The following is a 57671-nucleotide window of genomic DNA, read 5'->3' as shown; positions in this document are numbered from 1 at the left end:
GAAATTGGTAAGAGAATTCAAGTTTTAGATGAAATCTCGGTACAGCTTAAAGACTGTGCCGAGAAGGCTCATCTAATCATTTTTTCTTGTCCTGTAGAGGAGTCAATAAAATATATACATATGTTAAGTGAATATGAACTCAAAGATGATGTCATATTAACTGATGTAGGTAGTACGAAAAGTGAAATTATGAGGCATTCAAAGACTCTTACAGATAAAGGTTATTGCTTTATTGGAGGTCATCCAATGGCAGGCTCCCATAAAACTGGCATCGAGAGTGCAAAAGTTCATTTATTTGAAAATGCATATTTTACTTTGACACCAAGTGAAAATACTAAAAATGATCAAATTGATGAATTAAAAGAATGGCTTAAAGGAACAGGTTCACATTTTGTTGTAATTGATGAAGAAACACATGATCAAATCACCGGAGTGGTAAGCCATTTTCCACACCTCATTGCATCTAATCTTGTAAAGCAAGTTAAAACTTACTCGAAGGACGAGCCTTTAGTAACAGCTTTAGCTGCCGGAGGGTTTAGGGATATTACTAGGATTGCATCAAGCAGCCCAAAAATGTGGACAGATATTGTGATTCAAAATAAGGATACATTGCTTTCATTAATTTCGAATTGGATTGATGATATGAAACAAATGTATCAGCTTGTTGAAAGCCAGGATAAAGAAGATATCTTTCATTATTTCAAGGAATCAAAAGATTTTAGAGACAACATGCCAGCAAAAGCAAATGGCGCCATCCCAAGTTATTTTGATTTGTATGTAGACGTTTTAGATCGAGTCGGTGAGCTTGCTAACATCACGACCATCTTATCGATTCATCAAGTAAGCATTACGAATCTAAGGATCATAGAATCACGTGAAGGGTTACCAGGTGTACTAAGAATAAGTCTTCAAACAGAAAATGACAGAGAGAAAGCTGAAAAATTCCTAAATGTTAATGGTTATGAAACGTACATTGTTTCATAAAAAATTTTAGACTTATTTAAACAAAAAAGCACTTTTTGAGGGTGCTTTTTTTGTTTAAAGAGCGACAACGAGATCAAGTAATTAACTAGTCTGCCAAAGTCTCTCTGACATTTCAAATAAAAATGAATAGTCAGTCTCTTTTATGTACCAATTTTCTGAACTTTATATTATAATTTAGTAGGTTAGGTTTTTAAATCGTTAAACATGGAGGGATATCAATGTCTCAGTTTGAAAAATCATTAGAAAAATATGCTGAACTTGCGGTAAAAAGTGGTGTTAATATCGTATCAGGACAAACATTACAAATAAATGCGCCAATCGGAGCTGCAGAATTCGTTCGTAAAGTTGTAAGATTCGCTTATGAAGCTGGAGCAAAAAATGTAAACATTGATTGGAATGATGATGTAATTACTCGTACTAAATATGAACTAGCTCCTGAAGAAGTTTTTGGAGAATTCCCAGGCTGGAAAGTAACAGCTATGGAAGAATTAGCTGAAAATGGTGGTGCTGTTTTATCAGTAATTTCACCAAATCCAGAATTATTAAAAGGGATCGATCCAAAACGTATTGCAACTTTTAATAAAACAGCTAGCAAAGCACTACATAATTATCGTGAATACATGATGGCTGATAGAATTCGATGGTCAATCGTAGCTATTCCATGTGTTGAATGGGCTGAAAAAGTTTATCCAAATGAACCAATTGATAAAGCGATGGAATTACTTTGGGACTCAGTATTCAAAATTTGCCGAGTAGACAATGAAAATCCAGTTGAAGCTTGGGTTAAACACAACGATTTCTTACAAGAAAAAGTTGTTCAATTAAATGACAAACGTTACAAAACATTACATTACACAGCACCTGGTACTGATTTAAAACTTGATTTAGTAGATAATCATGTATGGAAAGGTGGCGGAGCGAACAGTGAAGATGGAAAATGGTTTAATCCTAATATTCCAACTGAAGAAGTATTCTCTATGCCACATAGCCATGGCGTAAATGGTACTGTTAAAGCAACTTTACCATTAAATTACGGTGGAAATCTAATTGAGAACTTCTCTTTAACATTTAAAGATGGTAAAGTTGTCGATTTTACAGCTGAAAAAGGCTATGATACTTTACAACACTTATTAGATACTGATGAAGGTGCTCGCCGTCTAGGTGAAGTAGCATTAGTACCACATGATTCACCAATTTCAAATACAGGTTTAATTTTCTTCAACACATTATATGATGAAAATGCTTCTTGCCACTTAGCTTTAGGTAAAGCATATCCAAACAATATGAAGGATGGAGAAAAATTACCTTCAGAAGAGCAAGAAAAATTAGGAATCAACCAAAGTTTAACTCACGTTGATTTCATGATCGGATCAGCGGAATTAAATATCGATGGTATTAAAGAAGATGGTACAGTTGAACCAATCATGAGAAATGGTAACTGGGCATTTTAATAGTAAATAAATTAGAAGGGGTGTCTCGAAAGATCTTTTGAGACACCCCTTTATTTTATACTTTTCTTATATTGTTTGAAATTGATCGTTACTTCTTAAAACTGTTATAAAACCATCTAATATGGTATGGCTAACAGAGAATCCCTTACGTTTATAGAAATCTAGAGCGTCTTCATTACCATTTGAAACATAGATAAAATAATCCTCTACATCTTCAAATTGTTTTAGCCAGTTCATTGACATTTTGAATAGTACAGAGCCTACTCCATATTTTCTATATTCTTCTTTAATGTAAAATTGAGATAAACATCCTACATTCTTTTTATGGACTGAAGAAAGGTCAAAAAAAGTTGCAAATTCGCTTACATATACTTCTTTTGGAGAAATATTTGAATAAACATAACCAACGATTTGATCTCCATCTTTCACGATAACAATATAATTATGTATAGCTTTTTTTACTGAAGGAACCATACGTGTATCAAAATTCATACTATCAAATAACTCTGGTTTGATCTTCGCTTTTGACTTCTGAAATGTCATTAATTCATTACATAAATCTCTACATAATCCAATTTGATCCTCGTCAATTACTTCATAAGTTAAATTCATCTTGTCACCCCGCATTAAAAATTGTTTTTAGCTATAAATAAATTTCGTATGATTTAATTTTAATATAAAAATTCATGAAAACAAATGAAATCAGTAGTTGATCTACTTTTGGTATATAATGGAAGTATCATCTAGAATCAATTTCATCATTCTACACATAAAACAAATGGAGGATGAGAAAATGGAAGATCTTAAGTATGAGTTTTATATTGGGGCTAAACCTGAAGAGGTGTGGAACATATTTGTTTCGCCAGAAGGAACTAAAGCTATCTTTTTTGGTTGTATTTTAAAATCAACATTTGAAGTCGGAGCACAGTATGAATATATTGGACCAGGAGAAGCGGGAGAACATACAGTGCATGTTTATGGGGAAATTCTAGCATTTGAACCTCATAAAATGATGAGTTATACAGAACATGCAGGTCCAGTTTACCGTGAAAATCATGCTGAATTAGAAACTAAAATTACACTTACACTTGAAGAGATGGGTGAATGTACAAAATTAACACTAGTTAACGACCAATGGCCAGAAAATCACCCTTCATATGAAAATACAAAATCAACCTGGCCAATGATTTTAAGTAATGTAAAAACATATGCAGAGACCGGTAAAACATTAGATTTTGGTTGATAAAATTGAAAAAATAAAAAACCTCTGGGAACAGAGGTTTTTTTTAGATCTAATTTCTCGGTTCATCTAAAAATATGAAAACCGATATATGCACTACAAATACTAATAATAGTAGATAAAATGATATAAGATAATGCAGTTTTATACTTTTTTGCAACCAGTAATTGAATTGATTCGTATCCAAAAGTAGAAAAGGTTGTAAACCCACCTAATATTCCTACACCAATAAACAGCCACATTGTAGTAGAAAGCGATTTATCGAGGTATAAATGGTTGATAAAACCTAAAATAAACGATCCAAGTATGTTTATAACGAAAGTTCCAAAAGGAAAATTTGTTTTAACTTTTTTATTAACAAAGTTTCCAAGGGCATAGCGAAAAATTGCTCCGATTCCCCCACCTATTCCAACAATAACAATCATGATGAGGTTTCTCCTTTTACTTTATTGAATTTCTCAGCCGCTTTAAAACCAAGATACGCCAAACTTATTCCGATCACTAAACTTGAGATGATATAGACTAGACTTACTAGCAATTTTTTTGCATCCATCAGAGCTACATTTTCAAGTGAAAAAGTAGAGAATGTAGTAAATGCTCCAGTAAATCCAGTTCCGATTAGTAATGTATATTCAGGTTTTAATTTAACTTTAGCCATCGGCAAAAAGAAACCTAAAAAGAAGCATCCAATTATGTTAATTAAAAATGTTTGAATTGGAAATCCATTTGAAAGTGGATGGATTGATAGACCTATTAGGTAACGAAGAATTGCTCCAAAAAATCCTCCAATTAGTATCAATAAATAACTCATTATACACCTCATAAATACATTATAAAAACGCCCCTAGGAGCGTTTTTTTTGTTAGTTTACAATAAAAAAAGCAATAATTGAAACTAAGTTATTTAAAAAATGGGCAAAAATTGTAACTTCGATTTTTTTTGTTTTGATATAGATAATACCAAAAATTAAACCAGCTAAAGAATAAGATAGTAATGCATAGATTGAAAAACCAGCAAGCATATGCAATAAACCAAACCCAAATGAACTTACAATTAAACCAATAATCGGCGAGTTTTTAAAAATTGATCCAATAATTAACTTACGTGTAATCCATTCTTCTTTAATTGGTGCAAGAATAACCGCAGATATAATCATAAGGATTGGATTAGTTCGCAATAAGCCTTCCACTGCTTTTTGGTTATCAGGCGTAGCAATTGAATAATTGAAATGTTGAAAAATAACATCAAGAAGCTGTGAGGAAGCCATAAGAACCACATATGCTCCTAAAACGATAACAACGTCAATTACAGTTATATTTATTCGTCTTAAAGTTAGAAGTCCTTTTTTCTTCGTATAATAATAGAGCCATAATAAGCTGAGGACACCAAAAATGGAATCCGAATAAATTGAAACGGTATTTATAAGATTATCAAATTGTTTTTCAGTAAGGTTTATATCCGCAACACTAACAAAAATCATACCCCATATTGAAGCAATCAGGATTAGTAAGTTCAAACCTACAATAAATATTAAAAAATAGTAGGCAAGTGTTTTTAAGGCGGACTTACGTTCATTCGGAATATTTTCTGGAATGATTGTTTTATAGTTTAATTCATTATCCAAATCGGCTCCTCCAATTTTTTGATCTATGTTCATAAACTTTCTTATTTACATTTATATTAACATATCCTATTTTATCTTAAATTTAAAGCTGAAAGAACTAGAAATAGAATAGATGAGTCTAATTCTTTTAAAATCTTTGTTATTTAATATATGAAAGATTGCGTGCATTATATGATAGTTGAAAATGTACTTAGATATAATTAAATTAAAAACAAGGTATGTTAATATACCTTGTTTCATGTTGTTGAAATACAACCTTGTCAATTAAATTACCAAATTTTCGTAAAGGGGTTTAGTGAGATTGATTTCCACTACAGGATGCTCGCTTTCCATGGGGCGAGATTCTTTAGCCTCCTCGGCAAGCCTGCGGGGTCTCAGCCTTCCCGCATATCCCATAGGAGTCGAGCATCCTTCCGTTCCAATCAATTTATTCATCAAAAAAAGATACACTAAAAACCTAATTTAATATCCTTTACTTAGAGTAGCATAACAGCTTGTTAATCAGTTTGTAATTTCTTTAACTTCTCAAGAATAAACAATTACTAGAGTTTGTTGATGTTATAGAACAACTCAAACATATTAACATTTAAAATCATAAATAAATCATCAAAGAATGAATTGATTTATCAAATCAAATAAGGTTCACTTAATATATGTTTGACCATTTAATATTTCAACACTCTAAAAAACAAGGTATGTCAATATACCTTGTTTTTTTAAACTAAATTTGATTTTAGGAATACTAGGAAAGAAAAGAGAGCCTAACCTTTGTTCTGCTATATTCAATTAAGCTGTTCAACCTGGTCTCTAATCATTTCCATTTTATAGTCTAATGAATTTACAGTTGCGGAAGCTTCATTCAAGCTTTCTATAATTGCTTTTGGGACCTTTTTATTGTATTTATAAAAAATCTTGTGTTCGAGGCTTGCCCAGAAATCCATGGCAACTGTTCTAATTTGGATTTCTACTTTTACTCTCTTCGTTTCAGAAGCAAGGAAAATTGGAATTTCAATAATCATATGAAAGCTTTTATAGCCATTTGGTTTTGGGTTTTTTATATAATCTTTTATTTCTATTATATGAATATCGTCTTGTTGTTTTAATAGTTCATAGATCATATAAATATCACTAATAAATGAACAACTAATACGCACTCCAGCTATATCACTCATATAATTTTCCAAATTATATTGAGTTAGTTCTAAACCTTTTCGCTCAAGTTTTTCTATTATACTGTCAGGTTTTTTCAATCGTGATTTTACGTGTTCGATTGGATTATGATTATGAGTTAAAGTAAATTCTTCATTTAAAATTCTAATTTTAGTATTGATTTCATCTAACGCAAATTTATATATTAAAAGTGTGTTAGTCCATTCACCTAAGCTTTGATCTTTCAACATAGGCAACCTCCTAATGTATATTACATCAGTAATTGTATCAGCTTAATGTGAACTCAGTGTGAAATCTTGGTGAACAGTTAGTGACAAGTAGATTAAGGGATTCTAAGTGTTTTAGGTAAAGGGTAGCAATGGTAGGATCATTAGATAAGGATTAAAGAAGTAGAGAGTACAAGTTATATTAGAAGAATAAACAATTTATAGCAACGACAGAAAGATCATTTAGTGTTTTGTTAGTTTTGGAATAATATGTTATAAATTTATATATATAATTTTAGTTAGGAGTACATTGATGAAACAGAGTTTTTATCGTTTGTTTATAGAGTTAACGAATAATCGTTTTACTTCGGGTCTTTTACGTAGGCTTGCTACTTCTAGATTTAGTAGGGTTTTTATTAATCCTTATATTAAAGCGTTTAATTTAAATATGGATGAAAGTAAAGAGACTGTTTTTCCTACTTTACATGCCTTGTTTACTAGAGAATTAAAGCAAAATGCGAGACCGATTCATGCTGGTGAAAGTGAATTAGCTTGTCCGGTAGATGGTGTGTTAGAGTCTAGTGGGAAAATTGAAATGGATATTAAATTTGTCGTTAAGGGAAAGACATATAGCATTATTGAGATGTTAGGTTCAAAGGAAATGGCAGATAAATATGATGAGGGTTATTATATGGTATTGTATTTAAGTCCTAGCCATTATCATCGTATACATAGCCCGATCGAAGGCGAAATTGTATCACAATTCGAATTAGGTGCTAAATCTTATCCCGTGAATAAAGCAGGATTAACGTATGGTAAAGATCCACTTTCAAAAAATTATCGAGTTATTTCAGAAGTATTATGCTCTGAAAACAATAAACATGTTGCGATGATTAAAGTTGGTGCTATGTTTGTTAACACAATCGTAGTAACCAAAAAAGAAAAGCGTTTGAAAAAAGGTGAAGAAGTAGGGTATTTTTCTTTCGGTTCTACCGTTGTTTTACTTTTTGAAGCTAATAGTTTTTCACCAAATTTGCAACTTCAATCTGGCCAAGCAATCAGAGTTGGTCAAAATCTTGGTAAATTACACTAAGTATGCACTTTTTTTCACGAAATGGGAGCCATCGTATAGAAAGATGGTTCTTTTTCTGTTATTGTAAAGAGTGCTTGTATTTTTATTTCACTTGTATTATTTGCATATATTGAAAATAATAAAAATGTTTAAGATGTTTTTTTTATATAGTAATCTAGACCTCTTCGTTTAATTTCTTTTTCAATTAAATAAATGAAGGCAGGATCAAGCTGTAAACCTAGAGCTTTTTTGTAGGACTCAAGTAACAACTCATCATTTAATTTGTACATATTTTTTGCCCGGTTGGGCATTCACCTCCGAGTGAGAAAAGTTTTTTGAATTTCTTCTTAAACTTAATGTATCAAATTTTTAAAAATAGAACAATCGTTCGTTTATCCACAGAAATAAGTGGATAAGTTGTGGGTAATTTGTTTATATATTCTGAAAAGGTAGGTTCTTGGACTAAGGATAATGTGTATAAGATTTATCCACAGTTAGAATGATTGTAGTTATTTGTCGAACGATTTTAAGAATATATTGAGGTGTAATTATGTTTAATAAATTTTTACCGAGTGAAACTGTTAATAATGTTTATGCAATTACGCCTGAGCATTTAAAAGGCTTAGGAATAAAAGGGATTATTACTGATTTAGATAATACGTTAGTAGAGTGGGACCGACCATTAGCTACTCCAGAGCTAACGAAATGGTTCAAAAGCATGGATGATGCAGGTATTAAAATTACAGTTGTATCGAATAACAATGCGGAGCGTGTTGGAAAGTTTTGTGATCCTTTAGGAATTCCTTTCATTCATCGTGCACGTAAGCCACTCGCTACATCATATAAAAAAGCATATAAACAAATGAATTTAAAACCAAATGAAGTCGTGATGATTGGAGATCAATTGCTTACAGACGTATTTGGTGGTAATCGTCAAGGCATTCATACAATTTTAGTTGTTCCGGTTGCAAGTACAGATGGAATTTGGACAAGATTTAATCGAATGGTAGAACGTAGAATTCTTTCATCCTTAAGGAAGCAAGGATTGTTACAATGGGAGGATAAAAAGTGAGTAATACAGAAGTAAGATGTATTGGTTGTGGAGTTGAAATTCAAACAGAGGATAAGGACAAGCTTGGATATGCACCTCCATCTTCATTAGAAAAAGAAGAGACTATTTGCCAACGTTGTTTCCGTTTAAAAAACTATAATGAGATTCAAGATGTAGAGTTGACTGATTCGGACTTTATTCGTATCTTAAATGGGATAGGTTCTAAGGATTGTCTTGTTATTAAAGTAGTTGATGTTTTTGATTTTTCTGGCAGCTGGTTAAATGGAATTAATCGATTCGTTGGAAACAACAAAATATTATTAGTTGGTAATAAGGCAGATTTAATTCCGAAGTCAGTTAAGAAAAATAAGCTTACGCAATGGATGAGCGGAACGGCAAAACGTTGGGGACTTAAACCTGTAGGTGTTCATTTAATTAGTGCAGTAAAAGGCACTGGTATCGACGAATTAGCTGAAAGTATTGAGAAGTACCGTGAAGGTAAGGATGTATACGTAGTAGGTTGTACAAATGTTGGAAAATCAACATTTATCAATACGATGATTAAACGTTATAGTGAAGAAAATAGTAATATCATTACAACATCGCATTTTCCGGGTACAACGCTTGATATGATTCAAATACCACTTGATGATCAGAGTGATCTAATTGATACACCAGGTATAATTAATCACCATCAAATGGCTCATTTCGTTGATAAAAAAGGTTTAAAGATAATTACACCGAAAAAAGAAATTAAGCCTATGGTTTATCAATTAAATGAAGGACAAACATTATTCTTTGGTGGATTAGCTCGTTTTGATTATTTAGAAGGTGGAAGACGTTCTTTTACTTGTCACTTCTCTAACGAATTATCAATTCATCGTACTAAACAAGAAAATGCTGATGATTTATATGAAAGACAAGCTGGGGAATTATTAGTTCCACCATATGGTGAACAAATAGAGGAGCTTCCAAAATTAGTGAAGCATGAATTTATGATAAAGGATGCTAAAACTGATATAGTTTATTCAGGGTTAGGTTGGATTACAGTGAATGAACCAGGTGCTATAATTGTTGCTTATGTACCAAAAGGTGTAGCTGTTACTCTTCGTAATTCTATTATATAAGAATAAATTGGGGGCTAAAGAGAAATGAAAGACCAATATTATGTAATCGGTCAACCGATTGGTCATTCAATGTCACCAACTATGCATAATGAATGGTTTGGCTCTAATCATATTTCGGGTCAGTATTCTGCAAAAGAAGTTGGGATAACAGAATTAAAATCAGTTATGACAGAATTTCGTTCAACTGTTAAAGGATTTAATGTTACAGCACCACTAAAAGTAGAAATTATGCAGTACTTAGATGAAATTGATCCATTAGCAAAAGCAATTGGGGCAGTTAATACTGTCATCAATAAAAATGGAAAACTTTATGGTAAAAATACTGATGGAATCGGTTATTGTAGAGGCTTATCTTATGTTTTGAAAAATCCGATTGAAGATGAAAAGATTTTAATCATCGGTGCAGGCGGTGCTGCTAGAGCAATTCTTTATAGTTTACTGCACTTAGGTGTTAAGCATATTACAGTCACTAACCGTACGTTAGAAAAAGCAGAAGATCTACTAGATGGTAAGCTGATGAATGAAGTTAATATTATGTCTATTTCAGATGCTGAAGAACATTTAGGTCACTTTTCTCTTATCATTCAAACAACTTCTGTTGGAATGAAGCCAAATGAAAATAGTACGCCATTAGCACTAACGAATTTATCACCAGATGCAATTGTATCGGACCTAATTTATAGCCCATTTAAAACAGTATTCTTAAAAGAAGCTGAAGAAAGAAATGCGACTATACAAAACGGATTACCGATGTTTATTTATCAAGGAGCATTAGCATTTCAAGAGTGGACGGGAATTTTTCCAAATACGATTGATGCATACTCATTATTAGAAAGAAAACTTGGAGGAACAAAATGTTAACAGGTAAACAAAAAAGATTTTTACGTTCGAAAGCTCATCACTTAAACCCTATTTTTCAAGTAGGTAAAGGTGGAGTTAATGAAAATATGGTTAAGCAAATTTCAGAAGCGCTTGAAGTAAGAGAACTTTTAAAAGTAAGTATACTTCAAAATTGTGATGATGATCGTTATGATGTAGCAGATCAGCTAGCTGAAGGTGCAAACGCTGAACTAGTACAAGTAATTGGACATACAATTGTTTTATATAAAGAGTCTGAAGAAAATAAAACAATCGTACTACCTTAATATGGAAAATACCGTTAATTAGAGGAGAAGCGGATTAATGGATAAACAAAAAGCACTTTCACTTGTAAAAGAAAAACTAACGAACGGGCGTTTTACACATACTATTGGTGTGATGGAAACTGCAGTTAGACTAGCCGAAAAGTACGGTGCGGATGTAAAAAAAGCAGAACTAGCTGCAATTTTCCATGATGTCGCAAAGTGCATGCCGATTAAGGACTTAAAATCAATTATGGAAGAAAATAAACTTTCATTAAAGCTTTTAAAGTACAATAAAGAATTATGGCATGCTCCTGTTGGTGCATATCTTACTGAACATGAATATGGAATTGATGATCAAGAGATTTTACAAGCAATCACATATCATACAAGTGGTCATAAAGAGATGAATTTATTAGATAAAGTAATATATGTAGCAGATTATATTGAACCTAACCGTAGTTTTCCAGGTGTAGAGGAAGCTCGTGAATTAGCGGATCAAGATTTAGATCGAGCTTTATTATTTGCATTAAAAAATACAATTACATTTTTGATTGATAAAGAACAAACAGTCTACCCATTAACGGTTAAAACATATAACTCAATATTAAAGCAAGTTAAAAGCCAGGGGGAATAAAAGAATGAATGAAAAAGAATTAATGATGCTAGCTGTAAATGCTGCTGACGATAAAAAAGCCGAGGATTTAGTCGTATTAGATATGAAAGGGATCTCTGCGATTGCAGATTATTTCATTATTTGTCACGGTAATTCAGATAAGCAAGTTCAGGCTATTGCAAGAGAAGTGAAAGATCAAGCTCAACAAAATGGTCTAGATGTTAAACGCTTAGAAGGATTTGACGAAGCTCGTTGGGTTTTAGTAGACATCGGTGACGTTGTTGTTCATATTTTCCATCGTGACGAAAGAAATTATTACAACTTAGAAAAACTTTGGGGAGATGCACCTTCTCTTGATGTTTACGGAGAGCTTCTTTCATGACATACAATCGCTTCGCGTATTTGTATGATCAATTAATGAATGATGTCCCATATGAAAGATGGGTTCAATTTCTAGAAGATGTATTTCAAAAATATGAAATGCTTCAGCCTTCAATTTTAGATATTGGTTGTGGAACAGGTACATTACCCATCTCATTGGCAAAATTGAATTATTCAATTAGCGGGGTTGATTTATCTGAGGAAATGTTAAGTGTCGCAATGGCAAAAGCAGAGCTAGAAAAAGTTAATATCCCTTTTTTTCAACAAAATATGGTGGAATTAGAAGGGTTTAATCAATTAGATTGTGTAACGATTTTCTGTGATTCACTTAATTATTTAGAAACAGAAGATCAAGTAAAACAAACCTTTATTAGAGTAAATGAAAGCTTAAAAGATAATGGTTTATTTTTATTTGATGTCCATTCTCCTTATAAAATTGAAGAAATCTTTGGTGAAGAGACATTCTTTATTGATGATGCAGAGTTAAGCTTAGTCTGGTCTTGTACGCAAGGGGAACATCCATTAAGCGTTGAACATGATTTAGTTTTCTTTATGAAAGAAGAAAATCGTGATTTATATGAACGCTTCGAAGAGTATCACAATCAAAGAACATTTCCAATAAATACGTATACATCATTGTTAAATCAAACTGGATTTGAAGTGAAAGAAATCATAGCAGATTTCGATGAAGCTGTAGATGATACTTCTGAACGAATCTTTTTTATAGCAATGAAAAAATAAAAAACCCTTTTAAGAAAATTCCTTTTCTTAAAGGGTTTTTTTACTTTATTAGTCGTACAAAATTGTATTTTATATTTTTGTTACGAATGGAGTAAAGCGGTATAATCATTTTTAAGTTAATCAAAATTGTTCCTTTACTCGCTCAATTTCCTTATCAAACTTATCATGTGTTTTTTCAAAAATTTCTTCGAATAAATCTCCTACTCGTGCTTCTAATACTTTAATACCTTCACCAGTTATTCCACCTTTTACACATACCTTTTCTTGAAGTGTTTCAAGCGTAAAATGTTTTTGTTCAATTAGTTTTCCAAAACCAATAATCATTTCTTCTGCTAAAATCGTTGCCTGCTCTTTTGATATTGAGGTTTGACAAACAGCCGCATCGATAAATTTTTGCAGCAAGTAACTAAAAAATGCGGGTCCACAGCTTGCGATGTCTGATGAAACTCTTGTGATGTCTTCTGTAATCATGACTGGCTTAGATATGTTTGAAAAAAGTTCGATTATTTGTTCCTTACTTTTGGCCGTACACCTCTTCCCGAAATTGACTAAAGTTACACCACTCAAAGCTTGATTCGTAATACTTGGAATAACTCGTGCAACTTGACATGGTAATATCGCCTCTAATTGTTCAACATTAATCGGACTAGTGATCGAGATAACACAATGCTTTTTAGTGAAATGTTTTTGTAAAGATGATAATAGTGGTTGAATTTCTAAAGGTTTTACACACACTAATACAATTTCTGAAGCCGTAATTACTTCTTTGGCTGTCTCAACAACATTTAAATCAGGATATATATTTTTTAGCTCATAAGCTTTATACATTGAACGGTTTGTAACAGTTAATTCGGAGGGCTTCACGGCATTTGATTTTATAAATCCATTGAGCAAAATGGTGCCCATATTTCCTGTACCTATGATTCCTACGTTCATGAGTACATCCCTTCCTTTGCATACATTCTCTCCTACACTATATGAAGCAAGGTCGAAAATAATGATATAAGTTAAAATGGAGGACTAATAATGAAAAAGTTAATTCATAATAAATTAGTTTGGATTTGCCTCGTAATTGTCGGTATTTTAGTCGTGAATTTTTATCAAACTGAGCGTAAAAATGAAGTAGTTTTTGCAAAGCAATCACTTGAAGAAGAAATAGTAAAAAAGAACGATGAGCAGAAAAAAGAAGTTAGTAAGCCAGTGAATTCGAAAGTATTTATGGTTGATGTAAAAGGTGCAATACAAAAACCAGGTGTAATCCGATGTAACGAAGGAGAACGTGTTTTTGACGTGATTAGATTGGCGGGAGGATTTAAAGAAAAAGCTGATGTTAATAAAGTTAATTTAGCTGAAAAAATAATTGACGAGATGGTCATTTATGTACCGTTTGTTGGTGAAGAAACCGATCAAACTCTAATTACTAAAAAGGAAGAAGAAACTAAACAAAATGATACGATTGATATAAACCATGCATCACAGTCAGAATTGGAAAAAATTCCAGGTGTTGGTCCAGCAAAAGCTAAAAATATTTTAGATTATATTGATATAAACGGACCATTTACTTCAGTAGAACAATTAGAATCTGTAAATGGAATCGGAAAAAAATCCCTTGAAAAAATGACTCAGTATATTGTCATTCGCTAAATTAAATTAATATGAGTATTTATCTGGCTTATATTATTTTTGTACAAATACTAACAATTGTCTTTTTTAACAGTTTTAATTTATTCTTTATATTAATATTACTCATTTTAATGATTTTTTTAGTTGGAAAGAAAAAATGGCTCCTTTTATTGATTTGTATTATTTCGCTAAGTATTACGTCTAGTATATGTTACCTACAAAACAATAATATGAATTCCCCTAAACCAAAGCCCTCAGCAAATGTTCGTGGTGAAATCACTTCTACTCCAATAATAGATGGTAATAAGGTTTCGTTTACATATAAACTCCAAAATCAAGAAATCTTACTAAATAGTTTTGCTAATACAAAAGAACAATTAAAAGTTTTTCAAAAAAGAAAAATAGGTGAAATATGTGAAGTGAAAGGTGAGGTTGAATTGCCTTTAGAAAGCTCGAACCCATACTTATTTAATTATAAGAAGTATTTATTAAATCAAGGGATTCACTGGATTATTACTACTAATCCAGATGAATTAGGGGATTGTAAAAATGGAAAACGAACCATCATTCAATCAATAAATTATAGTCGACATGCCTTAACTAAATATGTAGAGGTTAATTTTAATTCTAATACAGAAGGTTATATTAATGCTCTACTATTTGGGGAACGTTCAAAAATGAATGCAATAACAGAATCTCAATATCAAATAGTTGGAATTGTGCATTTACTTGCGATTAGTGGTTCGCATATTAGTTTATTAAGTCTTGGCATCTATTTTTTATTAATTAGATTTGGTGTAACAAAGGAAAGCAGCTTATTTATAACAATTTTGTGTATTATGTCCTACGGCTTTCTAGCAGGTGCTTCAGCATCAGTTGTCAGGGCAGTTATTATTGGTGTTCTAGTTTGCTTCTACAAGTTAGCAAAAATGAAAGTTGACATTACTTCATTATTATTCACTTCTTGTATAATCATGTTATTTGCAAAACCAAATTATATTGATGATATTGGATTTCAATTTTCCTTTGTAACGAGTTTTGTATTAATTTTAACTTCTGAACAAATTTTAAATTACAAATCTTGGTATGCAAGGGCTCTATTTACATCGAGTATTACCCAATTAGTATCAATCCCTATATTACTTTTTAATTTTCACGAATTATCACCATACAGTATAATAATTAACTTACTTTTCATTCCTTATATTAGTTTTATTATAATGCCACTATGTATTTTTTGTTTTGGTTTAAGTTTTATTAATTTAGAAATTAGCGAAATGTTAACATTACTATTATCATTCTTTATTAACATGTCAGATAAATTATTAAGTATTTGCATGCAATTACCGTTTATTAAGTTGATTTTTATACATCCTTCAAAAGGAATTCTGATTATATATATCGTGCTAATATTTTTAATTTTATACTTTATGGAAACACAGAAAGAGAAGAAATTATTGATGAATTGCCTGATTGGATTTTTTATTCTTATTTTCGGGCATTTGTTATATCCCTTTCTTAATCCTGTTGGCAAGATTATGTTTATAGATGTAGGTCAGGGTGACTGTATACTTATAAAATTACCTTTTAATAAAGGGAATTATGTAATTGATACTGGAGGAAAGTTAACTGGAAAAGAAGAAACATGGATGAAGCGTAAAAAACCATTTTCAACTGGCAATGATTTATTGATCCCGATATTAAAAGGAGAAGGTATTAGTAAAATAGATAAATTAATATTTACACATGGTGATATTGATCATATTGGAGGTGGAAAAGAGGTACTACAGTCATTTAATGTAAAACAATTAATCGTAGGTGACAAGACAAAATTTACTTCAGCAGAAAAAGAAAGAATGAATATAGCCATAAAAAAAGGAGTCGAGATTAAAAAAATAAGCGAAGGTATGAGTTGGAAAATCAGTGCAGATTATTTTGAAGTGATTTCGCCAATTAAAGACTATGAAGGTGAGGAAAACCAAGGGTCAATTGTTTTAAAGGCAGCAATAGGCGGGAAGAGTTGGATGTTTTCTGGTGATTTAGATGAAAATGGAGAAAATCGATTGATCTCTAAATATCCTGATTTAAAGTCAGATGTTTTGAAAATAGGGCATCATGGGAGTAAAACATCTACTTCCGAAAAATTTATTAAAGCAGTTATGCCTAAAATTGGCATTATTTCAGTTGGAGAAAAAAATCGATATGGTCATCCGACAAAAGAAGTAATTGATCGATTAAAAAAGTACAATGTTAAAATCTTACGTACTGATGAATTTGGGGCAATAACTTATGAATTTAAAAGTGGACAAGGTACCATATATACATTTAAAGCATATCGTAAAACAAATAACAGAAACCAAGAAGGAAATTAAAAAGACTGCCGAGGCAGTCCAGTCATTTGATTCTATGTATTATCGCGTAACATACTCCACAATTGTTGCGATGATAAATAGAGTAGCGAAGAAACCAAATGAAACAGCAAAGCCAACGCCAGAATCTGTTGAATCATTACGTTTGCTTTGAACATTTTTTTCAAAAGTATTCACAAATAACCCCTCCTAATTCAATTTTAGTATAAATCAATATAACTAAAAAATCCATAGTATGTTTGTTTAGTTATACCGTTTTAAATGAAGAAACCGGGTCTTTATTTAAAACGTTAATATAAATTAGAGATTAGTATTTACTAATCTCTTCCTTCTCATGTAGGACATGTTATACTATACTAAGAAAATTAGTGTAGAGGTGCAAAACATGATTAATGATTTACATAAAAAATTGAAAAAGAATGTGTCTCCAATGTATTTATTGGTAGGTACTGAAGATTTTTTACTTCAAGAAGCAGAAAACTTAATCGTGAAAGCAGCTTTACAAGGAGAAATTGATGATTTTAACTATCAAACATATGATTTAAAAGAGTCTTATTTAAGTGAAGCTCTTGAGGATGCTCAAACACCGTCCTTTTTCGGTGGAAACAAAGTCATCATCATAAAATCATGTTTGTTTTTAACAGCTCAAAAAGAAAAAATTGTACAAGATATAGAACCACTATTTGATTATATTGAAAATCCTGCACCTTTTACTACTGTTGTTTTTGTTGCTCCTTTTGAAAAATTGGATGAGCGGAAAAAAGTAACAAAAGCGATAAAAAAACAAGTAGAGCTAGTTGAATGTCATCCTGTTGAAACGAGTAATTTAGACGGCTGGATTAAAGAGCAGTTTGCTGGGAATGTAACGATAACGAAAGAAGCAATTGATCAATTAAAATTACTCGTTGGAAATAATTTATCAATTCTAAAACTTGAATGTGAGAAGCTACAATTGTTTATCGGGAATGAAGGAGAAGTGGATGCTGATCTAGTAGAGATGATGGTAGCAAAAACCATTGAACAAAACGTTTTTTCTCTTATCGAAAAAACAGCAGTAAGACAGACAACTGAGGCACTTAAAATCCTTCATGAATTATTATTTATAGGTGAAGAACCGATAAAAATAGTTGCATTATTAGCTAGTCAGTTTAGATTATTGTACGGAATAAAACAATTATCTAGTAGTGGATATTCAAATAATCAAATTGCCTCTTCAGTAGGTGTATCACCAGGAAGAGTGTTTTATGGACAAAAGCAAGCGAATAACTTTCAAGCAAGTGAATTGAAAGAAGCAATACGATTAATTGCTGAAGTTGATTACAAAATGAAGACTGGTCAAGGAGATAAGGTAATGATCCTTGAAATGTTGATTCTTCAATTAAATAAAAAATAGTAAGAAATCCAGTTCTTAACTGAGTATTATAATTAAATAACAAATCAAACGGCAGTCCGATAGCGTTAAATGGACTGCCATTTTTGTGTTATAAAAAGAATACGAAATTCAGTCTACAACTTTTACAATTTGTTATAATGTAGTAATTGTTAATATTTACCAAGAAGTAGTATTTGGGGGATGGGTGTATGAAGGAAATTCCTAAAGAAATAAACGTTGTATTAGATACATACTTTCATTATTTAGATGTAAAATTACCCAATTTAATTCATTCTTTTTATCTTTATGGATCGATTACTTTAGGTGCTTTTAAGAATGGATTTAGTGATATCGATTTTATTGCTGTTGTTAAGCGCAAAGTATCAGATGACGATTTAATTATACTGAAAGAAATTCATAAAGATGTACAAAGGAAGTTTCCTAATTCAATTTTGGATGGGTGGTATATTCTTAATGAAGATATCGAGTCCTTAAACGAAGAAGGAAATTTATGTATTCGTTTCAATGATGGGAAGTTTCAAGGATTACATAAATTTAAAATGAATTCCATAGATGCTTTTCAATTAAAAAAATACGGCATAACTGTAAGAGGGCTAAATATTGATCATGTAGATATATCGGTAAACTGGGATACAATACAAACTAATATGAGAGATAATCTTAATTCATATTGGCTTAGCTGGTTAAAAAACAGTAAGAAGTTCCCTACAGTTAAATACTTAAGTTTATTTGTAAGTTTAAGAAGTATTGAATGGGGAATTTTGGGAGTTTCTCGACTTTATTACACATTTAAAGAAAAAGATATTACATCGAAAGTAGGAGCAGGTGAATATGTTTTAGAGGCGGTACCCAAAAGGTGGCATAAGATTATTAAGGAATCAATGAGATTACGAACCGATAATAAAAAATCATATTACAAATCTATTTTTACAAGAAGAAAAGATGCAATTGACTATATGGAGTTTATGATTAAAGAATGTAATAAACTTATTCGATAAGGTATAACATACTATCGATTACAAAAAAATTTAAAAAAACGTCTAGTTGTAATTTTATTGCACGAAAAAATGGTGTCTCAGATGAGACACCATTTAATTCATTACGCGTTCATAGCGTTAACTTTTTTAGCTAAACGAGACTTTTGACGTGAAGCAGCGTTTTTGTGGATTAGATTGCTGTTAACAGCTTTATCTAATTTTTTAGAAGCAGTTAATAAAGCTTCTTGCGCTTTTTCAGTTTCGTTATTAGTAACTAAAGCTTCAACATTTTTCACTGCAGTACGCATTTCTGATTTTAGAGATGCGTTGTGAGCACGATGAGCTTCAGCTGTTTTTACACGTTTAATAGCTGATTTAATATTTGGCATACCTTTCACCTCCCGAATGCAGTCGAGAAATTTGCCTCGAATACAAATAGAACAAAACTTATTTTATCAAAACAAGTCCCATTTGGCAATAGAATTCATAAAGCTATTTTCGCCTTTTCAAAAGAAAAATAAACAACTCGTTTAGAATTGGTAACATCTAGCTAAACTAGTTAAGAAGAGAATTGTTAAATTTTGATGAGTATTGTGGAGGCTAGATAAATGAGTGAGTTAGATTTAAGTCAATATAGTGTTCGAACAGATTTAGCAGTAGAGGCAAAAGAGATGCTCGAGGAGCGTGAACAATCTAAGGAAGAAATTACCGGCGTAATCGTTAAAGAACGTGAAGAAGATGGTGTAAGTATTTCTCATGTTCATATTAAAGAATCGGCATCTGAAAGAATTGGTAAAAAGCCAGGGAATTATTTAACACTTCAAGTTCAAGGTATTCGTGAACAAGATACTGAACTTCAAGAAAAGGTTGAAAAAGTTTTTGCAAACGAGTTTTCTGCATTCCTAAAAAATTTAGGCATTACGGAAGACCAAACTTGTTTAGTAGTCGGATTAGGAAATTGGAATGTGACGCCTGATGCACTTGGTCCAATGGTTGTTGAAAATTTAGTAGTTACGAAGCATCTTTTTGAATTACAGCCTGAGAGTGTACAAGATGGTTATCGTCCAGTTTGTGCTCTATCCCCTGGTGTAATGGGGATAACTGGTATTGAAACGAGCGATATTATTTCAGGTGTCATTGATAAAGTAAAACCAGATTTTGTCATTGCGATCGATGCACTTGCAGCTAGGTCCATTGAGCGCGTTAATACAACAATACAAATTACAGATAACGGTATTCATCCGGGTTCTGGAATAGGGAATAAACGTAAAGAATTAAGCAAAGAAACACTGGGTATTCCAGTAATTGCTATAGGCGTTCCAACTGTTGTTGATGCTGTTGCTATTACAAGTGATACAATTGACTTCATTTTAAAACATTTTGGACGAGAAATAAAAGAGGGAGACAAGCCTGCTAAAGCGTTAATCCCTTCAGGAATGGCATTTGGAGAAAAGAAAAAGTATACCGATGAAGATATGCCTAATGAAAAGGAACGAATGGCATTTATGGGGATTGTAGGAACACTTGAAGAGAATGAAAAACGAAAATTAATTCATGAGGTACTATCACCACTCGGTCATAACTTAATGGTTACACCAAAAGAAGTGGATACATTTATTGAAGATATGGCAAATATTATTGCTGGCGGTATGAACGCAGCTCTGCATTCTAAAATTAATCAAGACAATATTGGCTCATATACTCATTAATATTTCGTAAGTGAGGAGAAACAAATGAAATATATGGTTCGGTATTTTACGCTAATCATTATTTTTTCGATAACAATCATTACTTGTATGCAAGTTGCGAAAGACGGAATAAGTAAAGTTACTTCGACTGATTACTATCATGTAGACGATGTAGTAAAAATCTCAAAAGAAGATGGGAAAGCTGGTCCAGTACTTTTTGGAAAAGATTACACGAAAGAAGGACTAGCAATTAGAGAAGATCATTTAGAAAGATTAGGGGCATTTAATTATTTTACAGTTGTTGGTAAAGGACTATCCCATTTTGTTACGTATGTAACTGAAAAAGGGGTTAAGATTGTTGAAAAAATTCCTTCTATTATTGATAGCTTTAATTAGACCTTCTAAACTTCATTCGACATATACTGCTAATAGAGATTGAATATTTCCCTATTTTTTTGATATAATCAAAACTATCTATGCTGTCGAGAAATTTAGGAGTGATGAAATGAATAAAGAGTCAAGATCAGAAAGACAAAAGAGAATTAGAAACTTTTCAATCATCGCACACATTGACCATGGAAAATCTACATTAGCAGATAGAATTCTTGAGAAAACAAATGCATTAACTCAGCGTGAGATGAAGTCTCAGCTATTAGACTCAATGGATTTAGAGCGTGAACGTGGAATTACCATTAAATTAAATGCTGTGCAGTTACAATATAAAGCTAAAAATGGAGAAGAATATATTCTTCATTTAATTGATACACCTGGACATGTCGACTTCACTTATGAAGTTTCACGTAGTTTAGCAGCTTGTGAAGGCGCAATTCTTGTAGTTGATGCTGCACAAGGTATCGAAGCACAAACATTGGCGAACGTATATTTAGCTTTAGACAATGATTTAGAAATCTTACCAGTTATTAATAAGATTGACTTACCGAGTGCAGAGCCTGAACGTGTAAGACAAGAAGTTGAAGAAGTAATTGGATTAGATGCATCTGAAGCGGTATTAGCATCTGCTAAAGCAGGAATCGGAATAGAAGAAATTCTAGAGCAAATCGTAGAAAAAGTACCTGCTCCAACAGGCGATCCAGATGCGCCTTTAAAAGCACTTATTTTTGATTCATTATTCGATCCATACCGTGGTGTTGTAGCTTATATTCGTATCGTAGAAGGTACTGTAAAAGTTGGGCAAAAAATTAGAATGATGGCTACAGGTAAAGAATTCGAAGTAGTTGAAGCTGGAGTGTTTACTCCTCGTACAACACAACGAGATGAATTAACTGTAGGTGACGTAGGTTTCTTAACAGCTTCTATTAAAAATGTTGGAGATACTCGCGTTGGTGATACAATTACCCTTGCGGAGAATCCAGCAACTGAGCCACTACCAGGTTATCGTAAATTAAATCCAATGGTATTCTGTGGATTATATCCAATTGATACTTCTAAATATAATGATTTACGTGATGCACTTGAAAAGCTTCAATTAAATGATGCTGCTTTACAATTTGAAGCAGAAACTTCACAAGCTTTAGGATTTGGTTTCCGTTGTGGATTCTTAGGATTATTACACATGGAAATCATTCAAGAGCGTATTGAACGTGAATTCAAAATTGATTTAATTACAACAGCACCAAGTGTTATTTATAATGTTTACACAACAAAAGATGAAATGATTATCGTTGATAACCCTGCTCATATGCCAGACCCTCAATCAATTGATCGAGTAGAAGAGCCTTATGTAAAAGCAAAAATCATGGTTCCAAATGACTTTGTTGGAGCAATCATGGAGCTTTGCCAAAAGAAACGCGGAAACTTTATCGATATGCAATATTTAGATGCGAACCGCGTAACGTTAACTTACGAAATTCCATTATCTGAAATTGTTTATGATTTCTTTGACCAATTAAAATCAAGTACAAAAGGTTATGCATCATTTGATTATGAATTAATTGGCTACAAAGTTTCTAAACTTGTGAAAATGGATATTTTATTAAACGGTGAACAAGTAGATGCTCTATCATTTATCGTTCATAGAGACGCTGCTTATGATCGTGGGAAAATTATCGTTGAAAAATTAAAAGAACTTATTCCAAGACAACAGTTCGAAGTACCAGTTCAAGCGGCAATCGGACAAAAAATCGTTGCTCGTTCAACAATTAAGTCAATGGGTAAAAACGTTTTAGCAAAATGTTACGGTGGGGATATCTCTCGTAAACGTAAGCTATTAGATAAGCAAAAAGAAGGTAAAAAGCGAATGAAAGCTGTTGGATCTGTAGAGGTTCCACAAGAGGCATTCATGGCTGTTTTACGTATGGATGATTAATAATCAATAGGAATTCATCGATTATAGAATTGATGATTATCTAGAGATGCCACCGTAATTTATTTGCGGTGGCATTTATAAATTTTAGATTGATAATTTTTTACTCAAATTGTTATTAATAAAAAGTAAGATGTAAATAATGATAAATAATAGTAAAGCGATTAATTAGACAAATATCATAAGAAAATATACAATCATAAAAGTTAAAATCAACAAAAGTCCCTGAATCTGCACCTTAGATGGTATTGGATCAGGGGCTTTTCACATAGAAAAGAGGAGAAGATATGGCATCTTCCGTTTATATTCATATACCATTTTGTCAGCAGATTTGTTACTACTGCGATTTTAATAAATTTATGATGGACCGACAGCCGGTTGATCAGTATTTAGAGTATCTAGAGAAAGAAATTGTTGAAAGTTTAAAAAGAAATCCGATTATAGATTTGAAAACAGTTTTTGTAGGTGGAGGAACACCTACAGCATTAACTTTGCCCCAAACTCAAACGTTAGTTGATATGATTAATAAACACATCATTAAAGGGAATAAAGAAATCGAAATGACTTTTGAAAGTAATCCGAATGAAATTTCAAAAGAGAAGCTTCAGATTTTAAAAGATGGTGGTGTGAATCGAATTAGTTTTGGAGCGCAAACATTTGATGAAGGTTTACTGAAAAAGATTGGAAGAACACATTCACCAAATGAAATAGAAGAAGCAATTCAAACTGCCAAAGAAGTTGGAATTGATAATATTAATCTGGATTTAATGTATGCATTACCTGGTCAAACAATGGAACAATTCGTTGATTCTTTAGATAAAGCAATGAAGTTACCGATTCAACATATTTCAGCATATTCATTAATTATTGAACCAAAAACGGTTTTTTACATAGAAATGAATAGGGGCAAGCTTAAACCAGCCCCAGAAGAAGATGAAGCGGCTATGTATGACTTTTTAATGAACTATTTAGAGAAAAATGGCTTTCATCAATATGAAATCAGCAATTTTGAAAAAAATGGCTTAGAAAGTAAGCATAATCTTGTTTATTGGAATAATGAAGAGTATTTTGGATTTGGTGCAGGAGCACATGGCTATATTAATGGAATTCGATATTCAAACGCAGGACCATTAAAGAAATATTTCCAGTTGATCGATGATACTGGAGTCCCAATTGTTCATGAGCATACGGTAACGAAGCAAGAAAAAATGGAAGAAGAAATGTTTTTAGGACTACGTAAAATGCAGGGAGTTTCGGAAAGAAAGTTCCAAGAAAAATTTGGTTCAAACTTTAATGAAGTATTTCCGAACGTAATTGAAAAACTAATGAAAGATGGATTAGTCGAGATGAATGGAGAATATCTTCGATTATCCCACAAAGGAAAGTTACTAGGAAACGAAGTATTTCAAGCATTTTTACTATAAAAGCAGTAAATGTAAGCAGCAGGAAAAGCGGATTAGATAAGGGAGAATAGATCAATCTGATGTATTTACTATTTCTTAATCCATTAATTCTGTACTTTTTTATTCCTGCCCTTAACTTCTTGACATCGTATAAAGGATTTGTTAAGTTAATAATATATTTAGCACTCACTAGATAAGAGTGCTAATAGAGGTGATAAACATGTTGACTGAAAGACAGTTATTGATACTCCAAATTATTATCGATGACTTTATTCGCATGGCACAACCTGTTGGTTCAAGGAGTTTATCTAAAAAGGAAGGTATTTCATTTAGTTCAGCAACGATACGAAATGAGATGGCTGATTTAGAGGAACTTGGTTATATTGAAAAGCCTCATAGCTCTGCAGGTCGAATCCCTTCTGAAAAAGGGTATCGTTTTTATGTAGACCATCTATTATCACCACAAATTGTTAATGACGATGATGTTCGTTCGATAAAAGGTATTTTTGCCGAGCGTATTTTTGAAATAGAAAAGCTTGTGAAAAATTCAGCTGATATACTTTCTGATTTAACAAATTACACAACAATTGCACTGGGACCAAAAGTTACTGAAAATAAGCTTAAAAATATTCAGCTTATTCCAATAGGACCTAATACAGCAGTATCAATTATTGTGACGGACACAGGTATTGTTAAAAATCGAACAGTAACTATACCACCTGGTGTGTCTATGAGTGATATTGAGAAAATGGTAAATATATTAAATGAGCGACTAGTAAATGTTCCAATTCATCAAATAAATGACAAACTTTATAAAGAAATTGCAATGATTTTACGTACGCATATTTCGAATTATGAGAGTGTTATTAAGATGATTGGTGGCACTATTGACGTACCGATTGAACAAAAGCTGATTTTAAGTGGAAAAACGAATATTTTAGCTCAACCAGAATTTCATAATGTGGAGACAATGAAAGTTTTGTTAAACATGATTGAAAAGCAGGATGAACTAAAAAGTATTATTCCTTTTGAACAGATGGGTTTAAGTGTCAAAATTGGTAAGGAAAATGAAAAGTCTGGCTTAGAAAATGTAAGTATCATTAGCGCAACCTATTCATTAGGTGAAGATCAAATTGGTACAATCGCAGTATTAGGACCAACTCGAATGGAATACTCCCGAGTAATCTCATTAATGCATTTAATAACAGGGCAATTGAATTTATTATTTTCATCTAAGGATGTTGAATAAATCCATTGTGAAAAGAAACAATGGATTACATATAAAAAAATAGGAGGTGAAGGTGACATGACAGAACGTCAGGAAGAACTTTTAAATGAAGAAGTAGTGAATGAAGAAACTACTGTTGAAGAGCCTTCAATCTTTACAGAAGAGAAAACTGACAATGTGAATTCTGCTGAAGAAGAGCTTCAAAAACTTCGTGCTGAAGTAGATGAGAAGGAAAATAAGTACCTACGTCTACATGCTGATTTCGAAAATTATAAACGTCGTGCACTTTTAGACCAACAATCTTTAATGACTTATCGTGCGCAAAGCTTAGTAACTGATTTATTACCAGTACTAGATAATTTCGAACGTGCACTACAAGTTGAAGCAACAGACGAGCAAACTGCTTCTTTAAAACAAGGTATGGAAATGGTTTACCGTTTACTTGTTGAAGCTGTGAAAAAAGAAGGTGTAGAAGAAATCCCAGCACTTGGTGAACAATTCGATCCGAATGTCCATCAAGCTGTAATGCAAGAAAGTGATGATTCTAAGCCATCTAATGAAGTTTTACAAGAATTCCAAAAAGGCTATAAGCTAAAGGACAGAGTAATTCGTCCATCAATGGTAAAAGTAAACGAGTAATTAGTTAAGCGTCTATTTAAATCGCTAACATAAATATAAAATTATTTTTTAAAACTAAAATATAACTTATGTAAATTTTAGGAGGAACATGCAATGAGTAAAATTATTGGTATTGACTTAGGTACAACTAACTCTTGTGTCGCAGTATTAGAAGGTGGAGAGCCAAAAGTAATTCCGAATCCAGAGGGTGGACGTACAACTCCGTCAGTTGTTGCGTTCAAAAATGGTGAGCGTCAAGTTGGGGAAGTAGCAAAGCGTCAAGCAATTACAAACCCTAACACAATCATGTCTATTAAACGTCATATGGGTACTACACATAAAGAAAACATTGAAGGTAAAGATTTTTCTCCACAAGAGATTTCTGCAATTATTCTTCAAAACTTAAAGGCATCTGCTGAAGCTTATTTAGGTGAAGCAGTAACGAAAGCAGTTATTACAGTACCTGCATACTTCAATGATGCTGAGCGTCAAGCAACTAAAGATGCTGGTAAAATCGCTGGTTTAGAAGTAGAACGTATCATCAATGAGCCAACTGCGGCTGCATTAGCATACGGTTTAGATAAAATGGATGAAGACCAAACAATCTTAGTTTATGACTTAGGTGGCGGTACATTCGACGTTTCAATCCTTGAATTAGGAGATGGAATTTTTGAAGTTAAAGCTACAGCTGGTGACAACCGTTTAGGTGGAGATGACTTCGACCAAGTTATCATTGATTACTTAGTAGCTGAATTCAAAAAAGAAAATGGTGTTGATTTAAGCCAAGATAAAATGGCATTACAACGTTTAAAAGATGCTGCTGAAAAAGCGAAAAAAGACTTATCAGGTATTACTTCAACTCAAATTTCATTACCATTCATTAGCATGGGTGCAGCTGGTCCATTACACTTAGAGTTAAACTTAACTCGTGCAAAATTCGAAGAGCTTTCTCACAACTTAGTAGAAAGAACTTTAGGCCCAACTCGTCAAGCAATGAAGGATTCAGGCTTAACTGCTAGTCAAATTGATAAAGTCATTTTAGTTGGTGGTTCAACTCGTATTCCTGCTGTTCAAGAAGCAATCAAAAAAGAAACAGGAAAAGAACCACATAAAGGTGTAAACCCTGATGAAGTAGTAGCATTAGGTGCTGCAATTCAAGGTGGAGTATTAACTGGTGATGTAAAAGACGTAGTATTACTAGACGTAACTCCATTATCATTAGGTATCGAAACTATGGGTGGAGTATTTACAAAGTTAATCGAACGTAATACAACAATCCCAACAAGTAAATCTCAAGTTTTCTCAACAGCTGCTGACAATCAACCTGCTGTAGACATTCACGTACTACAAGGTGAGCGTCCAATGGCTAATGACAATAAAACATTAGGTCGCTTCCAATTATCGGATATCCCACCAGCACCACGTGGAATTCCTCAAATTGAAGTATCATTCGATATCGACAAAAATGGTATCGTAACAGTACGTGCGAAAGACCTAGGAACTCAAAAAGAACAAAACATCGTAATTCAATCTTCTTCAGGTTTAAGTGATGAAGAAGTAGAACGCATGGTAAAAGAAGCAGAATTAAATGCTGATGCAGATGCAAAACGTAAAGAAGAAGTAGATCTTAAAAACGAAGCTGATCAATTAGTATTCCAAGTAGAGAAAACTTTAAAAGATCTTGAAGGAAAAGTTGAAGAAGCAGAGGTTACAAAAGCTAACGAAGCTAAAGACGCATTAAAAGCAGCTTTAGAAGCTGGTAACTTAGATGATATCCGTACGAAGAAAGATGCTCTTTCTGAAATCGTTCAAGCTTTATCAATGAAGCTTTATGAGCAAGCTGCTGCTGCACAGCAAGCTGCAGGTGGAGCTGAAGGCGGAGCGAAACAAGACGATGTAGTAGACGCTGAGTTTACTGAAGTTAAGGACGAAAAATAAGCAAGAAAATATATATTTAAAACATTGAGGGAAGTCAAAGTCAGGGAAGCCTTGACTTTGACTTCCTCTTTTTCTTTTAGAAATGCACAGGATATGTTAAAATATTCTTTATGTGAAAGGAGCGGATTGTAATACTATGAGTAAACGTGATTACTATGATGTGCTTGGTGTGAGTAAAAGTGCATCACAAGATGAAATAAAAAAATCGTTTCGTAAATTAGCAAAAACATATCATCCGGACGTTAATAAGGATCCTGATGCACCTGAAAAGTTTAAAGAGGTGCAAGAAGCATACGAAAATTTATCAGATGATCAAAAACGTGCTCATTATGATCAGTTTGGTCATACAGATCCAAACCAAGGTTTCGGCGGCGGCGGATTTGGCGGCGGCGGATTCGGTGGATTTGAAGATATTTTCAGTCAGTTTTTTGGTGGCGGTGGCGGTGGACGTCGTCGTGACCCGAACGCACCAAGAGCTGGAGCTGATTTACAATATACAATGACGATCCAGTTTGAAGAAGCAGCATTTGGAATGGAAAGAGAAATTGAAATTCCAACTGAAGAAACATGTCATACATGTAGTGGTTCAGGTGCAAAACCTGGTACATCAAAAGAAACATGTAATCATTGTCATGGCTCAGGACAAATGAGTGTTGAACAAAATACTCCATTTGGACGTATTGTGAACCGTACGACATGTTCACACTGTCAAGGTACTGGTCAGATTATTAAAGATAAATGTAATACTTGTCATGGTGCAGGCCGAGTGAAAACTCGTAAGAAAATTATGGTTAAAGTACCAGCTGGTATCGATGATGGACAACAAATTCGACTTTCAGGCCAAGGTGAACCAGGTAAAAATGGTGGTCCTGCTGGAGATTTATATATTGCATTCCATGTTCGTGAGCATGAATTCTTTGAACGTGATGGAAATGACGTTTACTGCGAGCTTCCATTAACTTTTGCACAAGCTGCATTAGGTGATGAAGTTGAAGTTCCTACATTGCATGGTAAAGTAAAAACGAAAATTCCTGCTGGAACGCAAACTGGTACTAGAATGCGTTTAAAAGGTAAAGGAATCAAGGATGTACGTGGTTATGGTCAAGGTGATCAGCACGTAATCGTAAAAGTTATCACACCAACAAAACTAACAAGCCGTCAAAAAGAATTGCTTGAAGAGTTTTATAATATTGGCAAAGGTCAAAAAGACGACAAACACGACTCTTTCTTTACAAAGTTAAAGCGTGCAGTTAAGAATTTTGGCGAACAATAAAGAAGTTATTAATTCAGTACGTTAGTTAAGGTAAAAAGTGGAAACACTAAATAGAAGAAGTAATTTAAATGGCACCCTCTAATTCTGACTATGATTAGAGGGTATTGCCAAGTAAAGAAGAGAGTATGAATGGAGTTGGTAGTTTATGAAATGGTCAGAATTAAGTATTCACACTACACAGGATGCGGTTGAACCGATTTCTAACATTTTACACGAAGCTGGTGCAAGTGGTGTTGTCATAGAGGATGTGTTTGATTTGACGAAGGAGCGAGCACAGGTTTACGGTGAAATCTACCAACTTAACCCAAAAGATTATCCAGAGGAAGGTGTAATCGTTAAAGCATACCTTCCTGTGAATAGTTTTTTAAACGATACAATCGACGGTATAAAAGAAGCAATTAATAATTTAATTTCATATGATATTGATTTAGGAAAAAATACATTTGCTGTGCATGAAGTAAACGAAGAAGATTGGGCGACTGCATGGAAAAAATATTATCATCCAATTTCAATCTCAGATCGTTTTACAATTGTACCTTCTTGGGAAGAGTATGAAGTCAAATCATCAGACGAATTAATTATCGAACTAGATCCGGGAATGGCGTTTGGTACGGGTACTCATCCTACAACTGTTATGTGTATTCGTGCACTTGAGAAAGTTGTTAAATCAACGGACCGTGTAATTGATGTAGGTACTGGTTCAGGAGTATTAAGTATTGCAGCTGCTAAACTTGGCTCTACAAATATAGAAGCTTATGACTTAGACGATGTAGCTGTTCGAAGTGCAAGAGAAAACGTTGTATTAAACAAGGTTGACGATGTTATAAAAGTTGGACAAGGTAACTTACTACAAGGAATTGAAGGTCCGTTCCAAGTAGTTGTTGCAAACTTACTTGCTGAAATTATTCTGCGTTTCGTAGACGATGTGTTTAATGTTTTAGAACCAGGTGGAACATTTATTTCATCAGGAATTATTGGCGCTAAACAAGAAGACATCGAAAATGAGCTTAAAAGAGTTGGTTTTGAAGTGAAGGAAGTATTACATTTAGAGGACTGGGTTGCAATTATTGCAAAAAAGCCAGAACTAGGAATGTAAGATGCAAAGATATTTTATAGAAGTAACGCAGCTGCAAAATGATCTTGTTACAATAACTGGTGATGATGCTCATCATATCGCAAATGTTATGCGAATGAAGCTAGATCAAGAAATCATTTGTACAGTTCCAGGTTCTTCAACTGTTCGTTGTACACTTACAAATATTTCTAGTGAACAAATAGCTGCAGCTGTTGTAGAATATGTTGAGAATACAAATGAACTGCCAATATCAATTACGATTGCTAGTGGACTACCAAAAGGTGATAAACTAGAGCTAATCATACAAAAAGGTACGGAGCTTGGTGCTTCTGGTTTTTTACCTTTTGCTGCAGCTAGATCAATTGTTAAATTAGATGATAAAAAAGCTAGTAAAAAGGTTGATAGATGGCAAAAAATTGCAAAAGAAGCGGCTGAACAATCATATCGATTTATTGTACCAACCGTGGAACAGCCAGCATCTTTTCAACAATTACTTAACTCAATACAGTATTATGATGCGTGTATTGTTGCATATGAAGAAAGTGCAAAAACAGGAGAATCAGCAGGACTTGTTCAGACATTCCAATCATTAAAGGAAGGTTCACGATTATTAGTAGTTTTCGGACCAGAAGGTGGTTTGTCAGAGAAAGAAGTTAATCAGCTAGAAGAAAAAGGTGCTAAGCTATGTGGACTTGGACCAAGAATTCTACGAACAGAAACAGCACCATTTTATGTTTTAGCTGCTGCCTCCTTTCATTTTGAATTAATGGGGTGAAGAAATGCCACAAGTAGCTTTTCATACATTAGGCTGTAAAGTTAACCATTACGAAACAGAAGCAATTTGGCAACTGTTTAAAGCAGCAGGCTATGACCGTACTGAATACGAGACAAAAGCTGATGTTTATGTAATTAATACTTGTACAGTTACAAATACAGGTGACAAAAAAAGTAGACAAGTAATCCGTCGTGCCGTGCGCAAAAATCCAGATGCAGTAATTTGTGTAACTGGATGTTATGCACAAACATCTCCAGCCGAAATCATGGCAATTCCTGGGGTGGATATCGTTGTTGGTACACAGGACCGTACTAAAATGTTAGATTATATCGAGCAATATCGTGTAGAGCGTCAGCCAATTAATGGCGTAGGGAATATCATGAAAGCACGAGTTTATGAAGAGCTTGATGTACCTGCTTTTACTGACCGTACACGTGCTTCATTAAAAATTCAAGAAGGTTGTAACAACTTCTGTACGTTCTGTATTATTCCTTGGGCACGTGGTTTAATGCGTTCTCGTGATCCAAAAGAAGTTGTAAAACAAGCTACGCAATTAGTTGAATCAGGCTATAAGGAAATTGTTTTAACTGGTATTCACACTGGTGGATACGGTCAAGACATGAAAGATTACAACTTAGCAATGTTATTAAAAGATTTAGAAACAGTTGAAGGATTAAAACGTGTTCGTATTTCTTCAATTGAAGCTAGCCAAATCACAGATGAAGTAATTGAAGTTCTTCGTCATTCAAATATTGTTGTTCGTCACTTACACGTACCACTACAATCAGGATCAGATACAGTCCTAAAACGTATGCGTCGTAAATATACAATGGCTGAATTTGCTGAAAGAATTGAAAAACTACGCGAAGTATTACCAAACTGTTCAATTACATCTGATGTAATCGTAGGTTTCCCAGGTGAATCTGAAGAAGAGTTCATGGAAACGTACAATTTCATTCGCGACAATAAATTCTCTGAATTACACGTATTCCCATACTCTAAACGTACAGGTACTCCAGCTGCACGTATGGAAGATCAAGTTGACGAAGAAATTAAAAATGAACGTGTACACCGTTTAATTGAATTATCAAATCAGCTTGCAAAAGAATACGCATCAATGTTTGATGGAGATGTTCTAGAAGTTATTCCGGAAGAAAAGTATACTGAAGATGGCGCAGAAGGACTATTAATAGGTTACACAGATAATTATCTAAAAGTCGTGTTCGAAGGAACAGAAGACATGATTGGTAAAATTGTAAAAGTTAAAATCGCTGAAGCTGGTTATCCAGTTAATAAAGGTGAATTTGTCCGAGTATTAGAAGATGTAGCTGTTAACTAAGGATAAAATAAAAAAAGGATAGATAATCTAGAAAATATCTGGATTATCTATCCTTTTTTGTTATTACCAAGAACAATTTTGTCTGATTGCTTATTAAGAAAAAAGTAGTTCAAAAAGAATAAACCTTTGAAATCGAGGTAACAAATTAATTACCTCAAACTACCTGTAATTTAATGTTACTACGATACACAATATAAATATAGAGGTGAAATAATCATGTCAAAAGATAATCAATCAAGAAAAACTGATGACAACCATATCCACGTTGCTACCAACTCATACTTAGACACGAGTGAAAACGACGATTCTAATAAAATTAATTATGACGATGGTGGTAGTCCATACCTAGATACAAGTGAAGACGCATCTTCAGCAGCCAACACAAGACGAGGAGCTCCATATTTAAATACTTAATGGGGAGAGAAATGGGGGAAAGATTGAAGAATCTTTCCCCTAAACTCTTTTTACTTAACTTTTTTCTGCTGTCCTATTAATATCTTCAACCTCAATTAATGGCTTATGATAACCAGCTTTTGCAATATTAATCATTGAACGACCAATTTGTTCTGAAGTTGTTATTGAGTTTGGAAAGAGTTTTTTTAGCATCGGATAAATAGGTTTCGTTATGTTATAGCCGTATTGATATAGTTTAGTTTTTGATTTTATATCTTTATGTGGAATAATTGCACCTGGTCTAAACATGTATGCAGCTTTAAACGGTAACTTTAACAAGTCATTTTCTGTTTTTCCCTTCACTCTAGCCCACATTAGTCGACCTTTCTCAGTACTATCGGTACCTGATCCAGTGACATAAATGAAAGTCATTTGTGGATTCAACATTGATAATGTACGTGCGATGGATAGGGTAAGGTCATATGTAATCTTACGATAATCTTCCTCTGTCATTCTAAATGATGAAACACCTAAACAAAAAAAACATGCATCAAATCCAGATAATTGACTTTCAATTGGAGATAAATCAAGTAGATTAGAATGCTTAATTTCATACAATTTTTCATGTTGAATCCCTGTAATACTACGACCAATTGAGTAAATCGAGCTAACAGAAGAATCTTGTAAGCATTCTCTTAATACACTTTGACCAACCATTCCTGTTGCTCCAAAAAGTAAAACCTTCATAATGTAACCTCCATAATCTATTTTCATCGCTTTAGTCTCATGGGCAAATAATAAATGATAAATTATTTTTAAGCAATTTAAAACTGAAAAATAAACGTTCAAAATATGTAAGTGAATATTAGAAAATCCTGAGCTATCTTTTAGAAAAACAAATTCAATTGATTAGTTTATAAATTAATGTTTGATATTAATTGACCTACAAATTGATTAATAAACAATTGTTTTATTACTCTAAGTAAAGGATAGTTGATTAGGTTTTTATAGCAGTCTTTTTTTGATGAATATGGTGATTGGAACGGAGGGGTGCTCGACTCCTATGGGATAAGCGGGAAGGCTGAGACCCCACAGGCTTGCCGAGGAGGTTCAGGTCTCGCCCCATGGAAAGCGAGCATCCTGTAGTGGAAATCAACATCACTCTACTCCTTTTACGAAAATTTGGTAATTTAATTGACAAGATTGTTTTTCAACAGCGTAAAGAGCTAATCAATTCAACTGATTAGCTCTTCTTTATGACATATTTACAGACTCTTTCTTACTAAAAAATTGGATTGTAAAACCTAAAATAATAATCACAATAGAAAATAATAAACTCAACCAAATACTTTGAAATTCACCTACATACGGCTGAACAATATAAGAAAGTATGATACTAATTACAATACTAATTGGAATGTAATTACCGACTTTCCCCTTACTAAAGACAATAACTAAAATTGGAAATAACAATGCAGAATAGACATTTCCTGAGTAAAATAATAGTTCAATAATTTTTTTTGATTGAATAATTGTAGCGAAAAAGATGATCGCCCCAATCATCACGGATAGAAGATAAGCAAGTTTTATTTTTTTTTGATCATTTTTTATCGTGCGAAATGGTTCGATTATATTGATAATGATTAAACTAGCAAGCGAATGTAATACCGCACCAAATGTTGATGTAATCGCATTAAATGCACATAAAACAAAGAGTATGAAAAAAAATGGTGTTGTAATTTTATTTGCTAAACCAACTAAAATTGATTGAATATCTGTAAATCCACCTGTAAATATAACAATAATAAAAAGACATGAAAATGAAAGTGGGAAAATACACCAAATTAAGCCGGATATTGAGAATGTTAAAGGTAGTTTTTTCGATTCAATCATAAATAATCGGTGCCATGAAGTAATGTCAAAGAAAAACTGACCAAATCCAACTAATAAACCTGAAAATAAAAAACCCCATAAATCGTAATGATCAATGACTAGCATGTATGGATGGTATAGTTTAATCCCATCATATACGGGTTGAACGCCTTCTTTTACGAAAAAATACAACGGAATTAAAATTGCCGCTGCAAACATTGTAATGACTTGGAATCCAGCTAATCCATGTATCATCTTTAATCCACCAAAACCTGCAAAAAGTACACAAAAGCTTATAAATATGATTATTTCTATGTACAACGGTAAATTAAAAAGAAAATGAAATAACGTAGATGCGGTCATCGACTGTATATATAATATGTGTAAACTAGTTAATATTAAAATACAAATCATAATCCAATAACCAAGTGGATGTAGTTTCTTCTTCAAATAATCTCCAATTGTTAAACCATCAGGGTACTCCTGTCGAACTTTTTTCCCGATAAAACTAAATACAAATAATGCAATCGCACCTAAAAATGCATATCCAATTCCACCAAATACGCCATATTTAATCATTGATTCTGGCGAAGATAATATCGTAGTTCCTGTTACCCAACGTGCCAAGAGAGAAATAATTCCCATTCCCATTCCAATTTGAATAGGTCCTTGTACGTATTCTCTAAATGAACGTGAATTCACGGTTTATTTTCCTTTCTCACGATACTCTTTCGGAGTAATGCCCTCAATTTTGCGGAATAAAGTACTAAAGTAATGCTGACTATTAAAGCCTGAGTTTTCTGCTACATCTGAAATGTTCCAATTTGGATTATTTGTTAAATATCGCTTGGCTGCTTGTATTCTATAGTCTATTAAATATTCTGAAAACGAAACACCGACTTCTTCGTGAAATTTTCTACTTAAATAAGTATGATTCGTATGAACTTCTCGAGCAACATCAGAAAGAGAAAGTTTTTCAGCGAAATGATCATGAATATATAAAAGAGTTTGATGGATTAAACTAGAATATTGGTTTGATGTGTCGGTCTCACTATATTTAGATAAAACTTTATATAATTCACTTTCTATTATTGGCTTAGTTAAATAATCTAGAACGCCGATTCGGATTGACTGTTGTGCATAATCAAAACTTTGATATGCTGTAACCATAATAATATCTACGTCTTTATTTAGTGCTCTAAGCTCTTCACCAAACTCCAGTCCTGAACGTCCAGGTAGATTAATATCTAGAAACGCAATATTAATTTTATGGTTTTGGTTAATTGTGATGGCTTGGCATGCATCAGCAGCTTTAAAAAACTTCCATAATGGAAAACTATTTTTTATTAAATATTCCATCTGTTCAAGCTCTAATGGTTCATCATCTACTAATAACACATTCAATTTATTTTCCCTCCTTTACTCTCATATATAAGTGGCCAGACGACCTTAACATTTGTTCCTGATTCATTTGAAGTAATCAGTACATGACCACTATTACCAAAATATAGTTGTAATCTCTTTTTTATATTATCTAATCCATGGCCTTCTTGATTAGAAAAAGTATTAGTCATTCCCATTAAACCATTATCTATAACTTCTAAACAGATTAGCTCGGAATCTTGATAAAATCGAATATCCAGTAAAGCTTCTCCAATCTTTTTTTCTAAACCGTGTTTAAATGAATTTTCTACTAAGGTTTGCAAAATGAAAGGGGGAACTAGCGCATTAAATAAATCTTTTGGACAATCTAACTCTGTTTTAAGACGATCACCAAACCGTAGATTTTGAATGTCTAAATAATATTGAGTATATTGTATTTCTTGATTTAACTGGATTAAGGGCTCGGATGATTTATATTTAAATTTTAAAAATTGAGAGAACGTTTCTAGGGCTCGGATTAATTCCGAAGTTCGATTTAAACGCGCTAAGCTTAATATGACATTAAGTGTATTAAATAAAAAGTGCGGTTGAATTTGCTGATTTAATTTATTGTATTGAGCTTCTTGTAATGCATGTTCTAACCGAATTTCTCTATTTTTATTTTCAAGTAAGTCAATTCTTTTTTCAAAGATAAACAAAAATAATAAAGCAATAGCTCCCATAATAGGAGCTAAAATAAATAGCATAATTAGTAAAGTAAATCCCTCGTAACTAAGCATGAAGAACCTCAATTAGTTTTTTTAATAATATTTTTAATTTTTTTGAAAATTTTGTTTATAATTAGGTGATTTCAACGAAAGTTGCTCCAATGGAAGGGAACGAAAGCTGAGCATCCTATTGGAGCTTCTTAGAGGAGTCTCTAATCTTCGCGTATTTTCCATAGGAGCCTTACAATATCTTAATCGAATCAACATTCGATTTATAATCCAATTTTATAAGCATTTATATCTAATTATTAGAAGTAGAATCTCTACATGGCAGGATCAATTCTCTTCTTTTCCTTCACTTCATGCCTATAAGAATACTATTTAATTAATGATGTGACAAGCAACTTGATGATTTTGCTCAGATAATTTTAATTCAGGTGCTTTTGTTTTGCAAATATCAATCGCGAAAGGGCATCTTGTGTGAAAACGGCAGCCGCTTGGAGGATTGATTGGAGAAGGGACATCTCCTGTTAAGATAATTCTTTCTCTTTGATGTACCGGGTTCGGTACTGGAATAGCAGATAATAGGGCACGTGTATAAGGATGCTGAGGATTTTCGAATATTGATTTTTTATCAGCAATCTCAACAATTTTTCCTAAATACATTACCATTACTCGATCAGAAATATGTCTTACTACACCTAAATCATGTGAGATAAAAAGAAAGGTAAGTGAGAATTTTTTCTGCAATGATTTTAATAAGTTTAATACTTGGGCTTGGATTGAAACATCTAGTGCAGAAACTGCTTCGTCACAAATAATTAGTTTTGGATCAACAGCAAGTGCACGTGCAATTCCGACACGCTGACGTTGACCGCCACTAAATTCATGAGGATAACGTTCCATTGCTTCTGGTCTTAACCCAACATGTCCTAATAATTCCTCAATTCTAGCTTTACGTTCTTCTTTTGGAACGACATTTTGAATGGCTAATGCTTCACCTAAAATTTGTCCAATTGTTTGTCTAGGGTTAAGTGAGGCAAACGGATCTTGGAAGATTACCTGTAGATCCTTTCTTATTTTACGCATTTCTTTTTTTCCTAAGCTTAATAAATCTTTTTCCTTAAAATGAATACTCCCACTTGTAGGCTCGTCTAATCTTAGAATGGCTCTACCAGTAGTAGACTTACCACAACCAGATTCTCCAACTATACTTAAAGTTTCCCCCTCGTAAATGTGGAAGCTAATATCGTCTACAGCTTTTACATGATTAACCGTTCTTCCTAAAATGCCTCCTTTAATTGGAAAGTATTGTTTTAAATGATCTACATTAAGTAGTATTTTTTTATCCACTAGTTGTAATGCCATTATTCAATCCCTACTTTCTCTATGATGGTATGATCAGTTTCCCATTGTGATGTATACATCCAACAACTGACTTCAGTATTTTTGTCGAGTGTTAGTAAATCTGGCACTGATTCATGACACATTGGCTTTGCATGTGCACAGCGTGGTGCAAAACTACAGCCCTTAGGCATATTAAATGGACTAGGTACAGTACCAGGTATTGTTGTTAATTCATCCTGATCCATATCAAGACGTGGAAGAGAGTTTAATAACCCGATTGTGTATGGGTGCTTAGGGTTATTATAAAGTTCTTTTGCTGATGTATATTCAACAATTCTTCCAGCGTACATGACAGCCACTCGATCGCAAGTTTCATAAACGACGCCTAGATCATGCGTGATTAGTATGACAGCTGTACCTAAATCTTTTTGGAGTGATTTAATTAATTCCAGAATTTGCGCTTGAATTGTCACATCAAGAGCAGTAGTCGGTTCATCTGCGATTAGCACTTCTGGATGACAAGCAAGTGCCATTGCAATCATAACCCTTTGTCTCATACCACCACTAAGTTCATGTGGTTCTTGCTTTGCACGTTTTTCAGGAGATGGGATCCCTACAAGTCGAAGCATTTCAACTGCTTTCTCCCAAGCTTCCTTTTTGCCTAATTTTTGGTGAAGACGAATCGCTTCTGCAATTTGTTCGCCAGCTGAATAAACTGGGTTTAAAGATGTCATTGGCTCTTGAAAAATCATTGAAATTTCATTCCCTCGAATGGAACGCATTTGCTTTTCCGTTTTTGCTAGTAAATCTTCACCTTTAAAAAGAATACTACCACCAGTTATTTTTCCTGGAGGAGATGGGATTAATCCTAATAGTGATAATGATGTAATACTTTTACCACTTCCAGATTCTCCTACTATTCCAAGTGTTTCACCTTTTTTTAATTTAAAGCTAATTCCATTAACAGCTTTACTTATTCCTTCATCTGTATAAAAGTAGGTTTGTAGATTTTTAACCTCAAGAATTGTTTCATCAAATTGTTTTTTCATAGTAGTACCTCCTTAATTCAAGTCAACTCGTTTATTAAAGTAACGGTAGAGAATATCAACAGCTAGATTCATAAATACAAAGATAACTGAAGCGATTAATACGCCACCTTGAACCATCGGTAAATCTCTTGTCCTAATTGCATCAACAATTAATCTACCAAGTCCATTAATTGCAAAAACTGACTCTGTTAAAACGGTACCACCAAGTAATGCACCAAACTGAAGTCCAACAACAGTAATAACAGGAATAAGAGCATTCTTTAAACCATGTTTATAAATAATGACATGTTCTTTTAATCCTTTTGCTCTTGCTGTACGCATATAGTCTTGACGAACAACTTCTAACATACTTGATCTAGTCATTCTAGCTACTATTGCAGCACCACCTGCACCTAATGTTAATGCTGGCAGTACCATATGTTTAAACGTTCCCCAGCCAGCAACTGGGAATATATGAAGATTAACTGAAAAGAAGTAGATCAGCATTAAACCAAACCAGAAACTTGGTAAAGAGATTCCTAGTAAAGCGACAATCATAATTGTAATATCAGCTGCAGAGTACTGTTTAGTCGCTGATATAATTCCTGCTAGCATACCAAGTACAACTGTAATGAAAATACTAGCCAGTGCAAGTTCAATTGTAATAGGCAAACGAATCATAATCTCATCTAATACTGGACGATTATTTCGAAGCGATTCACCAAAATCTCCTTGTAATACATGAACAACATAGTCGAAATACTGAATAATGACAGGACGATCAAGTCCAAGTTGATGACGAATCATTTCGATTGTTTGTTTCGTAGCACCTTCACCAGCAAGTAGTGTTGCTGGATCACCAGGAACCATCTGCATGATTAAAAAAACGACTAAACTTACACCAAGTAAAACTGGAATAGTTTGTATAATTCTTCTGACAATAAATAGAAACATGTACTTTCCTCCTTATTTTTTCATTCTTGGATCAAGAGCATCTCTTAGTCCATCTCCGAAAATATTAAATCCTAATACAAGTGTTGAAATCGCAATACCCGGGAATAAGGCAATGTGGGGTGCGGTAAATAAGTAATCACGTCCACTGCTTAACATCGCTCCCCATTCTGGTGATGGAGGCTGAGCACCTAATCCTAGATATGATAAGCCTGCTGCTGAAAGAATAGCTGTAGCAAGTTTTAACGTAGCTTGGACAATTATTGGTGAAAGAATATTCGGGAAAATATGTTTGAATATAATTGTTAAATCAGTTGCACCTAATGCACGAATTGCGTCTATATACTCAAGCTTTCTGACGGATAATGTAGATCCTCTAACGATTCGTGCAAACGTTGGGATTGAAAAGATACCGACAGCAACCATTACATTAATTAGACTAGGACCTAGTGCACTAATGATCGCAAGTGCTAGTAGAATACCTGGGAATGCTAGTAAAATATCAACAACTCTCATAATGATCGTATCAACCCATTTTCCGTAATAACCTGCAATCAACCCGAGAGTGATTCCGAAAATTGCTCCAAATAAGACAGATACGAAACCTACAGAAATTGAAAGACGACTTCCATAAATGATTCTACTTAAAATATCTCTTCCTTTATCATCTGTTCCCATCCAATGTTCTAGTGATGGAGGTTGTAGCTTATGCATTAAATCAATCGCAAAAGGATCCTTCGGTGAAATAAGTGGTGCCAAAAAAGCTACTAAAATATAAAAAAGTACGATATATCCACCAACTAGTGCCAATTTATTTTTTTTAAACTTCTTATAAAATACTTTCCATCTTTTTAGTTTTTGAGATTCTTTTTTTTCTAATTTGATTTCATTGTTATTCAATACAATCTCTGTTTTCATTCTTTTTCCCCCTTTTCTTTGTTTAAATTTATTCAAAATTAGAATTGAAGTAAATATAATGCGGAAAAGCAGTAAAGATAATTAAAAAACGAGTAAAGATTCTGAAAATATAAAATTTTATTTTTTTTTATAATTTGATTAAGCCTACGTACTCAGGGAAAATGGTGAACAAGAGAATCATAGGGAAAGTAATAAGAGGAGGAAGAAAACAATGAAGAGAAAGACAGCTGGAGTATTATTTGCATCATTATTAACAATTTCTACTGCGCTGGCAGGTTGTACATCTGACCAAACAAGCAGTAGTGCAACAGGAACAAAAGCAAAAGCAGGAGGAACTTTGGTCGTAGCTAGACTATCTGATGCGACTACATTAGATCCACATTTTATTACTGATATACCATCAGCTAATGTTGTTTATGAAAAGGTATATGAAACATTAGTTGAACCAGATAAAAATATGGAGCCACAACCTCTTTTAGCAACTGAATGGAAGCAAGTAGATAATGTGACTTGGGAGTTCAAATTACGACAAGGTGTTAAGTTCCAGGATGGATCACCATTTAATGCAGATGCAGTAAAAACAAATTTTGATCGAGTACTTGATCCAAAAACTGCATCACCTCAGGCTGGTAAATTTGAAATGATAAAAGAAGTTAAAGTGGTAGACGATTCAACGGTTCAGTTTATTTTGAAATACCCATATGCTCCACTTTTATCAATTTTAATGAGTAATGAAGGAAGTATTATTAGTCCAAAATCGATTAAAGAAAACAGTGATAAAATTGGGCGAAATCCAGTTGGAACTGGTCCTTATGTATTTAAATCTTGGAAATCAGGAGAAGAAATTAAAATTGAAAAAAATAAAGATTACTGGGGTAATAAACCTAAAATTGATGGTGTAGTCTTTAAAGTAGTTCCTGAAGATGCTACAAGACTAGCAATGATCGAAACTGGCGAAGCACATGTAACTGATCAAGTGCCTGTAACAGAAATCGATCGAATTGAAGCTTCTGACACAATGGATTTATACCGTACAGATGGACTAGCTGTAGAATATTTAAGCTTCAATACAAAGAAAAAACCATTTAATGATGTTCGTGTCCGTCAAGCGATTGCACATGCAATTGAAGTAGATTCAATTATTAAAGGTGTATATAACGATGTTGGAACAAAAGCCAATTCAACAATGAGCCCAAAAGTATTTGGATATGACTCTAATATTAAAGGATATGACTACGATATTAATGAATCCAAAAAGCTATTAAAAGAAGCGGGAATTAAGGACGGTCTATCATTTACACTTACAACTAGTGACCGTAAAGAAAGAATTAATATGGCTGAGGTTATTCAATCTCAATTAAAAGGTATCGGTATTAATGTAAAAATTCAAGTTCTTGAATACGGTGCTTATATTGATGCGATCGCAAAAGGTCAACATCAAGTTGCAATTGGTGGATGGGGAAATGCTACTGGTGATGGCGACTATAACCAATTTAACTTATTTGATAGTAAATCCCAAGGTGCAGCAGGAAATAGTTCATTCTATAGCAACCCAGAAGTTGATAAATTAATTGAATCAGCTCGTCAAGAAGCGGATAGCGAAAAACGTAAAGAACTTTATGCTCAAGCACAAGAAATTGAAAACAAAGATGTACCATATGTACCTATTCGTAACTATGAACATTTAGCAGTGACTGGCTCATCAGTTAAAGGACTTTGGTTAAACCCAGCAAGTTATTTAATGCTTGATGATGTAACAGTGAAATAAGTAATTCAATGGAACAGCATAATTTATTATGCTGTTTCAGTTTTTAAAGAGAAGTTTGCAATAGGAGGATAAAAATGATTGATTTGCTATTAGTTAATGGAACTGTTATCACAATGGACACAGAAAGAAGAATTATAGAGAAAGGTGCAGTTGCAATTCATAATGGAAGAATTGTAGATGTTGATTTGACTGAAAACTTGAATACCAAGTATGAGGCAAAAAAAGTAATTGATTGTAGTCATCAATGTATTCTACCTGGATTAATAGATGTTCATGGTCATGGTGGTCATTCAATGTTTAAAACAATCGCGATGGAGAATATCGATTTTTGGATGCCGATTATGACGAATACGTATAAGCATTATGTGACGGATGATTTTTGGTACTACGAAGGAAAGCTATCAGCACTTGAGAGATTAAAAGCCGGTATTACAACAGGCGTTAGTGTGTTAGGCTCAGTGCCGAGATCTGATGATCCCATATTTGCAATAAATCATGCAAAAGCTTACAACGAAGTAGGAGTTCGTGAAGTAGTTTGTACAGGTCCGTGTAACCCACCTTGGCCACATTCATTTAGTAGATGGGTTGACGGGAAAAGAATTGAGAAAGAAGTTACTTATGAAGAAGTTTTAAAAGGTGCCGAAGCGGTTATCGAGGCATTAAATCACGCAAATGATGATCGAACAAGAGCCTTTATTACACCATTTGTTATTGTAACGTCCGTAGATCCTTCCTATCCGACTTCCCCAGATCGACTTTACGGACTAACAAAACATGATCTTTATCAAGCTAAAAAAATAAGAGAGATTGCTAGGAAATATAATACAAGAATTCACTCAGATGCATTTGGTGGAATGATTCACTTAGCAATTCAAGATAAAGAAAATGCACTATTAGGTCCAGATGTCCATCTTCAGCATTGTCGAGGAATTTCATTCGACGAAGCCAAAATATTAGCTGAAACTGGTACAAATATTAGTGCTTCTCCAGGTTTTGGACAAGTTAATGCACGTACACCAATTACAGAATTAATTGAAATGGGAGCAACAGTTGCCATTTCTACAGACGGTACCTCACCATCTACGAGTTTTGACTTATTCCAAGCGATGAGGAAAACACAGTTTGTACATCAAGCAGCGCTCAGAGACTATTACTATTTACCACCTGGAAAGCTTTTAGAAATGATCACGATTGATGCAGCAAAATGTATTGGTTGGGATGATGAAATTGGTTCACTTGAGATTGGAAAAAAAGCAGATGTCATAACAGTTAATCTTCATCAACCACATTTGACTCCAGAGTATATGCATGTTCATCGTTTAGTATTTCAAGCAGTAGCAAATGATGTAGATCATGTCATTGTTGATGGAAAACTTATCATGGAAGGCAGAAATGTAAAAACTGTTCATGAAAGCACAGTTTTAAATGAAGCAAATGAAGAAGCCTTTGAAACGATTAAACGCGCTGGATTAGAAAAATATATGCAACCTACAAAGTATTTTTGGGGACATGCTCGTGCCTATGTTGACGAGATGAGATATGTTGAAAACTAAAATAAAAATTTAAAATTCGAAGGGAGAAAAAATGAAAACGAAGCTAAAGGGAAGATATGTGATTGGGTTTGACGGAAGTGAACATGTCATATTGGAAAATGCAGAGATTGTATATGAAAAAGATACAATTTTGTATGTTGGAAAAAACTATACAGAAGAAGTAGATCAAGTAATTGACGTTGGAAACGCAATCCTTAGTCCTGGTTTTATTGATTTAAATGCCTTAGGTGACATTGACCATGATATTTTGCATTTAGAAGCGAAATCAAATAGACAAAAAAATCTCCTTTGGTCTGAGGAATTTGTAAAAAATGGGCATCATGAGCTAATGAGTGAGGAGGAAGAAGCATTTAAATCGTTATATGCATATTCCCAGCTTATTTTAAATGGAATTACTACTGCTATGCCGATTACATCCGTTTTTTACAAAAATTGGGCTGAAACTTTTGAAGAGTTGGAAGCTGCAGCGAATCATGCAGGAAAATTAGGACTGAGAATTTACCTTGGACCAAGCTATCAAGCTGGAATTAGAGTTGTCGAACCAGATGGAAACATTAAAATTCATTGGGATGAAAAAGCGGGCGAGGAAGGATTAGAAAGAGCAGTAAAGTTTGTTGAAACCTTCGATGGTGCATTTGATGGATTGGTCAGAGGGATGTTAGCTCCAGAAAGAATAGAATCACAGACTGAAGAAATTTTGATAAAAACAAAATATTATAGTGACAAATTAAACGTTCCAATCAAGCTCCATGCTGCGCAAGGAAGTTTTGAATTTAATACTATTTTAAAAGAACACGGCGTTACACCAATTAAATATTTATATAATCTTGGATTTTTAGGTCCAAATACAGGAATACCCCATGCTCATTTTGTATCGGGCTATAGTGGAGCGAATTACAATATTGATAATGACATTTCACTTCTGAAAGAAACAAATACTACTGTTATCCATTGTCCACTTATTATAGGAAGACACGGAGAAGGACTTGAATCATATGCAAAATATAGGAAGGAGGGAATCAATATTGCATTAGGTACTGATACTTTCCCTCCAGATATTTTTCAAAATGTACGTACTGGTAGTATGCTTTCAAGACTTGTAGAAAAAGAAGTTGAAGGATCGACATACGCTGATTTCTTCAATTCTATCACTCTAGGTGCAGCGACATTTCTAAATCGTGAAGATTTAGGTCGCATTGCCGTCGGAGCAAAGGCGGATATCATTGCGATTGATTTAAATGGATTCCATATGGGTGTTATTGATGACCCAATTCGTACTATGTTTGTAAGTGGTTCAGGTAGAGATGTAAAACTATCAATTATAAATGGAAGAATTGTGATGCAAGATCAAGTAATTCCTAATCTTGATATGGAGGTATTAAAAGAAAAAGGTCAAGTGTATTTTAATAAGATGAGAAGAGGATATATGGAAAGGGATTACGAACAACTTCCTGAAAATGATCTATTTCCATCATCTTTTAAAAGGCTTGAATCAATTAAAGAACTAGAAGCAAAGTCAAATAATTAAAAATAAGTAAAGAAACTGAAAAAACAGGTAAAGATATTCAAAAATAATTATCAGAATATTTTATATAATTAGATAAATATTTGTAAGACAAACTTTAAACAGGGAGGCAGTGCCATTGAAACTAAAATCAGGAATAGGTAAATGTTTACTAGTATTATTTTCTGCTATCACAATTACAGGATGTTCATCTAATCAAGACGTAGGTACGAAAGCAAATGGACAAGCAAATGATTCCAAAGGAGGAAGCACGCTAGTAATTGCTCGGTTATCAGATGCCGAAAATTTAGATCAACAATTTATGTCTACAATAAATGCAGCAAGCGTTACCCATCATAAAATTTATGAAGGTCTAGTCCAACGAGATGAAAATAATGAAATTCAACCAATGCTAGCAGAGTCATGGAATCAAATCAATGATAAAACTTGGGAATTTAAACTACGACATGATGTGAAGTTTCATGATGGTACACCATTTAATGCAGAGGCTGTAAAGAAAACATTTGATCGTTTATTAGATCCTAAAGTTGCTTCACCAAGAGCAGTTGTATTTAAAATGGTAAAAGAAGTTAAAGTAGTCGACGAATATACAGTTCAATTTATTTTAAGCGAACCATTCTCACCACTTCTTTCAGTTTTAGCAAATCATGAAGGTGGAATTATAAGTCCTAAAACAATTGATAAATATGGTAAAAACATTATTCAAGAACCAAACGGAACAGGTCCATTTAAATTTAAATCATGGTCTCCAGGACAGGATATTATACTAGTTAAAAATGAAGATTACTGGGGGAAAAAACCAAAGATTGACAAGGTGGATTTTAAGGTCGTTCCAGAAGACTCAACAAGAATATCAATGATTGAAACTGGAGAAGCTCAAATAGCAGAACCACTCCCAATAGCAGTTATGAATCAAGTTGAATCATCCTCGGCTATGGAAGTATACCGAAGTGAAGGTTACGGAACAGAGTATATCGGATTCAATGTAACAAAAAAACCGTTTAATGACGTACGTGTACGTAAAGCAATCGCTCATGCAGTTGAAATGGATTCGATTATTAAAGGTGTATATAACAATGTTGGTAAAAAAGCGAATTCAGCAATGGGCTCAAAAGTATTCGGATACGATGAGCAATTAAAAGCTTACAATTACAATTTAAAAGAAGCAAAGAAACTATTAACAGAAGCAGGATATCCAAATGGATTTGATGCAACGATCCTTACGATGGATAGTAAAGAACGAGTAAATTTAGCAGAAGTTATTCAATCACAATTAAAAGGAATTGGGATTAATTTAAAAGTACAAGTGATGGAATACGGTTCGTTCGTTGAAAAAGTAAATAAAGGACAATCAGAAATGTTTATTATAAGCTGGAGAAACGCAACAGGAGATGCTGATTATAATCAGTACAACCTATTCCACTCAGACTCACGCGGAGCTGCAGGAAACACATTCTTCTATAGCAATCCAAAAGTTGATGACTTAATTAATGCTGGAAGAAAAGAAAAAGACGAAGCAAAACGAAAAGAAATTTACGCTAAAGCACAAGAAATTGAAATGGATGATTCACCTTATATTCCTGTAAGAGTAATCGAAAATGTCGCTGCAATCTCGAAAAATGTAAAAGGCTTCTCAATAAGCCCTTCAGGCTATTTAGAGATTAACGATGTAACAATTAAATAATCTGATTTTTCTGCAAGTGAAGGTTCATCCTGATTTAGGGGTGAACTTTCTTTCTTGTTGAAAAACATACTCAGAACAGGTCCATGAGGAAGTAAAACAGTAAAAATGTGAAAGTAACTTACTCATAAAGGGTTCATGAGTAAGTAAAACAGTAAAAAGAAGAAAAGTACTTACTCATAAAGGGTTCATGAGTAAGTAAAACAGTAAAAAGAAGAAAAGTACTTACTCATAAAGGGTTCATGAGTAAGTGAAACAGTGAAAAGAAGAAAGTAACTTACTCATAAAGGGTTCATGAGTAAGTAAAACAGCAAAAAGAAGGAAAGTACTTACTCATAGAGGGTTCATGAGTAAGTAAAACAGCAAAAAGAAGGAAAGTACTTACTCATAGAGGTTTCATGAGTAAGTAAAACAGTAAAAAGAAGAAAGGTACTTACTCATAAAGGTTTCATGAGTAAGTAAAACAGCAAAAAGAAGAAAATAAGTTCCACATAGATTGTAACGGATCTCGACTGGGAGATGCGAGGCCTGAGATCCCACAGGCACACTCCGAGGAGGCTAAAGAATCTCGCCCCATGGAAAGCGAACATCCTGAAATGGAAATCAACTAACATTAACTTGTTTTACCCCAACACTCAAAAGGTTTACTTTTTTATTGATGACATCGACAAGTAGTAAAAATACCTTAAAAATATGTAAATATACTAAAATCAAAATATTTCAAACAGACTTATAATTAAAATAGAATCAAAATTTAATGTGGGATGGAAGGGTGAGTATATTGTCAAAATCGTATTGGTTAACAAATGTGAGTCTGGAAAATGGTTTTACTTATAATGACAATGAAGTTATCAACGGAACTGCAACTGGAAAGTACAATGTTAAAATTGAAAATGGAAAAATTGCTTCTATTCAATTAGTTAGTGATTTAATTACAGATCAATTGCCTCAATATGATGTGCGAGGCCTTCTAATGGTTCCTTCATTTAAAGAAATGCATATTCATATTGATAAAACTTATTATGGTGGACCATGGAAAGCGTGTATGCCAGCAACAAATGGTGTAAAAACACGTATTGAAGAAGAGCAAATTTTATTACCAAAATTATTACCAACTGCTAAAGAAAGAGCAGAAAAAATGCTAGATCTATTATTAAGTTACGGTACGACTCACATTCGTACACATTGTAATATTGATCCAGTTATCGGATTAAAAAACTTAGAAGCAACTCTGCAAGCTTTAGAAGGATATAAAGATAAATTAACACATGAAATTGTTGCATTTCCACAACACGGACTATTAAGAAGTCACTCTGTCGAACTAGTAAGAGAAGCGATGAAATATGGAGCAAATCTAGTAGGTGGTGTTGATCCAGCTTCAATCGATGAAAACATCGAACGTTCTCTTGAGACGATTATGGAGATAGCGGTTGAATCAAATTCTGATATCGATGTTCATTTACATGATCCAGATCATCTTGGATTATTTACAATGCAAAGATTAGCTACATTAACTGAAAAAGCAGGATGGCAAGGAAGAGTTACAGTAAGTCATGCAAGTGGTTTAGCAGATCTTTCTGTTCCAGATGCTACTGCGATTGCTGAGAGATTTGCTGATTTAGGCATTTCAATTACTTCTACGGTTCCAATTTTTAGAACAATTCCAATTCCTTTACTAAGTGAAAAAGGCGTAAAAGTTGAACTAGGTAATGACAGCATTACAGATCATTGGACGCCATTTGGAATTGGAGATAATCTTGAAAAAGTTGGACGACTTGCTGAAAGATTTAGATATATTGAAGAAAAAACACTTGCTAATAGTCTTGGATTTATTACAGGCGGGGTAACCCCTTTAAATAATGAAGGTGAAAGAGCATGGCCAAATATTGGAGATGAAGCAAATATCGTACTTGTAGAGGCTACTTGCTCAGCTGAAGCAGTTGCGAGACGAGCAAAACGAGCTGCAGTTATATTTAAAGGTAATGTTGTAAGTGGTTCAATTTCAAATCTTGAATCAACAACAGTTTAAGTTTTATTAAAGAGAGTGATGAGATGAATCAATCATATTGGCTTAAAAATGTAAAACTTGATAGCGGATTTGTATTTGAAGATGGAAAAATTGAACGTACTGAGACTACTCTTTACAATTTACGAATTAATGATGGCAAAATTGAACAATTACAATTGGCGAATTTTCCATTACAAACAGATCTACCAGTTCAGGACGCAAAAAATTTACTGGCTTTACCTGCTTTTAAAGAAATGCATAATCATTTAGATAAGACCTATCTTGGACTTCCATGGAAGGCTTGTATTCCTGCTGCAAATTTAGTAGAGAGATTAAATTTAGAAGCAGCTGAACTTGTTGAACTAGCTGAAACAGGTCAACATCGTGCTGAACAAATGCTTCATCTATTATTAAAAGGTGGCGCAACCCATGTACGATCACATGTTAATATTGATCCGTATATTGGCTTGAAAAATTTAGAAGAAATTCAAAAAGCACTTTATACGTATAAAGATAAAATGACCCACGAGATTGTTGCCTTTCCTCAGCATGGATTACTTCGCACAAATAGCAAATCATTTATGAAAACAGCGATGCGAGAGGGAGCAACGATTGTCGGAGGATTAGATCCTGGTGGTATTGATCAAAATATTGAACTTTCATTATTTGAAATGGTTGATCTAGCAGTACAGTTTGATGCTGATATAGATATTCATATTCATGACCCAGGCCATCTTGGTTTTTATACAATACAAAAACTAGTTTCATTTATTGAACAAGCTGGTTGGTATAATCGCGTAGCAGTAAGTCATGCATTTGCGCTTGGTGACGTACCGCAAAATGAATCAGTTGAAATGGCTAGCAAACTAGCAAGCTTGGGCATATCAATTATGTCGACTGTTCCGATTAATAGAGTAATGCCTCCTGTTGATTTACTACATTCAAAAGGTGTACAAGTTGCTTTAGGTTGTGATGGTTTCTATGATTCTTGGTCTCCACATGGAACAGGAGATATGTTAGAAAAAGCAGGAAGATTAGCTGAGAGATATAATTGGAAAGATGAATACGGACTATCTCAAACATTGCAATTTATTTCGGGTGGGTTAAGGACTCTTGATGAAAAGGGTAACCAATTATGGCCAAATGTAGGAGATGACGCAAACATGGTTTTAGTAGATGCATCATGTTCTGCTGAGGCTGTAGCAAGACGTGCAAAACGTGCTGCTGTTATTGCTAATGGAAATATTGTTTATGGTGGACTGAAATATGAATCAGTTTTGAAATAAAGTATTGATTACAAGAAGGGGTGAAATTCATGAAATCTAGCTATTGGTTAAAAAATGCTCGATTAGAAATTGGGTTTGAAAAAGAAGATGGAAAAGTGATCGGTACTGCAACTGAATTATTTCATCTTTTTATAGAAAATGGAAAAATCACTCGAATAACAAAAGAAGAAACGGATATAACTAGTGAATTTACAGTTCAAGATGCAGACGGATTACTAGTTTTACCTTCTTTTATTGAAAAGCATGTACATCTTGATAAAACTTTAATGGGAGATGTATGGAGGGCTTGTACGCCAACTTCTAGTGTAATTGATCGATTTGAAAATGAAAAAATGGTATTACCAACAATTGCTTCAAGTACGAAGGAGCGAGCAGAAGCTTTACTTGAAATCCTTTTAGCTTCAGGCTCTACACATGTAAGAACGCATGTAGATATTTACCCAGAGGTTGGAATAAGAAATTTAGTGCAAGTCGAACAAGCCTTAACTAATTATTCGAATCGACTTAGCTCAGAAGTTGTAGCATTTGCTCAGCATGGTTTATTAAGATCAAATGCATTCAATTATGTGAGAGAAGCATTAAGAAATGGAGCAGGAATTGTTGGCTCAGTAGATCCTGCTGTTGTAGACCAAAATATTGAAGAGTCATTATATCAGCTTTATAATTTAGCAGTTGAAGCTGATGCAGATATTGATATACATTTACATGATCCAGGTCATTTAGGAACATTTACGATGAAGCGTATAGTAGAATTTACTAAGCAAGCAGGCTGGGAAGGCAGAGTAGCTATCAGCCATGCATTTGGAATAGGTGATGTTCCAAGAGAAGAAGCATTTGAACTAGCAAACAGCTTTAGAGACGCAGGAATTTCGATTGTTACAAGTGTACCTATTAATAGACAAATGACTCCAGTTGATTTACTAAATGAACGCGGAGTCGAGGTAGCTGTGGGGAATGATAATATTTTTGATGTTTGGTCTCCACTCGGAACAGGAGATATCCTTGAAAGAGCGGGAAGACTAGCTGAACGCTTTAGATGGATTGATGAAGTATCACTAGCGCAAACATTAAAATATATTACAGGTGGAAAAACTCCTTTAGATATAGAAGGAAATCAAGTATGGCCAAAAATAGGTGATTCTGCAAATCTAGTTTTAGTTGAAGCAAGCTGTTCGGCAGAGGCAGTTGCTAGACGCTCAAATCGAAAAGCAGTAATTTATAATGGGAAGATCGTTAGTGGTTCCTTAAGTGAAGAAAGACTGATTCGTAAATAAATAGAGCAATTAGAAAGAATTCGATAGGAAAATGCTAAGTGGGCTTCCGCTAAACCCACTTAGCTAAGAATAAAAAAGGATGCCAAAAAAAGCCTCCCCAAGGAAAATAAACATCCAAACATAGACTTTAAACTACCTATCCAGTTCGGAAAAATAGGAACAAAGCTTTGTAAAAAGCCTAAATAATAGAAGAAAAAGGATCTCTAGAATTTTCTAGATTTCCTTTTTCATTTTTTCACATTAAGAAAGGATAAATTTAGAATGGCGTAGCCAATTTTAGGAATTAAGTATACGTACAATTATGACTCTATTTTCCCTAAAGGAAGGTTAGGCGAAGAGTTTTCTTTAAAATAATTGAGAAAGCAGGCTGTAAAATGGTTCGTTCTTATCTATTATTACTTTTCTGTGTAATCTGTTGGGGAAGTAATTTTATTTTTGGTTCAATACTAGTAAAAGAATTTCCACCAGTGTTATTGTCAGCGTTAAGATTGTGCTTTATATTACTCTTTATGGCTTTCTATGCATTAATGAAGAAAAAGTGGAAAAAGATTAAGACAAAAGATTGGTTTATGATTATTTTACTTGGGTTAATTGGTACTTGTATTAATCAATGGTCATTTTATTCCGCTTTAGAAACAACCCATCCTACAACTTCTGCATTAATACTTGCGCTTGCTCCTCTTACTACATCTTTTTTAGCTTCAATATTTTTAAAGGAAAGACTAACAAAAGGTTTTGTATTAGGTTCAATTATAGCTTTTATAGGTGTGTTTTTTGTCATTACAAACGGACAAAAGCTTCAAATTACAATTGGCTTGATTTGGATTTTTCTAACTATGCTCACGTTTTCAATCTCGATTATTATGATTAAGAAGCTTACGGTAAACTATGAATCCACCACAATTACGCTTTACTCGAATTTTATTGGTTTTGGAGGTTTATTACCGATTGCGCTTTTTTCAGAAACGACCGTGGCTTTGAGTAAGGAAGCGATGCCTTGGATCCTATTAATTGTAACAGCGATTGTTATGCATGGAATTTGTACTTTAATTTGGAATCATCAAATTCAAATTGTCGGAGCATCAAAAGCGGCTATTTTTCTTAACTTAGAACCTTTTGTTGCAATGCTAGTTGGATTGATTATTTTAAAAAATAATATTACTTCATCTCAACTTTTAGGTGGAGCACTCATTATTATTGGTGTTTTTCTTTCAACTTCATTAAAATGGAGAAAGGCGACTAAAGACCCAGTCTATATAAAAGACACAAAGAATTTTTAAGCAAGAGGAGGAGGAAACTATGAAAAACGTGAGAGTTTCTACTACTCTTTTTTCATCGGTTCAATGGCTATTTTTTATTTTTGCGAATACGATTGTAGTTCCCATATCAATAGGAGCTGCATTTCATTTGCCTTCAGATGTTATTGAAAGTACAATCAGAAGTTCACTCATCTTTACTGGTATTGCATCCGTTTTACAAGGATGGCTTGGTCATAAATATCCGGTCATGGAGGGGCATTCTGGTTTATTATGGGGCGTTATGCTGAATTTAGGATTATCAGCTTCTGCTTTTGGGTTAAGTTATACAGAAATAGGAGGAGGAATGGCAACAGGATTTATTGCAGCAGGTATTGTTACTTTACTTTTATCTGCATTCAATTTGATTTCATTTCTTCAAAAAATCTTTACCCCAATGGTTATGACAGTTTATTTATTTTTACTTTCATTTCAGCTCATATTTGTATTTTTTAAAGGAATGCTTGGAATTACAAGTAAAGGTGAAATCAGTATAGCGGTTAGTATACTTTCTTTATGCATCGTATTATTTGTTAGTATTTTAAAATTAAAAGGTTCTCGTATTATTAGCAATTTTTCAATATTAATTGGCATTATCGTAGGGTGGTTATTCTACTCGATTTTATTTGGATCAGATGCAAAAGAAGTAGGGGCAGCAAGTGCGCATTTTTCTTTATTCCCTTTAGGAGCACCAAATTTAGAAATAGGTATCATTGCGATTTCATTTTTTGCAGGAATTATGAATTTAAGTAATACATTTGCATCAATTAAAGCTGCGTCTGATTTATTAAAAGAAAAAGCGAGTACAAAACAATATCGTTTTTCACTATTTTTCACAGGCAGCTTCACAATTATTGCTGCATTATTTGGAATTGTTCCATACACTCCATTTACATCATCGCTTGGATTTTTGCAAAGTACTCAAATATATGAAAGAAAACCATTTATCTATGGGGGAGCACTGCTAGCAATAATTGGCGTACTTCCGCCATTAATTTCATTTTTAGCAACTATGCCTGTAACAGTTGGAAATGCAGTATTATTTGTTGCATATCTTCAATTGTTTGGAACAGCATTTAGTAGTACAAATGGAAAAGTATTTACATCAGATACAATTTTTAGACTGGCAGCCCCGGTTTTAGTTGGGGTAAGCTTAATGAATATTGCTCCTGGTACTTTTGGAAATTTACCTATGATTGTTCAACCATTTTTAACAAATGGACTGATTATGGGGGTAATTCTTTCAATTTTATTAGAGAAGTCGATTAACTGGAATCAGTTTGAGAAGGTAAAAGGATAAAAAATGGCTCGAGGAAAATATCCTCGGGCCTATTTTATTAAGAGAAATTAACTAATTTTTGAAGCTCTTTTGTAAATTTAGCACTTGTATGACTAAGCCATCTTTTTGGAACAATTAGATGCTTACAATTCATACTATTTAAATAGCTGTAAATAATTTGAGCTTCGTCGATTTCATCGCGGCTTACATCTATAGAAGATTGGTTATTATTATATTTGAAGTAATCAAGTGAATTTGAATATATTTGCTTAATTAACTGATCAAATGAATCGTCTTCAATTTCTACCAATTCACAATGCAATATTTGTGTCCTATGGATCAGAAAATACTTAAATTTGTTGTTTTCTAATTGTTCAATTGTAATAATATTATGATTTTTTTCAGTAAATTCGATTAGTTTTTCTTTATTTATTAAAGACTTAACCATTTCAATCCAATCCCTGTATTTTGCTGCAGCCTCAAAATCAAATTGTTCAGATGCTGATAACATAAGCTTTTCCATTTCTTCAAGCAGACTCATGTCGGTACGATTAAGAAATCGAATAACTTTATCAATTATCATATTGTACTCTTCAAGCGCTGATCCACCTAGACAAACTCCATTACATGTCCCTAATGAATAATTTAAACATGCGCTATTCTTAACTGCCAGATGGCCACAATTAATTTTAAAGCATTCCTTAATGCCGGTAACTGCTCTTTCAATAGTACTTCTACTTGTAAAAGGACCAAATATTAATACATTTTCACTTTCAATAGGCTCGTAGCTAATCTCAAAAGAAGGAACTTTTTTATTTAAGTTGATGACTAAGTAAATAAAAGATTGTGGACTTTTCATCATACGATTATACATTGGTTTAATTTCTTTTATTAAATGACATTCTAGCATGAAAGCATCGAATTCTGTATCAGTCAATAAATAGTCAAAATCCTTTAAATGGGTTACCAGTTTTTTCACTTTTGGTGAATGTCCCTTTGAATTTTGAAAATAAGATTGAACGCGTTTTTTTAAGCTTTTTGCTTTTCCGACATAAAGGATTTGACCTTTTGAATCTTTCATTAAATAAACGCCAGGGGATAACGGCAGATTTTTTACTTTTTCTTGTAGATTAATAGTAGTTCATCCCTTTTCTTGTAAGTATAATCTCATTTTAACATGAGAAATGAATTAAAAGTCAGCACAATTATGTGGAATAACTTCATCAAAACTTTATATAAAAAACATAATTTAAAGTCATTAATACACGCATAAAAGAACGACTACACGCGTAAAAATTGACTACAGATGATTTAAAGGAGAAGTGATCTTGATGAAAACGATCTATACGACATCCTCTTTCTCCAATTGGATTCTAGCTTGTCTTGTTAATGTATTAATAATTTGGTTATGTAGTTTATTTGCTCATTTAGTCAACTGGAAGTATGCTGACATGGGGTTCTTCCTATACTTTGTCATTCTAGTATTCTATATTATTTGTTTAAAACTGAATGAAGGATTCCCAGCACTTTTTCGGAAATTTGTACTCCGCAAAAAATTCGATTTAGTTAAAGTATCTGCTTATGAAGTAACTATTATTCTAGTAGCTATTTTTCACGTAGTAAGAGCGATTGTGATTTATAAGGATGCTCTTAGTTCCGTGTTTTGACCTGACCTTCATAAAAAACGAGGGAATCCTAATTGTCTGACTACTTAGGAGAACCCTCCTTTTTTATTTTATTGGAAAAAAATAATATTAAAGAATCTCCAATAAAAAAAGAGTGATGACAAAACAGTTTGAGCTGCAAATAAGTCTTAGAGTACCGCAAATAAAGAGCCAATCTGTGCAAATAAACAGCGCACTGCAAATAAAATCTGAGAATCGCAATTAAAAATAGCAAAACAGCAATTAAATTTAGAGAATCGCAATAAAAATAGTAAAAAAGCAATTAAATTTCAAGGAATCGCAAATAAACGTAATAATTACCTATACTGGTTAGGGTATTTAGACCTGGAAGTTGAACGATTGTAGACACTTTCAATGTAAAGATGCTCTAATTCTTACAAAATCAAATAAAAAATTCATAAATTCCGTTAATGTTGGATGGATTATACCAACTATAATAAAAAACGTAGCTAAGATAGCTCAATTACTGTTCAAGACAATAATATGTTGTACTTCCCCACAATAAATTTTTAGATAAGGATCGTAATTACTGTATAATCTTCATAGGTGATGAAAATGTTTTTAAAAAAAATTACACTTTTGCGCGATGATATTAATTCTTTTAGCCAATATCCGTTTTCAATTCCTTCAATTAAATCATTTGATGAATTGAACATAAAAAGTAATGTTACCTTTTTTGTAGGTGAAAATGGTTCTGGAAAGTCTACTTTATTGGAAGCAATTGCTGATAAATGTGATTTTAATACAGCAGGCGGAGGCCGTAATAATAATTATGAAGTTTTTGCATCTGAGTCACAACTTGGAAATTACATAAGACTTTCTTGGTTGCCGAAAATTTCGAATGGATTTTTCCTAAGAGCTGAGTCATTTTACAATTTTGCTACTTACTTAGATGAATTAGAGGATCCAAAT

The 57671-nt window shown here is 33.3% G+C and carries 56 protein-coding genes (1 of these 56 running past the window's edge); 38 read left to right on the top strand and 18 right to left on the bottom strand.

Annotation, left to right across the window (positions count from 1 at the left end; genetic code table 11):
- Nucleotides 1-984 carry the 3' portion of a prephenate dehydrogenase gene (locus BM319_RS11230; RefSeq protein ID WP_069035120.1) on the top strand. The gene continues 117 nt to the left of window position 1, outside the view, so the window shows 984 of its 1101 coding nt (coding positions 118-1101); its start codon lies off the left edge, out of view; it ends in the stop codon at nucleotides 982-984.
- A 218-nt stretch (nucleotides 985-1202) separates the two neighbouring features.
- On the top strand, nucleotides 1203-2435 hold the full coding sequence (locus tag BM319_RS11225; RefSeq protein ID WP_069035119.1) for an aminopeptidase: 1233 nt from the start codon (nucleotides 1203-1205) through the stop codon (nucleotides 2433-2435).
- 66 nt (nucleotides 2436-2501) lie between these two features.
- Here the strand turns inward: BM319_RS11225 and BM319_RS11220 are convergent, their stop codons facing one another.
- Nucleotides 2502-3047 carry a GNAT family N-acetyltransferase gene (locus BM319_RS11220; RefSeq protein WP_069035118.1) on the bottom strand — a complete coding sequence of 182 codons (546 nt, stop codon included), beginning with the start codon at nucleotides 3045-3047 and terminating at the stop codon, nucleotides 2502-2504.
- A 181-nt stretch (nucleotides 3048-3228) separates the two neighbouring features.
- Between BM319_RS11220 and BM319_RS11215 the strand changes: the two genes are divergently transcribed.
- Entirely contained in the window at nucleotides 3229-3678 is a 450-nt protein-coding gene (locus BM319_RS11215) for an SRPBCC family protein (protein WP_091022692.1), read from the top strand.
- 62 nt (nucleotides 3679-3740) lie between these two features.
- Here the strand turns inward: BM319_RS11215 and crcB (BM319_RS11210) are convergent, their stop codons facing one another.
- The 4 genes from crcB (BM319_RS11210) to BM319_RS11195 all read right to left on the bottom strand — a co-directional run bounded on the left by crcB (BM319_RS11210) (nucleotide 3741) and on the right by BM319_RS11195 (nucleotide 6699).
- Nucleotides 3741-4100, bottom strand: a complete 360-nt coding sequence (gene crcB, locus BM319_RS11210; RefSeq protein ID WP_069035116.1) for a fluoride efflux transporter CrcB — start codon at nucleotides 4098-4100, stop codon at nucleotides 3741-3743.
- Nucleotides 4097-4486 (bottom strand): fluoride efflux transporter CrcB, encoded by a 390-nt coding sequence (crcB, locus tag BM319_RS11205; RefSeq protein WP_069035115.1) that lies wholly within the window; start codon nucleotides 4484-4486, stop codon nucleotides 4097-4099. The genes crcB (BM319_RS11210) and crcB (BM319_RS11205) overlap by 4 nt, the downstream gene beginning before the upstream one ends.
- Nucleotides 4487-4537: 51 nt before the next feature.
- A complete protein-coding gene (locus BM319_RS11200) occupies nucleotides 4538-5299 on the bottom strand; it encodes a CPBP family intramembrane glutamic endopeptidase (protein ID WP_069035114.1) in 762 nt (253 codons plus the stop codon).
- 782 nt (nucleotides 5300-6081) lie between these two features.
- Entirely contained in the window at nucleotides 6082-6699 is a 618-nt protein-coding gene (locus BM319_RS11195) for a GTP pyrophosphokinase (protein WP_069035113.1), read from the bottom strand.
- Nucleotides 6700-6988: 289 nt separating this feature from the next.
- Between BM319_RS11195 and BM319_RS11190 the strand changes: the two genes are divergently transcribed.
- Nucleotides 6989-7768 (top strand): phosphatidylserine decarboxylase, encoded by a 780-nt coding sequence (locus BM319_RS11190; protein ID WP_069035112.1) that lies wholly within the window; start codon nucleotides 6989-6991, stop codon nucleotides 7766-7768.
- Nucleotides 7769-7896: 128 nt separating this feature from the next.
- Here the strand turns inward: BM319_RS11190 and BM319_RS11185 are convergent, their stop codons facing one another.
- Nucleotides 7897-8037 carry a sporulation histidine kinase inhibitor Sda gene (locus tag BM319_RS11185; protein WP_069035227.1) on the bottom strand — a complete coding sequence of 47 codons (141 nt, stop codon included), beginning with the start codon at nucleotides 8035-8037 and terminating at the stop codon, nucleotides 7897-7899.
- Nucleotides 8038-8297: 260 nt separating this feature from the next.
- Between BM319_RS11185 and BM319_RS11180 the strand changes: the two genes are divergently transcribed.
- Genes BM319_RS11180 through BM319_RS11150 form a run of 7 tightly spaced genes read left to right on the top strand, consistent with a single transcriptional unit; the run spans nucleotide 8298 to nucleotide 12784 of the window.
- Nucleotides 8298-8819: a YqeG family HAD IIIA-type phosphatase gene (locus BM319_RS11180; protein ID WP_069035111.1), complete on the top strand. Its 522-nt coding sequence runs from the start codon at nucleotides 8298-8300 to the stop codon at nucleotides 8817-8819.
- Entirely contained in the window at nucleotides 8816-9925 is a 1110-nt protein-coding gene (gene yqeH, locus BM319_RS11175; RefSeq protein WP_091022689.1) for a ribosome biogenesis GTPase YqeH, read from the top strand. The genes BM319_RS11180 and yqeH overlap by 4 nt, the downstream gene beginning before the upstream one ends.
- 24 nt (nucleotides 9926-9949) lie before the next feature.
- On the top strand, nucleotides 9950-10786 hold the full coding sequence (gene aroE / locus BM319_RS11170) for a shikimate dehydrogenase (protein WP_069035109.1): 837 nt from the start codon (nucleotides 9950-9952) through the stop codon (nucleotides 10784-10786).
- The gene (yhbY, locus tag BM319_RS11165) at nucleotides 10780-11070 is read left to right on the top strand and encodes a ribosome assembly RNA-binding protein YhbY (RefSeq protein WP_069035108.1); all 291 of its coding nucleotides are present in this window, start codon (nucleotides 10780-10782) and stop codon (nucleotides 11068-11070) included. Before aroE ends, yhbY begins: the two co-directional genes overlap by 7 nt.
- 37 nt (nucleotides 11071-11107) lie before the next feature.
- Entirely contained in the window at nucleotides 11108-11683 is a 576-nt protein-coding gene (gene yqeK / locus BM319_RS11160; RefSeq protein WP_069035107.1) for a bis(5'-nucleosyl)-tetraphosphatase (symmetrical) YqeK, read from the top strand.
- A gap of 4 nt (nucleotides 11684-11687) precedes the next feature.
- A complete protein-coding gene (gene rsfS / locus BM319_RS11155) occupies nucleotides 11688-12044 on the top strand; it encodes a ribosome silencing factor (protein WP_069035106.1) in 357 nt (118 codons plus the stop codon).
- The gene (locus BM319_RS11150; RefSeq protein ID WP_069035105.1) at nucleotides 12041-12784 is read left to right on the top strand and encodes a class I SAM-dependent DNA methyltransferase; all 744 of its coding nucleotides are present in this window, start codon (nucleotides 12041-12043) and stop codon (nucleotides 12782-12784) included. The genes rsfS and BM319_RS11150 overlap by 4 nt, the downstream gene beginning before the upstream one ends.
- Before the next feature lie 120 nt (nucleotides 12785-12904).
- Here the strand turns inward: BM319_RS11150 and comER are convergent, their stop codons facing one another.
- Nucleotides 12905-13720 (bottom strand): late competence protein ComER, encoded by an 816-nt coding sequence (gene comER, locus BM319_RS11145; protein ID WP_069035104.1) that lies wholly within the window; start codon nucleotides 13718-13720, stop codon nucleotides 12905-12907.
- Between the two features lie 90 nt (nucleotides 13721-13810).
- On the opposite strand from comER, the gene BM319_RS11140 reads away from it, so the two are divergent.
- Both BM319_RS11140 and BM319_RS11135 read left to right on the top strand, forming a co-directional pair.
- Nucleotides 13811-14428, top strand: a complete 618-nt coding sequence (locus BM319_RS11140; protein WP_091022687.1) for a helix-hairpin-helix domain-containing protein — start codon at nucleotides 13811-13813, stop codon at nucleotides 14426-14428.
- A gap of 11 nt (nucleotides 14429-14439) precedes the next feature.
- Complete coding sequence (locus BM319_RS11135) at nucleotides 14440-16779, top strand: DNA internalization-related competence protein ComEC/Rec2 (RefSeq protein WP_069035102.1); 2340 nt, start codon at nucleotides 14440-14442, stop codon at nucleotides 16777-16779.
- Between the two features lie 39 nt (nucleotides 16780-16818).
- On the opposite strand, the gene BM319_RS11130 is transcribed toward BM319_RS11135, so the two are convergent.
- A complete protein-coding gene (locus BM319_RS11130) occupies nucleotides 16819-16953 on the bottom strand; it encodes a YqzM family protein (RefSeq protein WP_069035101.1) in 135 nt (44 codons plus the stop codon).
- Between the two features lie 208 nt (nucleotides 16954-17161).
- On the opposite strand from BM319_RS11130, the gene holA reads away from it, so the two are divergent.
- Nucleotides 17162-18169 (top strand): DNA polymerase III subunit delta, encoded by a 1008-nt coding sequence (holA, locus tag BM319_RS11125; protein WP_175495598.1) that lies wholly within the window; start codon nucleotides 17162-17164, stop codon nucleotides 18167-18169.
- A 188-nt stretch (nucleotides 18170-18357) separates the two neighbouring features.
- Nucleotides 18358-19167, top strand: a complete 810-nt coding sequence (locus BM319_RS11120; RefSeq protein WP_091022683.1) for an aminoglycoside adenylyltransferase domain-containing protein — start codon at nucleotides 18358-18360, stop codon at nucleotides 19165-19167.
- A 101-nt stretch (nucleotides 19168-19268) separates the two neighbouring features.
- On the opposite strand, the gene rpsT is transcribed toward BM319_RS11120, so the two are convergent.
- Nucleotides 19269-19535, bottom strand: a complete 267-nt coding sequence (gene rpsT / locus BM319_RS11115) for a 30S ribosomal protein S20 (RefSeq protein ID WP_069035099.1) — start codon at nucleotides 19533-19535, stop codon at nucleotides 19269-19271.
- A gap of 219 nt (nucleotides 19536-19754) precedes the next feature.
- Between rpsT and gpr the strand changes: the two genes are divergently transcribed.
- The 12 genes from gpr (at nucleotide 19755) to BM319_RS11055 (ending at nucleotide 33220) form a co-directional block, all read left to right on the top strand.
- Entirely contained in the window at nucleotides 19755-20855 is a 1101-nt protein-coding gene (gpr, locus tag BM319_RS11110; protein ID WP_069035098.1) for a GPR endopeptidase, read from the top strand.
- Between the two features lie 24 nt (nucleotides 20856-20879).
- The gene (locus BM319_RS11105; protein ID WP_069035097.1) at nucleotides 20880-21230 is read left to right on the top strand and encodes a DUF3679 domain-containing protein; all 351 of its coding nucleotides are present in this window, start codon (nucleotides 20880-20882) and stop codon (nucleotides 21228-21230) included.
- A 109-nt stretch (nucleotides 21231-21339) separates the two neighbouring features.
- Nucleotides 21340-23160 carry a translation elongation factor 4 gene (gene lepA, locus BM319_RS11100; protein WP_069035096.1) on the top strand — a complete coding sequence of 607 codons (1821 nt, stop codon included), beginning with the start codon at nucleotides 21340-21342 and terminating at the stop codon, nucleotides 23158-23160.
- Nucleotides 23161-23444: 284 nt separating this feature from the next.
- Nucleotides 23445-24581 carry a radical SAM family heme chaperone HemW gene (gene hemW / locus BM319_RS11095; protein WP_069035095.1) on the top strand — a complete coding sequence of 379 codons (1137 nt, stop codon included), beginning with the start codon at nucleotides 23445-23447 and terminating at the stop codon, nucleotides 24579-24581.
- Between the two features lie 199 nt (nucleotides 24582-24780).
- Nucleotides 24781-25809 carry a heat-inducible transcriptional repressor HrcA gene (gene hrcA, locus BM319_RS11090; protein WP_069035094.1) on the top strand — a complete coding sequence of 343 codons (1029 nt, stop codon included), beginning with the start codon at nucleotides 24781-24783 and terminating at the stop codon, nucleotides 25807-25809.
- Between the two features lie 57 nt (nucleotides 25810-25866).
- A complete protein-coding gene (gene grpE / locus BM319_RS11085) occupies nucleotides 25867-26427 on the top strand; it encodes a nucleotide exchange factor GrpE (protein WP_069035093.1) in 561 nt (186 codons plus the stop codon).
- A gap of 93 nt (nucleotides 26428-26520) precedes the next feature.
- Entirely contained in the window at nucleotides 26521-28344 is a 1824-nt protein-coding gene (dnaK, locus tag BM319_RS11080) for a molecular chaperone DnaK (RefSeq protein WP_069035092.1), read from the top strand.
- 136 nt (nucleotides 28345-28480) lie between these two features.
- Nucleotides 28481-29617, top strand: coding sequence for a molecular chaperone DnaJ (dnaJ, locus tag BM319_RS11075; RefSeq protein ID WP_069035091.1), 1137 nt, complete (start codon nucleotides 28481-28483; stop codon nucleotides 29615-29617).
- A gap of 145 nt (nucleotides 29618-29762) precedes the next feature.
- Nucleotides 29763-30713, top strand: coding sequence for a 50S ribosomal protein L11 methyltransferase (gene prmA, locus BM319_RS11070; RefSeq protein ID WP_091022682.1), 951 nt, complete (start codon nucleotides 29763-29765; stop codon nucleotides 30711-30713).
- Nucleotide 30714: 1 nt separating this feature from the next.
- Nucleotides 30715-31467 (top strand): 16S rRNA (uracil(1498)-N(3))-methyltransferase, encoded by a 753-nt coding sequence (locus BM319_RS11065; RefSeq protein ID WP_091022680.1) that lies wholly within the window; start codon nucleotides 30715-30717, stop codon nucleotides 31465-31467.
- A 4-nt stretch (nucleotides 31468-31471) separates the two neighbouring features.
- Nucleotides 31472-32806 carry a tRNA (N(6)-L-threonylcarbamoyladenosine(37)-C(2))-methylthiotransferase MtaB gene (gene mtaB / locus BM319_RS11060; RefSeq protein ID WP_091022678.1) on the top strand — a complete coding sequence of 445 codons (1335 nt, stop codon included), beginning with the start codon at nucleotides 31472-31474 and terminating at the stop codon, nucleotides 32804-32806.
- Between the two features lie 216 nt (nucleotides 32807-33022).
- Nucleotides 33023-33220 carry a hypothetical protein gene (locus BM319_RS11055; protein ID WP_069035087.1) on the top strand — a complete coding sequence of 66 codons (198 nt, stop codon included), beginning with the start codon at nucleotides 33023-33025 and terminating at the stop codon, nucleotides 33218-33220.
- A 54-nt stretch (nucleotides 33221-33274) separates the two neighbouring features.
- On the opposite strand, the gene BM319_RS11050 is transcribed toward BM319_RS11055, so the two are convergent.
- The 8 genes from BM319_RS11050 to nikC form a co-directional block, all read right to left on the bottom strand.
- A complete protein-coding gene (locus BM319_RS11050; RefSeq protein ID WP_091022676.1) occupies nucleotides 33275-33946 on the bottom strand; it encodes a Rossmann-fold NAD(P)-binding domain-containing protein in 672 nt (223 codons plus the stop codon).
- 507 nt (nucleotides 33947-34453) lie between these two features.
- Nucleotides 34454-35773, bottom strand: a complete 1320-nt coding sequence (locus BM319_RS11045) for an SLC5/6 family protein (protein WP_025569163.1) — start codon at nucleotides 35771-35773, stop codon at nucleotides 34454-34456.
- A 3-nt stretch (nucleotides 35774-35776) separates the two neighbouring features.
- Nucleotides 35777-36475: a response regulator transcription factor gene (locus BM319_RS11040; RefSeq protein ID WP_091022674.1), complete on the bottom strand. Its 699-nt coding sequence runs from the start codon at nucleotides 36473-36475 to the stop codon at nucleotides 35777-35779.
- On the bottom strand, nucleotides 36472-37233 hold the full coding sequence (locus BM319_RS11035) for a sensor histidine kinase (protein WP_091022672.1): 762 nt from the start codon (nucleotides 37231-37233) through the stop codon (nucleotides 36472-36474). The genes BM319_RS11040 and BM319_RS11035 overlap by 4 nt, the downstream gene beginning before the upstream one ends.
- 309 nt (nucleotides 37234-37542) lie before the next feature.
- A complete protein-coding gene (locus BM319_RS11030; RefSeq protein ID WP_025569167.1) occupies nucleotides 37543-38529 on the bottom strand; it encodes an ABC transporter ATP-binding protein in 987 nt (328 codons plus the stop codon).
- Nucleotides 38529-39557: an ABC transporter ATP-binding protein gene (locus tag BM319_RS11025; RefSeq protein ID WP_069035084.1), complete on the bottom strand. Its 1029-nt coding sequence runs from the start codon at nucleotides 39555-39557 to the stop codon at nucleotides 38529-38531. The genes BM319_RS11030 and BM319_RS11025 overlap by 1 nt, the downstream gene beginning before the upstream one ends.
- Nucleotides 39558-39569: 12 nt before the next feature.
- Entirely contained in the window at nucleotides 39570-40490 is a 921-nt protein-coding gene (locus tag BM319_RS11020) for an ABC transporter permease (RefSeq protein ID WP_025569271.1), read from the bottom strand.
- Between the two features lie 12 nt (nucleotides 40491-40502).
- Nucleotides 40503-41405, bottom strand: a complete 903-nt coding sequence (nikC, locus tag BM319_RS11015) for a nickel transporter permease (RefSeq protein WP_091022670.1) — start codon at nucleotides 41403-41405, stop codon at nucleotides 40503-40505.
- Nucleotides 41406-41616: 211 nt separating this feature from the next.
- On the opposite strand from nikC, the gene BM319_RS11010 reads away from it, so the two are divergent.
- From BM319_RS11010 to BM319_RS10970, 9 genes are all read left to right on the top strand, one after another.
- Nucleotides 41617-43173, top strand: coding sequence for a glutathione ABC transporter substrate-binding protein (locus tag BM319_RS11010; RefSeq protein ID WP_091022668.1), 1557 nt, complete (start codon nucleotides 41617-41619; stop codon nucleotides 43171-43173).
- A gap of 74 nt (nucleotides 43174-43247) precedes the next feature.
- Nucleotides 43248-44726 carry an amidohydrolase family protein gene (locus tag BM319_RS11005; protein ID WP_091022666.1) on the top strand — a complete coding sequence of 493 codons (1479 nt, stop codon included), beginning with the start codon at nucleotides 43248-43250 and terminating at the stop codon, nucleotides 44724-44726.
- Between the two features lie 31 nt (nucleotides 44727-44757).
- Nucleotides 44758-46254: an amidohydrolase family protein gene (locus BM319_RS11000; protein WP_091022664.1), complete on the top strand. Its 1497-nt coding sequence runs from the start codon at nucleotides 44758-44760 to the stop codon at nucleotides 46252-46254.
- 115 nt (nucleotides 46255-46369) lie between these two features.
- Nucleotides 46370-47935, top strand: a complete 1566-nt coding sequence (locus BM319_RS10995; RefSeq protein ID WP_025568508.1) for a glutathione ABC transporter substrate-binding protein — start codon at nucleotides 46370-46372, stop codon at nucleotides 47933-47935.
- Between the two features lie 754 nt (nucleotides 47936-48689).
- Nucleotides 48690-49961, top strand: a complete 1272-nt coding sequence (locus BM319_RS10990; protein WP_502686143.1) for an amidohydrolase family protein — start codon at nucleotides 48690-48692, stop codon at nucleotides 49959-49961.
- Between the two features lie 23 nt (nucleotides 49962-49984).
- Nucleotides 49985-51226 (top strand): amidohydrolase, encoded by a 1242-nt coding sequence (locus BM319_RS10985; RefSeq protein WP_025568506.1) that lies wholly within the window; start codon nucleotides 49985-49987, stop codon nucleotides 51224-51226.
- A 29-nt stretch (nucleotides 51227-51255) separates the two neighbouring features.
- A complete protein-coding gene (locus BM319_RS10980) occupies nucleotides 51256-52500 on the top strand; it encodes an amidohydrolase (protein ID WP_091022661.1) in 1245 nt (414 codons plus the stop codon).
- 374 nt (nucleotides 52501-52874) lie between these two features.
- Nucleotides 52875-53780, top strand: a complete 906-nt coding sequence (locus BM319_RS10975; protein ID WP_025568504.1) for a DMT family transporter — start codon at nucleotides 52875-52877, stop codon at nucleotides 53778-53780.
- A 19-nt stretch (nucleotides 53781-53799) separates the two neighbouring features.
- On the top strand, nucleotides 53800-55095 hold the full coding sequence (locus BM319_RS10970) for a uracil/xanthine transporter (protein ID WP_025568503.1): 1296 nt from the start codon (nucleotides 53800-53802) through the stop codon (nucleotides 55093-55095).
- Between the two features lie 37 nt (nucleotides 55096-55132).
- Here BM319_RS10970 and BM319_RS10965 read toward each other — a convergent pair whose 3' ends face one another.
- Nucleotides 55133-56182 carry a GIY-YIG nuclease family protein gene (locus BM319_RS10965; RefSeq protein ID WP_353615544.1) on the bottom strand — a complete coding sequence of 350 codons (1050 nt, stop codon included), beginning with the start codon at nucleotides 56180-56182 and terminating at the stop codon, nucleotides 55133-55135.
- Nucleotides 56183-56402: 220 nt separating this feature from the next.
- Here BM319_RS10965 and BM319_RS10960 point away from each other — a divergent pair, with 220 nt between their 5' ends.
- Both BM319_RS10960 and BM319_RS10955 read left to right on the top strand, forming a co-directional pair.
- Entirely contained in the window at nucleotides 56403-56741 is a 339-nt protein-coding gene (locus tag BM319_RS10960) for a hypothetical protein (RefSeq protein WP_139116378.1), read from the top strand.
- 573 nt (nucleotides 56742-57314) lie between these two features.
- Nucleotides 57315-57671, top strand: a 357-nt coding sequence (locus tag BM319_RS10955; protein WP_139226530.1) for an AAA family ATPase, incomplete at its 3' end; no start/stop codon positions are given.

This window comes from Bacillus sp. UNCCL81 (assembly GCF_900112535.1).
GTDB classification, from domain to species: Bacteria; Bacillota; Bacilli; order Bacillales; family Bacillaceae_G; genus Gottfriedia; species Gottfriedia luciferensis_B.
The sequence above is the reverse complement of the archived record's forward strand: the minus strand, read 5'-3'. Positions and strand labels throughout refer to the sequence as shown.

What these genes read in the sequence shown, in the direction of transcription:
- BM319_RS11225 (WP_069035119.1), top strand. Translation starts at nt 1,203, where the DNA reads ATGTCTCAGTTTGAAAAATCATTAGAAAAATATGCTGAACTTGCGGTA.
- BM319_RS11220 (WP_069035118.1), bottom strand. Translation starts at nt 3,047, where the DNA reads ATGAATTTAACTTATGAAGTAATTGACGAGGATCAAATTGGATTATGT.
- BM319_RS11215 (WP_091022692.1), top strand. Translation starts at nt 3,229, where the DNA reads ATGGAAGATCTTAAGTATGAGTTTTATATTGGGGCTAAACCTGAAGAG.
- crcB (WP_069035116.1), bottom strand. Translation starts at nt 4,100, where the DNA reads ATGATTGTTATTGTTGGAATAGGTGGGGGAATCGGAGCAATTTTTCGC.
- crcB (WP_069035115.1), bottom strand. Translation starts at nt 4,486, where the DNA reads ATGAGTTATTTATTGATACTAATTGGAGGATTTTTTGGAGCAATTCTT.
- BM319_RS11195 (WP_069035113.1), bottom strand. Translation starts at nt 6,699, where the DNA reads ATGTTGAAAGATCAAAGCTTAGGTGAATGGACTAACACACTTTTAATA.
- BM319_RS11190 (WP_069035112.1), top strand. Translation starts at nt 6,989, where the DNA reads ATGAAACAGAGTTTTTATCGTTTGTTTATAGAGTTAACGAATAATCGT.
- BM319_RS11185 (WP_069035227.1), bottom strand. Translation starts at nt 8,037, where the DNA reads ATGTACAAATTAAATGATGAGTTGTTACTTGAGTCCTACAAAAAAGCT.
- BM319_RS11180 (WP_069035111.1), top strand. Translation starts at nt 8,298, where the DNA reads ATGTTTAATAAATTTTTACCGAGTGAAACTGTTAATAATGTTTATGCA.
- aroE (WP_069035109.1), top strand. Translation starts at nt 9,950, where the DNA reads ATGAAAGACCAATATTATGTAATCGGTCAACCGATTGGTCATTCAATG.
- yhbY (WP_069035108.1), top strand. Translation starts at nt 10,780, where the DNA reads ATGTTAACAGGTAAACAAAAAAGATTTTTACGTTCGAAAGCTCATCAC.
- yqeK (WP_069035107.1), top strand. Translation starts at nt 11,108, where the DNA reads ATGGATAAACAAAAAGCACTTTCACTTGTAAAAGAAAAACTAACGAAC.
- rsfS (WP_069035106.1), top strand. Translation starts at nt 11,688, where the DNA reads ATGAATGAAAAAGAATTAATGATGCTAGCTGTAAATGCTGCTGACGAT.
- BM319_RS11150 (WP_069035105.1), top strand. Translation starts at nt 12,041, where the DNA reads ATGACATACAATCGCTTCGCGTATTTGTATGATCAATTAATGAATGAT.
- comER (WP_069035104.1), bottom strand. Translation starts at nt 13,720, where the DNA reads ATGAACGTAGGAATCATAGGTACAGGAAATATGGGCACCATTTTGCTC.
- BM319_RS11140 (WP_091022687.1), top strand. Translation starts at nt 13,811, where the DNA reads ATGAAAAAGTTAATTCATAATAAATTAGTTTGGATTTGCCTCGTAATT.
- BM319_RS11135 (WP_069035102.1), top strand. Translation starts at nt 14,440, where the DNA reads ATGAGTATTTATCTGGCTTATATTATTTTTGTACAAATACTAACAATT.
- holA (WP_175495598.1), top strand. Translation starts at nt 17,162, where the DNA reads ATGATTAATGATTTACATAAAAAATTGAAAAAGAATGTGTCTCCAATG.
- BM319_RS11120 (WP_091022683.1), top strand. Translation starts at nt 18,358, where the DNA reads ATGAAGGAAATTCCTAAAGAAATAAACGTTGTATTAGATACATACTTT.
- rpsT (WP_069035099.1), bottom strand. Translation starts at nt 19,535, where the DNA reads ATGCCAAATATTAAATCAGCTATTAAACGTGTAAAAACAGCTGAAGCT.
- gpr (WP_069035098.1), top strand. Translation starts at nt 19,755, where the DNA reads ATGAGTGAGTTAGATTTAAGTCAATATAGTGTTCGAACAGATTTAGCA.
- BM319_RS11105 (WP_069035097.1), top strand. Translation starts at nt 20,880, where the DNA reads ATGAAATATATGGTTCGGTATTTTACGCTAATCATTATTTTTTCGATA.
- lepA (WP_069035096.1), top strand. Translation starts at nt 21,340, where the DNA reads ATGAATAAAGAGTCAAGATCAGAAAGACAAAAGAGAATTAGAAACTTT.
- hemW (WP_069035095.1), top strand. Translation starts at nt 23,445, where the DNA reads ATGGCATCTTCCGTTTATATTCATATACCATTTTGTCAGCAGATTTGT.
- hrcA (WP_069035094.1), top strand. Translation starts at nt 24,781, where the DNA reads ATGTTGACTGAAAGACAGTTATTGATACTCCAAATTATTATCGATGAC.
- grpE (WP_069035093.1), top strand. Translation starts at nt 25,867, where the DNA reads ATGACAGAACGTCAGGAAGAACTTTTAAATGAAGAAGTAGTGAATGAA.
- dnaK (WP_069035092.1), top strand. Translation starts at nt 26,521, where the DNA reads ATGAGTAAAATTATTGGTATTGACTTAGGTACAACTAACTCTTGTGTC.
- dnaJ (WP_069035091.1), top strand. Translation starts at nt 28,481, where the DNA reads ATGAGTAAACGTGATTACTATGATGTGCTTGGTGTGAGTAAAAGTGCA.
- prmA (WP_091022682.1), top strand. Translation starts at nt 29,763, where the DNA reads ATGAAATGGTCAGAATTAAGTATTCACACTACACAGGATGCGGTTGAA.
- BM319_RS11065 (WP_091022680.1), top strand. Translation starts at nt 30,715, where the DNA reads ATGCAAAGATATTTTATAGAAGTAACGCAGCTGCAAAATGATCTTGTT.
- mtaB (WP_091022678.1), top strand. Translation starts at nt 31,472, where the DNA reads ATGCCACAAGTAGCTTTTCATACATTAGGCTGTAAAGTTAACCATTAC.
- BM319_RS11055 (WP_069035087.1), top strand. Translation starts at nt 33,023, where the DNA reads ATGTCAAAAGATAATCAATCAAGAAAAACTGATGACAACCATATCCAC.
- BM319_RS11050 (WP_091022676.1), bottom strand. Translation starts at nt 33,946, where the DNA reads ATGAAGGTTTTACTTTTTGGAGCAACAGGAATGGTTGGTCAAAGTGTA.
- BM319_RS11035 (WP_091022672.1), bottom strand. Translation starts at nt 37,233, where the DNA reads ATGCTTAGTTACGAGGGATTTACTTTACTAATTATGCTATTTATTTTA.
- BM319_RS11030 (WP_025569167.1), bottom strand. Translation starts at nt 38,529, where the DNA reads ATGGCATTACAACTAGTGGATAAAAAAATACTACTTAATGTAGATCAT.
- BM319_RS11025 (WP_069035084.1), bottom strand. Translation starts at nt 39,557, where the DNA reads ATGAAAAAACAATTTGATGAAACAATTCTTGAGGTTAAAAATCTACAA.
- BM319_RS11020 (WP_025569271.1), bottom strand. Translation starts at nt 40,490, where the DNA reads ATGTTTCTATTTATTGTCAGAAGAATTATACAAACTATTCCAGTTTTA.
- nikC (WP_091022670.1), bottom strand. Translation starts at nt 41,405, where the DNA reads ATGAAAACAGAGATTGTATTGAATAACAATGAAATCAAATTAGAAAAA.
- BM319_RS11010 (WP_091022668.1), top strand. Translation starts at nt 41,617, where the DNA reads ATGAAGAGAAAGACAGCTGGAGTATTATTTGCATCATTATTAACAATT.
- BM319_RS11005 (WP_091022666.1), top strand. Translation starts at nt 43,248, where the DNA reads ATGATTGATTTGCTATTAGTTAATGGAACTGTTATCACAATGGACACA.
- BM319_RS11000 (WP_091022664.1), top strand. Translation starts at nt 44,758, where the DNA reads ATGAAAACGAAGCTAAAGGGAAGATATGTGATTGGGTTTGACGGAAGT.
- BM319_RS10990 (WP_502686143.1), top strand. Translation starts at nt 48,690, where the DNA reads ATGTGGGATGGAAGGGTGAGTATATTGTCAAAATCGTATTGGTTAACA.
- BM319_RS10985 (WP_025568506.1), top strand. Translation starts at nt 49,985, where the DNA reads ATGAATCAATCATATTGGCTTAAAAATGTAAAACTTGATAGCGGATTT.
- BM319_RS10980 (WP_091022661.1), top strand. Translation starts at nt 51,256, where the DNA reads ATGAAATCTAGCTATTGGTTAAAAAATGCTCGATTAGAAATTGGGTTT.
- BM319_RS10975 (WP_025568504.1), top strand. Translation starts at nt 52,875, where the DNA reads ATGGTTCGTTCTTATCTATTATTACTTTTCTGTGTAATCTGTTGGGGA.
- BM319_RS10970 (WP_025568503.1), top strand. Translation starts at nt 53,800, where the DNA reads ATGAAAAACGTGAGAGTTTCTACTACTCTTTTTTCATCGGTTCAATGG.